The 57427-nt window shown below is 52.6% G+C and carries 52 protein-coding genes, 3 tRNA genes and 2 rRNA genes (1 of these 57 cut by a window edge); 26 read left to right on the top strand and 31 right to left on the bottom strand.

The window, feature by feature from the left end; all coding sequences use genetic code 11:
* The 5 genes from glnE to trmB all read right to left on the bottom strand — a co-directional run.
* A protein-coding gene (glnE, locus tag ELY33_RS00285) for a bifunctional [glutamate--ammonia ligase]-adenylyl-L-tyrosine phosphorylase/[glutamate--ammonia-ligase] adenylyltransferase (protein WP_126942253.1) crosses the window boundary here: on the bottom strand, positions 1-1279 show its start. It extends 1736 nt beyond the left edge of the window; the window shows 1279 of its 3015 coding nt (coding positions 1-1279); the start codon lies at positions 1277-1279; the stop codon falls past the left edge of the window.
* Between the two features lie 76 nt (positions 1280-1355).
* Positions 1356-1727 carry a diacylglycerol kinase gene (locus ELY33_RS00280; RefSeq protein ID WP_126942250.1) on the bottom strand — a complete coding sequence of 124 codons (372 nt, stop codon included), beginning with the start codon at positions 1725-1727 and terminating at the stop codon, positions 1356-1358.
* A 29-nt stretch (positions 1728-1756) separates the two neighbouring features.
* Positions 1757-3193 (bottom strand): D-alanyl-D-alanine carboxypeptidase/D-alanyl-D-alanine endopeptidase, encoded by a 1437-nt coding sequence (dacB, locus tag ELY33_RS00275; RefSeq protein WP_126942401.1) that lies wholly within the window; start codon positions 3191-3193, stop codon positions 1757-1759.
* Between the two features lie 113 nt (positions 3194-3306).
* Complete coding sequence (locus ELY33_RS00270; protein WP_126942247.1) at positions 3307-3636, bottom strand: DMT family transporter; 330 nt, start codon at positions 3634-3636, stop codon at positions 3307-3309.
* A complete protein-coding gene (gene trmB, locus ELY33_RS00265; RefSeq protein ID WP_126942244.1) occupies positions 3633-4298 on the bottom strand; it encodes a tRNA (guanine(46)-N(7))-methyltransferase TrmB in 666 nt (221 codons plus the stop codon). Before trmB ends, ELY33_RS00270 begins: the two co-directional genes overlap by 4 nt.
* Before the next feature lie 209 nt (positions 4299-4507).
* Here trmB and ELY33_RS00260 point away from each other — a divergent pair, with 209 nt between their 5' ends.
* From ELY33_RS00260 to ELY33_RS00225, 8 genes are all read left to right on the top strand, one after another.
* A complete protein-coding gene (locus tag ELY33_RS00260; RefSeq protein ID WP_126942398.1) occupies positions 4508-6394 on the top strand; it encodes a beta-ketoacyl synthase in 1887 nt (628 codons plus the stop codon).
* A complete protein-coding gene (gene coaD / locus ELY33_RS00255; RefSeq protein ID WP_126942242.1) occupies positions 6391-6885 on the top strand; it encodes a pantetheine-phosphate adenylyltransferase in 495 nt (164 codons plus the stop codon). The genes ELY33_RS00260 and coaD overlap by 4 nt, the downstream gene beginning before the upstream one ends.
* A gap of 72 nt (positions 6886-6957) precedes the next feature.
* Positions 6958-7206: a YfhL family 4Fe-4S dicluster ferredoxin gene (locus tag ELY33_RS00250; protein WP_126942239.1), complete on the top strand. Its 249-nt coding sequence runs from the start codon at positions 6958-6960 to the stop codon at positions 7204-7206.
* A 12-nt stretch (positions 7207-7218) separates the two neighbouring features.
* Complete coding sequence (locus ELY33_RS00245; RefSeq protein WP_126942236.1) at positions 7219-8517, top strand: MATE family efflux transporter; 1299 nt, start codon at positions 7219-7221, stop codon at positions 8515-8517.
* 275 nt (positions 8518-8792) lie between these two features.
* Positions 8793-10103, top strand: a complete 1311-nt coding sequence (locus ELY33_RS00240; RefSeq protein ID WP_126942233.1) for a short-chain fatty acid transporter — start codon at positions 8793-8795, stop codon at positions 10101-10103.
* A 92-nt stretch (positions 10104-10195) separates the two neighbouring features.
* Positions 10196-10732 carry an acyl-CoA thioesterase gene (locus ELY33_RS00235; RefSeq protein WP_126942230.1) on the top strand — a complete coding sequence of 179 codons (537 nt, stop codon included), beginning with the start codon at positions 10196-10198 and terminating at the stop codon, positions 10730-10732.
* Positions 10733-10766: 34 nt separating this feature from the next.
* Positions 10767-11771 (top strand): ion transporter, encoded by a 1005-nt coding sequence (locus ELY33_RS00230; RefSeq protein WP_126942227.1) that lies wholly within the window; start codon positions 10767-10769, stop codon positions 11769-11771.
* Positions 11764-12369 carry a LysE family translocator gene (locus ELY33_RS00225; protein ID WP_126942224.1) on the top strand — a complete coding sequence of 202 codons (606 nt, stop codon included), beginning with the start codon at positions 11764-11766 and terminating at the stop codon, positions 12367-12369. The genes ELY33_RS00230 and ELY33_RS00225 overlap by 8 nt, the downstream gene beginning before the upstream one ends.
* On the opposite strand, the gene ELY33_RS00220 is transcribed toward ELY33_RS00225, so the two are convergent.
* Together ELY33_RS00220 and ELY33_RS00215 are read right to left on the bottom strand one after the other, a co-directional pair.
* Entirely contained in the window at positions 12366-12734 is a 369-nt protein-coding gene (locus ELY33_RS00220; RefSeq protein ID WP_126942221.1) for an I78 family peptidase inhibitor, read from the bottom strand. The genes ELY33_RS00225 and ELY33_RS00220 overlap by 4 nt on opposite strands.
* 106 nt (positions 12735-12840) lie before the next feature.
* Positions 12841-12972, bottom strand: coding sequence for an entericidin A/B family lipoprotein (locus ELY33_RS00215; RefSeq protein WP_126942218.1), 132 nt, complete (start codon positions 12970-12972; stop codon positions 12841-12843).
* A gap of 202 nt (positions 12973-13174) precedes the next feature.
* Here ELY33_RS00215 and ELY33_RS00210 point away from each other — a divergent pair, with 202 nt between their 5' ends.
* On the top strand, positions 13175-13594 hold the full coding sequence (locus tag ELY33_RS00210) for an HIT domain-containing protein (protein ID WP_126942215.1): 420 nt from the start codon (positions 13175-13177) through the stop codon (positions 13592-13594).
* 1 nt (position 13595) lies between these two features.
* On the opposite strand, the gene ELY33_RS00205 is transcribed toward ELY33_RS00210, so the two are convergent.
* The 4 genes from ELY33_RS00205 to ELY33_RS00190 are packed head-to-tail and all read right to left on the bottom strand — an operon-like array spanning position 13596 to position 16312.
* Positions 13596-14600, bottom strand: a complete 1005-nt coding sequence (locus ELY33_RS00205) for a nickel/cobalt transporter (protein WP_126942212.1) — start codon at positions 14598-14600, stop codon at positions 13596-13598.
* A gap of 58 nt (positions 14601-14658) precedes the next feature.
* Complete coding sequence (locus ELY33_RS00200; protein ID WP_422822279.1) at positions 14659-15354, bottom strand: DUF1007 family protein; 696 nt, start codon at positions 15352-15354, stop codon at positions 14659-14661.
* A complete protein-coding gene (locus ELY33_RS00195) occupies positions 15351-15725 on the bottom strand; it encodes a hypothetical protein (protein WP_126942209.1) in 375 nt (124 codons plus the stop codon). Before ELY33_RS00195 ends, ELY33_RS00200 begins: the two co-directional genes overlap by 4 nt.
* A complete protein-coding gene (locus ELY33_RS00190) occupies positions 15722-16312 on the bottom strand; it encodes a hypothetical protein (protein ID WP_126942207.1) in 591 nt (196 codons plus the stop codon). Before ELY33_RS00190 ends, ELY33_RS00195 begins: the two co-directional genes overlap by 4 nt.
* Before the next feature lie 145 nt (positions 16313-16457).
* On the opposite strand from ELY33_RS00190, the gene ELY33_RS00185 reads away from it, so the two are divergent.
* Together ELY33_RS00185 and ELY33_RS00180 are read left to right on the top strand one after the other, a co-directional pair.
* Positions 16458-17588, top strand: a complete 1131-nt coding sequence (locus ELY33_RS00185) for a glycerate kinase (protein WP_126942204.1) — start codon at positions 16458-16460, stop codon at positions 17586-17588.
* A gap of 169 nt (positions 17589-17757) precedes the next feature.
* Positions 17758-18234, top strand: a complete 477-nt coding sequence (locus ELY33_RS00180; RefSeq protein WP_126942201.1) for a Dps family protein — start codon at positions 17758-17760, stop codon at positions 18232-18234.
* 89 nt (positions 18235-18323) lie between these two features.
* On the opposite strand, the gene ELY33_RS00175 is transcribed toward ELY33_RS00180, so the two are convergent.
* Complete coding sequence (locus ELY33_RS00175) at positions 18324-19787, bottom strand: aminoacyl-histidine dipeptidase (RefSeq protein WP_126942198.1); 1464 nt, start codon at positions 19785-19787, stop codon at positions 18324-18326.
* 32 nt (positions 19788-19819) lie between these two features.
* A complete protein-coding gene (locus tag ELY33_RS00170; RefSeq protein ID WP_126942195.1) occupies positions 19820-22006 on the bottom strand; it encodes a tRNA(Met) cytidine acetyltransferase TmcA in 2187 nt (728 codons plus the stop codon).
* 332 nt (positions 22007-22338) lie between these two features.
* On the opposite strand from ELY33_RS00170, the gene dctP reads away from it, so the two are divergent.
* The 4 genes from dctP to ELY33_RS00150 all read left to right on the top strand — a co-directional run bounded on the left by dctP (position 22339) and on the right by ELY33_RS00150 (position 27203).
* The gene (gene dctP, locus ELY33_RS00165; RefSeq protein ID WP_126942192.1) at positions 22339-23442 is read left to right on the top strand and encodes a TRAP transporter substrate-binding protein DctP; all 1104 of its coding nucleotides are present in this window, start codon (positions 22339-22341) and stop codon (positions 23440-23442) included.
* 62 nt (positions 23443-23504) lie between these two features.
* Positions 23505-24008, top strand: a complete 504-nt coding sequence (locus tag ELY33_RS00160) for a TRAP transporter small permease subunit (RefSeq protein WP_126942189.1) — start codon at positions 23505-23507, stop codon at positions 24006-24008.
* Positions 24005-25333, top strand: a complete 1329-nt coding sequence (locus ELY33_RS00155; protein ID WP_208644176.1) for a TRAP transporter large permease — start codon at positions 24005-24007, stop codon at positions 25331-25333. The genes ELY33_RS00160 and ELY33_RS00155 overlap by 4 nt, the downstream gene beginning before the upstream one ends.
* 169 nt (positions 25334-25502) lie before the next feature.
* The gene (locus ELY33_RS00150) at positions 25503-27203 is read left to right on the top strand and encodes an ABC transporter permease (protein ID WP_126942183.1); all 1701 of its coding nucleotides are present in this window, start codon (positions 25503-25505) and stop codon (positions 27201-27203) included.
* 60 nt (positions 27204-27263) lie between these two features.
* On the opposite strand, the gene ELY33_RS00145 is transcribed toward ELY33_RS00150, so the two are convergent.
* A complete protein-coding gene (locus tag ELY33_RS00145; RefSeq protein ID WP_126942180.1) occupies positions 27264-28361 on the bottom strand; it encodes an ABC transporter ATP-binding protein in 1098 nt (365 codons plus the stop codon).
* A 224-nt stretch (positions 28362-28585) separates the two neighbouring features.
* On the opposite strand from ELY33_RS00145, the gene ELY33_RS00140 reads away from it, so the two are divergent.
* Positions 28586-29611, top strand: a complete 1026-nt coding sequence (locus tag ELY33_RS00140; RefSeq protein ID WP_126942177.1) for a Fe(3+) ABC transporter substrate-binding protein — start codon at positions 28586-28588, stop codon at positions 29609-29611.
* 114 nt (positions 29612-29725) lie between these two features.
* Here the strand turns inward: ELY33_RS00140 and polA are convergent, their stop codons facing one another.
* Positions 29726-32500: a DNA polymerase I gene (gene polA / locus ELY33_RS00135; protein ID WP_126942175.1), complete on the bottom strand. Its 2775-nt coding sequence runs from the start codon at positions 32498-32500 to the stop codon at positions 29726-29728.
* A gap of 172 nt (positions 32501-32672) precedes the next feature.
* Between polA and ELY33_RS00130 the strand changes: the two genes are divergently transcribed.
* Both ELY33_RS00130 and speA read left to right on the top strand, forming a co-directional pair.
* The gene (locus tag ELY33_RS00130) at positions 32673-33629 is read left to right on the top strand and encodes a homoserine kinase (RefSeq protein ID WP_126942172.1); all 957 of its coding nucleotides are present in this window, start codon (positions 32673-32675) and stop codon (positions 33627-33629) included.
* A complete protein-coding gene (gene speA, locus ELY33_RS00125; protein WP_126942169.1) occupies positions 33629-35548 on the top strand; it encodes a biosynthetic arginine decarboxylase in 1920 nt (639 codons plus the stop codon). The genes ELY33_RS00130 and speA overlap by 1 nt, the downstream gene beginning before the upstream one ends.
* A 194-nt stretch (positions 35549-35742) precedes the next feature.
* Here speA and ELY33_RS00120 read toward each other — a convergent pair whose 3' ends face one another.
* Positions 35743-36408: a fumarylacetoacetate hydrolase family protein gene (locus ELY33_RS00120; RefSeq protein ID WP_126942166.1), complete on the bottom strand. Its 666-nt coding sequence runs from the start codon at positions 36406-36408 to the stop codon at positions 35743-35745.
* 449 nt (positions 36409-36857) lie between these two features.
* Positions 36858-37661, bottom strand: coding sequence for a Crp/Fnr family transcriptional regulator (locus ELY33_RS00115; protein ID WP_126942163.1), 804 nt, complete (start codon positions 37659-37661; stop codon positions 36858-36860).
* Between the two features lie 549 nt (positions 37662-38210).
* On the opposite strand from ELY33_RS00115, the gene ELY33_RS00110 reads away from it, so the two are divergent.
* Complete coding sequence (locus ELY33_RS00110) at positions 38211-38660, top strand: META domain-containing protein (RefSeq protein WP_126942160.1); 450 nt, start codon at positions 38211-38213, stop codon at positions 38658-38660.
* Between the two features lie 145 nt (positions 38661-38805).
* Here the strand turns inward: ELY33_RS00110 and ELY33_RS00105 are convergent.
* The 7 genes from ELY33_RS00105 to ELY33_RS00075 all read right to left on the bottom strand — a co-directional run bounded on the left by ELY33_RS00105 (position 38806) and on the right by ELY33_RS00075 (position 43721).
* Positions 38806-38881, bottom strand: a tRNA-Thr gene (locus ELY33_RS00105).
* A 72-nt stretch (positions 38882-38953) separates the two neighbouring features.
* Positions 38954-39028 (bottom strand) — tRNA-Gln (locus ELY33_RS00100).
* Between the two features lie 5 nt (positions 39029-39033).
* Positions 39034-39109, bottom strand: a tRNA-Phe gene (locus tag ELY33_RS00095).
* Between the two features lie 172 nt (positions 39110-39281).
* A complete protein-coding gene (locus ELY33_RS00090; protein WP_126942157.1) occupies positions 39282-39557 on the bottom strand; it encodes an oxidative damage protection protein in 276 nt (91 codons plus the stop codon).
* Between the two features lie 60 nt (positions 39558-39617).
* Positions 39618-40760 carry an A/G-specific adenine glycosylase gene (mutY, locus tag ELY33_RS00085; RefSeq protein ID WP_126942154.1) on the bottom strand — a complete coding sequence of 381 codons (1143 nt, stop codon included), beginning with the start codon at positions 40758-40760 and terminating at the stop codon, positions 39618-39620.
* 145 nt (positions 40761-40905) lie between these two features.
* Positions 40906-43239: an AsmA family protein gene (locus tag ELY33_RS00080; RefSeq protein ID WP_126942151.1), complete on the bottom strand. Its 2334-nt coding sequence runs from the start codon at positions 43237-43239 to the stop codon at positions 40906-40908.
* Positions 43239-43721: an acetyl-CoA sensor PanZ family protein gene (locus ELY33_RS00075; RefSeq protein WP_126942148.1), complete on the bottom strand. Its 483-nt coding sequence runs from the start codon at positions 43719-43721 to the stop codon at positions 43239-43241. The genes ELY33_RS00080 and ELY33_RS00075 overlap by 1 nt, the downstream gene beginning before the upstream one ends.
* A 206-nt stretch (positions 43722-43927) precedes the next feature.
* On the opposite strand from ELY33_RS00075, the gene hisB reads away from it, so the two are divergent.
* Genes hisB through ELY33_RS00050 form a run of 5 tightly spaced genes read left to right on the top strand, consistent with a single transcriptional unit; the run spans position 43928 to position 47265 of the window.
* Positions 43928-44521: an imidazoleglycerol-phosphate dehydratase HisB gene (gene hisB / locus ELY33_RS00070; protein ID WP_126942145.1), complete on the top strand. Its 594-nt coding sequence runs from the start codon at positions 43928-43930 to the stop codon at positions 44519-44521.
* Between the two features lie 52 nt (positions 44522-44573).
* Positions 44574-45215, top strand: a complete 642-nt coding sequence (gene hisH, locus ELY33_RS00065) for an imidazole glycerol phosphate synthase subunit HisH (RefSeq protein WP_126942142.1) — start codon at positions 44574-44576, stop codon at positions 45213-45215.
* Positions 45216-45226: 11 nt separating this feature from the next.
* A complete protein-coding gene (gene hisA, locus ELY33_RS00060; protein WP_126942139.1) occupies positions 45227-45973 on the top strand; it encodes a 1-(5-phosphoribosyl)-5-[(5-phosphoribosylamino)methylideneamino]imidazole-4-carboxamide isomerase in 747 nt (248 codons plus the stop codon).
* Positions 45970-46743: an imidazole glycerol phosphate synthase subunit HisF gene (gene hisF / locus ELY33_RS00055; protein ID WP_126942136.1), complete on the top strand. Its 774-nt coding sequence runs from the start codon at positions 45970-45972 to the stop codon at positions 46741-46743. Before hisA ends, hisF begins: the two co-directional genes overlap by 4 nt.
* Before the next feature lie 15 nt (positions 46744-46758).
* Positions 46759-47265: a hypothetical protein gene (locus ELY33_RS00050; RefSeq protein ID WP_126942133.1), complete on the top strand. Its 507-nt coding sequence runs from the start codon at positions 46759-46761 to the stop codon at positions 47263-47265.
* 13 nt (positions 47266-47278) lie between these two features.
* On the opposite strand, the gene ELY33_RS00045 is transcribed toward ELY33_RS00050, so the two are convergent.
* On the bottom strand, positions 47279-47881 hold the full coding sequence (locus ELY33_RS00045; RefSeq protein ID WP_126942130.1) for a YjaG family protein: 603 nt from the start codon (positions 47879-47881) through the stop codon (positions 47279-47281).
* Positions 47882-47993: 112 nt separating this feature from the next.
* Between ELY33_RS00045 and ELY33_RS00040 the strand changes: the two genes are divergently transcribed.
* On the top strand, positions 47994-48686 hold the full coding sequence (locus ELY33_RS00040) for a type 1 glutamine amidotransferase (RefSeq protein WP_126942127.1): 693 nt from the start codon (positions 47994-47996) through the stop codon (positions 48684-48686).
* 38 nt (positions 48687-48724) lie between these two features.
* Here ELY33_RS00040 and mnmH read toward each other — a convergent pair whose 3' ends face one another.
* The 4 genes from mnmH to ELY33_RS00020 form a co-directional block, all read right to left on the bottom strand.
* A complete protein-coding gene (mnmH, locus tag ELY33_RS00035; RefSeq protein ID WP_126942124.1) occupies positions 48725-49813 on the bottom strand; it encodes a tRNA 2-selenouridine(34) synthase MnmH in 1089 nt (362 codons plus the stop codon).
* Entirely contained in the window at positions 49810-50847 is a 1038-nt protein-coding gene (selD, locus tag ELY33_RS00030) for a selenide, water dikinase SelD (protein ID WP_126942121.1), read from the bottom strand. Before selD ends, mnmH begins: the two co-directional genes overlap by 4 nt.
* Positions 50848-50918: 71 nt before the next feature.
* Complete coding sequence (gene radA / locus ELY33_RS00025) at positions 50919-52289, bottom strand: DNA repair protein RadA (RefSeq protein WP_126942392.1); 1371 nt, start codon at positions 52287-52289, stop codon at positions 50919-50921.
* Between the two features lie 116 nt (positions 52290-52405).
* Positions 52406-52855 carry a copper resistance protein NlpE N-terminal domain-containing protein gene (locus ELY33_RS00020; RefSeq protein ID WP_126942118.1) on the bottom strand — a complete coding sequence of 150 codons (450 nt, stop codon included), beginning with the start codon at positions 52853-52855 and terminating at the stop codon, positions 52406-52408.
* Between the two features lie 166 nt (positions 52856-53021).
* On the opposite strand from ELY33_RS00020, the gene hisC reads away from it, so the two are divergent.
* Positions 53022-54080 carry a histidinol-phosphate transaminase gene (gene hisC / locus ELY33_RS00015; RefSeq protein WP_126942115.1) on the top strand — a complete coding sequence of 353 codons (1059 nt, stop codon included), beginning with the start codon at positions 53022-53024 and terminating at the stop codon, positions 54078-54080.
* Between the two features lie 118 nt (positions 54081-54198).
* On the opposite strand, the gene rrf is transcribed toward hisC, so the two are convergent.
* Both rrf and ELY33_RS00005 read right to left on the bottom strand, forming a co-directional pair.
* Positions 54199-54314, bottom strand: a 5S ribosomal RNA gene (rrf, locus tag ELY33_RS00010).
* A 128-nt stretch (positions 54315-54442) separates the two neighbouring features.
* Positions 54443-57334, bottom strand: a 23S ribosomal RNA gene (locus tag ELY33_RS00005).
* Between the last annotated feature and the right edge of the window lie 93 nt (positions 57335-57427).

Genomic DNA, 57427 nt, shown 5'->3' with positions numbered 1-57427 from the left:
GAGTTTGGCGATCTTCAAGTGCCTGAATGGCATGCTCCATATCACGCAGATAGGCATAATCCGGCAGCAACTCGTCAACCACGGCTTGGGGCAACAGCCCCAGCTCCGGCAAGCGATTAAGAGCGGTCTTTAGCGAGGTCACTTGAAGTTCGGTATCGCGTCCACCGCGAATTAGCTGAAATGCCTGGACAACGAACTCAACCTCTCGAATTCCACCAGGACCTAGCTTGATATTGCTTTGCATGCCTTTGCGCTTTACTTCGCGGTTGATCATCCCCTTGAGTTCACGCAGCGATTCAATTGCACCAAAATCCAGGTAGCGGCGGTAAACAAACGGCCGGAGGCTCGCGAGCAACTCATGCCCTCCGTCGACGTCTCCTGCAACGGGTCGCGCTTTGAGCATGGCATAGCGTTCCCACTCACGGCCCTGGTCTTGATAGTAACTGGAGAGCATTGAGAAACTGCCCACCAGAGGGCCACCGTCACCCAGTGGGCGCAGACGCATATCCACCCGAAATACAAAACCATCGGCCGTCATAGCATCTAAGGCGGCGATCAGTTTCTGGCCAAGCTTGGTGAAGTACTCTTGGTGCTCAAGGGGCTTGCGCCCACCTTCGGTTTCACCTTTTTCAGGGAAGGCGAAAATCAGGTCGATATCCGATGAGAGGTTTAGCTCACCCGCGCCAAGCTTACCCATACCCAGCACCACCAGCCGCTGGGACGAGCCGTCACTGCGGGCCGCAGGTAGACCCCAGCGTGGGGAATAAAAACGCTCAAGCCAGCTGAGCGCGGCTTCAATACAAACCTCCGCAAGCCACGAGACTGCCTGAGCAGTGTCCCACATGGTGTAGCCATCTGGACGATTAAGGTCGCGCCATACAATTCCGAGCATGCGGGCACGGCGAAAACGGCGAATGGCACGATGCATTGCCTCTTCGTCATCAGCATTTTCCAGCGCATCCTCTAACCAGCCCGCTTGGGTTTCCTTACTTGCCGTCGCATCCAACTCACCAGCCACATCTAAATCAATTAGCCAGTGGGGAAAGCGCGTCAAGGTCTCTAAAGCGAAGCTTGAGATAGCTACGACGCTGGCTAGCGCTTCACGACGCGTGTCAGAAAGCGCTTCCCAACTACTGGAAGGCAACGACTGATTGGTCATTGAGGCAAGATTATCAGCTTGGCTAAGCGCTTCACTTAATCGCTGCCATGCGCGATTCGCGGCGGGCTTAAGCGCTGTTGGCAGCACATATTGGGGTAAAAACGCGTCGTTTAACTGCATAACCACCTCTCTGCCAAGCGTCGTCTATTAGGTTTATTGATGAAGCTAATCACTGCGTAGGCTTTATAAAAGCGCGTTAGCCAATCAATCTTTGCCAGCCTAACAGCCCCCAGGTTAAGCCCGCCATGATCAATGACAGCATCACCGCCGCCGAGCCGATATCTTTAGCACGCCCTGAAAGCTCGTGATGCTCGGTGCCAATGCGATCGACAACATTCTCTATAGCACTATTGAGCAGTTCCACGATCAGCACAAGAAACAGGCTGCCAACCAGTAACAGCCAGCTAATAGGTCCCTCTCCAACCCACCACGCAAGCGGCAGCAGCACCGCTGTAATACCTACTTCTTGGCGAAACGCAGCTTCATTTCTAAAGGCCGCTTTTAACCCTTTCCATGAATAACGCGATGAGTGAAGTAAATGGGTTAACCCAGTATGTCCTGGTTTCATGCCCGTTGCCTCGGCGGTATAAATTAAAATTAATTAGCTAATATCATCGCGTCTAAATCCAACGACAGCGGATCAAGCACTTCGGGCCAGCTAAGGTAAGGCGTACTGCCACTACCGTTAACCAATACGCTAAACACGCCCCAACGCCCCTGGGCAGTCCGGAAATAACCCCCTACGGAACGAACGGCAAACGGCTGATTCAGCGTACCGGTTTTCAGCATGACGTTATTTTGAAACGTTGGCGAACCACGGCGAATAAAGCGCATTACCCCATTGGCAGGCGATTGGAAGGTAGCCACGAAGCTCGGAAATAGCGCGCCCTTGTGAAACATATCCTCCAACATCACATTGACACCGCGTGCCGAGGTGCGGTTGTCCGTGGTGAGTCCACTACCGCTGGTCAGTGTCAGCGGCCCGTGCCCAGGCAAGCTTTCCGCGTAAGCTTCAATCGCTTGCCCTGCTTGGCGCAGCTGGGCTTGGGGCGTCTCCACCAGATTCAGTGCCAACACATCGGCCATGTAATTATTGGAGTAATTCATCGTGCGCAGCAGTAGTTCCTGAAGTGGCTTGCTGTCAACGGCTGCCAAACGCTGTGCACTATTAGTCGGGCGAGAAGTGCTAACCCGCCAGGGATCACGCACACTGACGCCCGCTTGGTTTAGCATGCTCAACAATACTTGAGCCGTTTTCTCTGCTGCATCGCCAGCACCGCGGTAAACATCTCGGGCCGTCGCATTGGTTGAAATTTGCCCGGTAAGACGCAACACATCACCGCGCTCATCGGTAATGCGCTCTGCACTAATGTCAGTGCCGCTATTCGCGGGACGTGTAGTGACTTGGTTGTCAATCGTAATTAACGGCGCTTGGCTATCGCATAATCCTACGCGGGCAGGCGCTCCTGCACTGGCAGCGGGGGCTATATTGGCGCACCAGCTACCAAAATTGACGCCTGCAGAGGTCAGTGGCGCACTGTAAGCATTAGTGACTCGAGTGCGCGCATTACAACGATCTGTGGTAATACACTTAACAGGGCCAAAGCGCCACTGACTGACAACCAGCGCACCATCCACTTCGCGCACACCTGCTAACTGTAGGCGCTGTACTAACCGCCAAAGGTCTTCGGTTGTGAGCCCTGGGTCTCCCCCACCTTCAAACACCAAGTCGCCGCGCAACACACCATTTTCCACATTACCAGTGCTGACCAACTGACTAGTAAAGCGATGCTGAGGCCCGAAACGATTGAGGGCCGCGGCAGACATATAGGCTTTTGTGACCGAGGCTGGCGACAGTTGACGCTCAGGATTTAAGCTACCCAGTAACGCATTACTGCCGGAATCCGCATCGAGTAAGCGCGCTTCAGCACTAATTGAAAAGCCTTTGCTTTCTAACTGACCTAAGCGGCTGAAGTCGGCATAAAGTGCAGGGCTTACACATAAGGCAGCACTGGTCACCGTTGTTATTAACATTCGACGCCAGCGGCGTAGGGATGAGTTAACTGAATGATTAAACGCTGAGAATTTCTCGGCAGAATCGTTAACCTCTGAACACTTCCTATCTGAGCACGTCACGCTTACCTTCCTCAATGCACGTTCATTTTTGAAAAGACTTGAAGTATGACTACCCCAGCCACGATCAAGCTAATGCCAACAACGGCGGGCAAATCAGGCTTCTCGCCAAAAACCACAATGCCAACCAGCGTGACCAGCACGATGCCCAACCCCGCCCAAATGGCGTAGGCAATACCCACAGGCAGTGTCCGCAACACCAGGCTTAGCAGATAAAATGCCACACCGTAGCCTACGACGACCATAATGCTCGGAAACGGCCGGGTGAATCCCACTGAAGACTTGAGAGCGCTAGTCGCGATAACCTCGGCAACAATCGCTAGCACTAGATACACAAACGTCATGCCCGCTCCAATTCAATCTGTAACTGCCAAAGCGTTTGGCCGCTTTGATCATATTTTGCTTCAAACGGGGTTAGATGGCTGCCGTTAGGAGCCAACACCTTAATTACTGCCTGCTTTCCCGTTACCAAAGCAGCTGCTAGTGCAAACTCTTTAACATACAGCTGCCAATTGGAACGCACTTCTAAGTGCCCCCCAAGGGCTAGCAGTGTGGGGAAAACCGGATGTCCATGCCAACGCATTTTTAAATGGGCAGCTTTTGGATATGGGTTGGGGTAAAGCAGAAAATGTCGTTCAGGCGCCCAGTCTGCCTGTTCGGCAAGTCGCCAGAAATCGACAAGGTCAGCTCTCACCAGCAGCGCGTTAGCGGGCAGCTTACCATGGTCTCGACCTAGTCGATCTTCGCTCCGGTCGACACCAATCACCGCATGCGCTGGAAACTGTTCTGCCAAACGGCGTGTAGAAAGACCCACACCGCAGCCAGCATCTAGGATTAACGGCGCTTGCTGCATTTGCAGCCACGTATGCGCGTGTTCAAACGCTTGTTGTGTATGCGCAGCGATTGGCTTTCGCAGCGGGTTTTCCAAGGCACGCGCCACTCGGCGCGCCACATCCTGATGCGGGCTTGGCTGATTGGAAACCACGGATCGTGATATGTGCTGCATGCCACCCCCTGCTTAAAAAGGCATGATTCTACCAGTCTACTGCGCTCGCGGCATGACGCCGTTGTACGCCCGGTGCTATGATCACGCTTGAGAGTATTATTAAGCGCAGATGGGCAGCACTTTTTTGCTATGCCTCTGACAATAACTGTTATTAAAAACCACCGCACCACGAGGAACCCGGCTTGTCACACTTACCGGTGATTGTCGGCATGGGCGGCATCAATTCCGCCGGCAGAACCTCGGGCCACCAGGCCTTCCGCCGCACCGTGCTTGATGCTCTTCCAGCTGACCAACAGCGCCAAACACTAGAAAGCTTGGCGGCGCTTATGTGCCTTGCCGAGCATTCAGATAGAGGCTGGCATGATAGCGCTGGCCAGCCCATTGACGCCCCTGCTCAAACGCTGCGCGATCATGTGCTGAACCACACATTGATTCGGCGCAACGAAGACCCGCGCTTTCTTGCCCCCGGCTTGCCTGCCAACCGACGGGCAGAAATGACGCTGACCGAGCCGATGCGCTTCACATTGCGCCGCCGTCAGCTTCCCGAGCAGCTGCCTGAAGGATGGCAAGTAGAGGACATTGACGCGAAAGTAGTCGCCGTCACCGTGCCCGCGGGTACCTTCAGCGCCCTACTGCCTGACGCCCTAGAGCCAAAAGTGCGTGCGGCAGCTCAACTGCCAAGCGGCTTCGATCCCGCCAGTCTTTACCGTAGCGTGCATCATCCGCGCGGGCTTTCAATGGCAGTATTTGGTGCCAGTGACTGCTTAGGCGCGAGCGGACTCGCTTGGGAATCAATTCGCCAGCGATTAAATCCTGACCATATCGCCGTCTACGCGGGAAACTCCATTGGCCAGTTGGATGACGAAGGTTGGGGCGGATTACTAAAAAGCTTAGTCAGCGGTCAACGCGCCACGTCTAAGCAAATGCCGCTGGGCTACGGTCAAATGCCCGCCGACTTCCTCAATGCCTACGTATTAGGCAGCGTGGGGAGTACCGGTGCCGCCCTGGGGGCCTGTGCCAGTTTTTTGTATAATTTGCGCCTTGGTATCGATGATATTCGCGCAGGGCGTTGTCGGGTTGTGATGGTAGGCACCGCAGATGCGCCGATCACCCCCGAAATCATCGAAGGCTTCCGTGCCATGGGCGCACTGGCCGATGATGCCAGCCTAAAAGCGCTGGATTCTCTAGCGTTACTTACCGACGCTGACTACCAGCGCGCCTGTCGCCCGTTTGCCCGCAACTGCGGCTTTACCATGGCGGAAGCAAGCCAGTTCGTACTGTTAATGGACGATACGTTAGCGCTTGAATTAGGCGCGGATATTCTAGGTGCAGTGCCTGATGTGTTCGTTAACGCGGATGGCTATAAGCGCTCTATTTCCGCACCCGGCATTGGCAATTACATCACCTTGGGTAAGGCAGCCGCCTTAGTAAAAGATATGCTAGGTGAGAAAGCGCTAAAAGAGCGTACGTTCCTGCATGCCCATGGCACCAGCACTCCCAAAAATCGCACTACCGAATCCCATGTTTTCGATGAAATTGCTCGTGCAAATGGCATCGAAAATTGGCCAGTGGTAGCCGTTAAAGCGTTTGTCGGCCACTCCCAAGGGACAGCAGCAGGCGACCAGTTGGTAAGCGCGTTAGGTAGCTTTGCTCATGGGTTACTGCCCGGCATTCCCACCTTAGATGCCGTCGCGGATGATGTGTATGCTGAGCGGCTACGCTTTTCTGCCACTCCATCAGCGTTTAACGCCGATGCCGCCTTTATCAATGCGAAAGGGTTTGGCGGTAATAACGCCACGGGCGTCGTGCTCTCTCCTCAGGTCACCGAGCGCTTGCTCACCCAACGCCACGGCAGCGCGGTCATTAACACTTGGAAAACACGCAGGGAAGCCGTTCGCGAAAATGCCGCCGCTTATTTAGAACGCGCTGATCGTGGTCACTACGCGCCTCGCTATCAGTTCGGTGAAGCTGTTTTGGAAGGCCCAGAGCTTGAGATTCACGCTGACCGCATTCATATTCCCGGCTATGAACACGCCGTTTCGCTAACGGCGGACAACCCGTTTGGTCAGCTTGACGAACAGGAGACGCCAGAATGAGCGATCAACGTGTGAATATTGCTGTCTACCCAGGCACCTTTGACCCCATCACAAACGGCCATTTTGACCTTATCGAACGCGGTGCACGGATGTTCGACAAGGTGGTCATTGCGGTCGCCGCAAGCCCCGGCAAGCGGCCTAGCCTGGAACTGGAAACACGTATCGCGCTTGCCAAAACAGTATGTGCTTCCTTACCGAACGTAAAGGTCATCGGTTTTTCATCGCTGCTGACCACCATGATGTATGAACAGAACGCCACCATTATTCTACGCGGCTTGCGGGCTGTCTCGGATTTCGAATACGAGCTACAGTTGGCCAATATGAATCGTGCACAAAATCCTGAACTTGAAAGCGTATTTCTTACCCCAGCGGTGGAAAACTCCTATATTTCGTCCACCATTGTGCGGGAAATCGCCAAGCTGGGTGGCGATATTTCACCACTTGTTCATCCGCAGGTCGCAGAGGCACTGCGTAAGCACTACACTGTCTAGCTATCGATATTGTTGAGTAAAACGCTCGGGTATAACACTACCGGAGCGAAAAGCCATTCGTGAGGTAAGCCCATGGCCCTGATGATCACCGACGAATGCATTAACTGCGACGTCTGCGAACCTGAATGCCCCAATGACGCCATCTCCCCTGGCGATGAGATTTACGTTATTGACCCCAATTTATGCACTGAATGTGTGGGTCACTTTGACGAGCCCCAGTGCCAGCAAGTGTGCCCGGTAGACTGCATTCCTCTTGACCCGGAGCGCCCTGAAACGCACGAGAAGCTTATGGAGAAGTACCGCATTATTACTGCTGCTTAGGGTCGCTGCGACGTGCGTATTTGGCCCCTTGCTTGGCCCATTATCCTTTCGAACATCACGGTTCCCTTACTGGGGCTAGTCGATACGGCCGTGGTCGGGCATCTGCCCGACTCTCGTTATCTAGCCGCCGTGACCCTCGGCGCGACACTGTTTAGTTTTCTCTATTGGGGATTTGGCTTCCTACGCATGGGCACCACCGGCTTGGTCGCCCAGGCAATCGGGCGCGAAGCACATAGTGATGTGCGCAATTTGCTGGGCCAGTCGCTCATTATGGCCGCCATTATCGGCGCACTTTTGATTATCTTTGGCTCGCCGTTGATTTCTATTGGCCTGTGGCTGTTAGACGGTAGCGAAGCAGCGACGCCACTAGCACGGGAATATGCCGAAATACGACTCTGGTCAGCCCCAGCAGTGCTTGCGAACTACGCCATCCTCGGCTGGTTTTTAGGCCAACAGAATGCCCGCGTCACGCTGATGATTTTAGTGCTGACCAATAGTGTCAATATCGTGCTCGATCTCTGGTTTGTGGTGGGCCTTGAGATGACCAGTGGCGGCGTCGCCCTGGCGAGTGTAATTGCCGATTACAGCGCACTAGCCTTTGGTGGCTATTTAGTACTGCGCCAGCTAGGCCACTTGGAAGGCTGCTTTCAACGGCAGCGGCTTTTAGTACTGTCAGCCTACTCCGCCCTATTGAATGTCAACGCCAATTTGTTTGTGCGCACCCTGGGATTGCTGTTTGCCATGGCTTTTTTTACCGCCCAGGGAGCGCGCCAAGGCGACACGGTGTTAGCTGCTAATGCGGTGCTGTTGCAATTTATTATGCTCACTAGCTACGCACTTGATGGCTTCGCCCATGCCGCAGAATCGCTGGTCGGCCGCGCTTTTGGGCGGCGAGACTGGAAGGAATTTGCAGCGACGGTTCAAGCAACGGCAACGTTCTCATTTTGGACAGCCGCAGCGGCCACCCTTGCCTTCGCATTAGGGGGGAACTATTTGGTTGCCCTGCTAACGGGGCTGACAGAGGTTCGTGCCACCGCCGCTAGCTACCTGCCTTGGATGGTAGTGATGCCATTGATTGCGGTATGGAGCTATTTACTAGACGGTGTCTTTATAGGCACCACCGCCGTGCGTGAAATGCGCAACAGCATTTTTATTGGTTTAGCGGTTTACATACCCAGCTGGTGGCTATCCCAAGGGCTTGGTAACCATGGCCTGTGGCTAGCCTTTACGCTGTTTATGTTCACCCGCTCGGCGGTGCTAATTGCCTACTATTACCACTACCGTCAACGTCGCTGGCGCCCTCAGCCCTGACGTTTTTAATAGCTGAGAACCACAAAACTCAGAATCACAAAGCTGAAAAACCGTGGCACTACACCCTCGTTGAGATTCATTGTCGCTGAAGTTCATCATGTTTAGCAGTCGCCAACTGACCTACCGAACTATTGAGCATCTGAGCATGTACCTGAGTAAAGGCCCGGGCGCGTAACTAAAAAACAGTTGAGCACACATCTGTCAATGGATGAAATATACGGTGTATCACCGTATATTAGCCACGCACTTCCCAATAACGAATAAAGAGAGCACTCATGCTAAAACTCATATCAAAACCGGCAGTTAAGCTGGTCGAGCGCTACTTGCCTGATCCCTATATCTTTGTTCTGCTACTAACATTAATTGCGGCTATCGCGGCGATAGCCGTTGAACGCCAAACACCACTTGCCGTGCTACGCATGTGGGGTGATGGCTTCTGGGGGTTACTCACCTTCTCAATGCAAATGCTGTTGGTACTTGTCACGGGGTTTATGCTGGCAAGCTCGCCACCGGTAAAACGCATTCTGCAGAAAATCGCCAGTACGGCGAAAAGCCCTGGTGGCGCTATCATTCTAGTGACGCTTGTTTCCCTCGCTGCCAGCTGGATTAACTGGGGGTTTGGGCTCGTTGTCGGGGCACTTTTTGCTAAAGAGCTCGCCCGCTTAATTCGGGTAGATTATCGCCTTTTAGTCGCTAGCGCTTACTCGGGCTTCGTGGTGTGGCATGGCGGCCTTGCAGGTTCGATTCCACTGACGATTGCAACGGAAGGTCACTTCTCCGCCGACCAAATCGGTGTGATCGGCACTGGCTCGACTGTTTTTGCCTTTTTTAACCTTGCGATTGTTGCTTGTCTGTTTGTTGCCGTCCCGCTGGTTAACCGCTTGATGCTGCCAGACGAAAAAGACAGCGTTTATGTAGATTCCAAGCTGCTAAACGATGAACCTGAACAGCAAGGCCGTATTACCCGCCCGGCAGAAAAGCTTGAAAATAGCATGCCGCTAGCCCTGCTAGTGGGCGTTCCTGGGCTTCTGTTCCTGCTTGACCATTTCCTGCTTCGCAGCGGTGGCTTGAACCTGAATGTTGTTAACTTCCTATTTCTGTTCTTAGCCATTGTGCTGCATCGCACGCCGCGCAATTTGCTTAACAGCTTGAATGAAGCCATTAAAGGCGGTGCGGGAATCGTCATTCAGTTCCCGTTCTACGCTGGCATTATGGCCATTATGGTGCAGTCGGGATTGGCTCAAAGCATGTCTGAATGGTTAGTCTCTTTCGCCACCGCTACTTCGCTGCCATTCTGGTCATTCCTAAGTGCTGGCATTGTGAACCTGTTCGTACCTTCAGGTGGTGGCCAATGGGCCGTGCAAGCGCCGGTTATGCTACCTGCCGCAGAAGCGCTGGGGGCTGACATTGCTCGCGTGGCCATGGCAGTAGCCTGGGGCGACGCCTGGACTAACTTATTACAACCCTTCTGGGCGCTTCCGGTGCTCGCTATCGCAGGGTTGAAGGCGAAAGACATCATGGGTTTTTGCCTAATCCAGCTGTTTATCACCGGCATTATTATTTCTGTTGGCCTAGTATGGTTTTAACACTAACCTTGCGATAACGTTAGAACTCTAGCTGCCTACATAGCGCCCGCCCCACTGGGGCGGGCATTTTAATCTCTGAAGGTTTTTTACTTATGTCAGACACCCACGCTGAACACAGCGCCCTGCCTGGGCAGCATGAACTTTCCATGACCGTGTTAATGACACCCGACATGGCCAATTTCAGTGGCAAAGTACACGGTGGTGCTATTCTTAAGAAACTCGATGAGGTGGCCTACGCGTGCGCAAGCCGCTATTCAGGCCACTATGTCGTCACGCTTTCTGTCGACCAGGTGTTGTTTAAACAGCCGATTCACGTAGGCGAACTGGTGACCTTTTTAGCCAGCGTCAACCATGTGGGGCGCTCTTCTATGGAGATTGGCGTTAAGGTAGTGGCCGAAGATATTCGTGAAAAACTAATTCGTCACACCAATAGCTGCTATCTCACCATGGTGGCGGTAGATTCGGACGGCAAGCCTGCAATAGTGCCACCGCTCGCGCTGGAAACCTCGCTACAGAAACTAAGGTTCGAAAAAGCCGCGCTGCGTAAAAAGCTGCGCAAGCAAGCAGAGCAAGAAGAACTACTTACCCATCAACACCATCATCAACATCACCACCAGCAACACTCTTAACGCTAACCCACACATCGCAGAGCAAGGAGCCCTCATGCCCGCCAGGGAGCGCTACCCACACCTACCTAAAACCGTTGAGTACGCGCATATCGGTTGGGATTTTTTCATCCTCGCTGCGGTTATCATCAACCTTAGCCTGTTACTGTTTGATTCGCTGTTTCTGATTGAGCCAATTAACAACACCATTGCCAACCTTACCCCCGCCTTTCACGCTTTTTACGACACAGTGATTCACAGCCGTTTTATTACCATCGACTTGTTTTTTGTCGGCATTTTTATAGCGGATGTACTGCTGGGCTGGATGGTAGCAATTGCCGAGCGGCGCTATCACCGCTGGTTTTTCTACCCCTTTGTTAACTGGTACGACGTACTTGGCTGCATTCCCCTCAGCGGGTTTCGCTTATTGCGCGTACTCCGCGTGGTATCTCTCTTAAACCGGCTGCATCGGCTACGCTTGATTGATATGACCCGCTGGTCCAGCTACCGCTTTTTAGCCAAGTATTACGATATCCTGTTGGAAGAGCTTTCCAACCGCATTGCGCTGCGGCTTCTTAGTAATGTTCAGGAACAGGTCACTGCCAGCGACTCTCTCACCGAGCGGGTTATCGACCGCGTCATCCTCCCCCGTAAAACTCAGCTGATTCATGAAATATCCCAGCGCCTTGAGGCGACGGTAGGTCAATCCTATCAGCAGAATCGCATTGCTATCATGGCGTCGATTGATGACCTAGTCAGCCGAACACTACGGGAAAGCCCAGAAATTCAAAAACTACACCGCCTCCCCATGGGAAAAACCGCCTCAAACGCTATGCAGGCATCACTTAGCGGGGTTGCCCAACGGCTGGTAGATGAACTGGCTCAGGGCATTCACTCAACGGAGTTTCGCCAACTGGTTGAGCGCACAGCCGAAACAGGCTTCAACAGCTGGTTAACGGTGGATGAAACGAGCGCACATGTCACCGAGCAAGTGCTTTACGACATTCTGGAAATGCTCAAAGAGCAGATACGCCATCAAGGATGGAAAGACCGTTATGAATAACGAATGGTTACTGCTTGGCCCTGCAGCGCTTTACATGATGTCGATGACGCTTACCCCTGGACCTAACAATATTATGCTGACTGCCTCTGGGGCGAATTTTGGTTTTCGAAGAACCATGCCTCATATGTGGGGCATTTTAGGCGGTTGTTTTTTGCTGTTTTCCGGTATTGCACTGGGGCTTGGCGTCTTGTTTGAGCGCTTTCCTATGGTGCAAACGACACTACGTTGGGTGGGTAGCGCCTATTTATTGTATTTAGCCTGGAAGATAGCTACCGCTCCGCCGCCAAATCTCCAAGGAGCGCAGCACGGGGTGCCGTTTACCTTTTTCCAAGCCGCAATGTTTCAATTCGCTAACCCCAAAGCGTGGGTAATGGGACTAGCGTTGATGGCAGGATTTCTTCCCGAAAGCGGCCAGCCCGTGGTAAATGCGTTAGTGCTCGCTGGTTTTGCAGAACTAGTCGCGCTGCCGTGTATTGCCTTGTGGGCAGCGTTCGGCAGCGCTATTGGGCAGTGGATCAAAAGTGATAACGCCTGGCGACTATTTAATATCACGATGGGGCTATTAACGGCCGCTTGTGTGGTGCTGATCTTACGCTAGCCGCAGCGCAGCGCTTCAATCATGCCATTACTTTCTAAAAGAATATTTAGGCGATCTTCTCGGTACTCCATGGTAACGGCGCTATTAGGCCTGAGTATACGCACCCGTTGAGCACCGCTTTCACTTTGTAGTGTGGGCACGTTGGCTTCATCATAGGGAGCTCCGATAGCATACTGCACCGCTTCAGCATCGCACGTAGTGCTCGTTACGCTAGAAGGCTGGCCTACGGTAGGCGGCACTGGAGCTGAGACATCATCGGGCGAGCCAGCACATGCCACTAATAAGGCCGACACCGGCAATACTGACGCGAGCAATACAGCGAGGCTACCTAGTTTATTCTTCGCGCAGCGTAATGGGTGATTCATTATGATTCTTCCTTGTTTGGTTAGTAACTACCCAAAATGCGAAACGGGCTAGACAACTATGCCTAACCCGCTCATTCACGCCAAGAAGTGCCGATAATAAATAATGTTAACTCGCTGCGTCCTCAACCGCCTGACCACCCTTTTGAACATCTTGTCCTGCACCTGCAATGGTGTTGCAGCCCGCTAGAGCGCCCGCCGTTATCAATAGAATAAAGCTAATACCCAATAGTTTTTTCATCTGTGTTCTCCTTAACAAATCATACAACATTCGGGAAGCTCCGACGGCAGCCTTGCCGCGTGGGAGTGCTTTTAGAGTAACAGATTTTAATAATTTCGCCTGTTTTACTCCCTCCTTAGCGAGTCCTTGGTAAGCAGGGAGTAAGAGGCAAGCCAAACCTGCAGCTGCTATGATGATCTTCGTTATGTAAAGGAGTACCTAATTGAAAACGTTCAAACTTGACCCACGGCTGGAAGCAGATACCTTGCCACTCGCTGACCTTCCCTTGTGTCGCGCATTGCTAATGAACGATGCGCGCTACCCTTGGGTAATTCTGGTTCCCAAACGCGACTCAGTTAGCGAAGTGTTTGAACTGAGCCAAGAGGATCAAACACAGTTATGGCGTGAAACGGTAGCGCTAGGGGCGGCGATGAAAGAGGCATTTCACGGTGACAAGCTCAACGTTGCCACCTTAGGCAATGTCGTTAGCCAGCTGCATATTCATTTGGTGGTGCGCTATGCGGATGATGTTAGTTGGCCAGCGCCAGTATGGGGAAACGGCAGCCCAGAGCCCTATGAGCGAGCCTTACAGGGCAGTCGCCGCGAGCAGTTACTTGCCCAAATTGAAGGGTTAAAGCTTTAGCTTAATTTCTCAGTAAAGAACCCTGTCTTGATGGCGGCTCGTTGAGCAACGGGCCGCTAGCTGGCTGAGCGGCGCCCGCCAAGGAAAGCGATATGCCTAATGCAACGATGAGAGCACCGCCCGCCAATGCCGCCCAACCCACTGCTTTTTCGACTGCCTGCCGGCTGCTCTGTTTCTGCAACCGCTTAGCAGCCCAGCCACGGGCCACAATGCTTGCCAGCGCCAAGACAGAGACGGTAATACCGGTACCCAGCGACATGGCAAGTACCGAGGCAACACCGACGTAAAACTGCCCTAGCAAACTAGCTGCCCCCAACATCAGCACAGCTCCCGTGCATGGACGCATACCAATCGCGCCGACGGTCATCAGCGCTGTGCGCCAATCGAGCGCTTGCTGCGGCTCAATATGATGAGCGCCGCCGCAGCAGTGGGAATGGTCATGACTGTGGCTGTGACTGTGACTGTGACTGTGAACATCAGCATCAGGGGTGTGGGCTGAGTAAGTTTTGCGCAATTGTTTTATCGCCCGCCAGCATAACCAGCCGCCTAACAGCGCCACTAGCATAAAGCTGGCTTGCTCTACCCACACCACACTGCCCATTGCCTGACGAGTCATCCAGCCAAGCCCGTGCACGAGCACTGCCACCATGGCAATCGCCGTTACCCCTTGTAGCAGGGATGCCGCAAAAGAGAGCCCCAGCGCACGCTGGGTGGCACCACCATGGGATGCCAGGTACGTCGCTAATACCGCTTTGCCGTGACCAGGCCCAGCGGCATGAAAGACCCCATAAGCAAAACTTACCCCTAGCAGCGTCAGCCACGTGTTAGTAGAAGGCGTGCGAGAGAGTTCGGTAATAGCCAGCGTCAAGGTACGATGTAAGTCCCGCTGCCATGCTAGCAACTGAAGGCTCACTCCTTGCAAATTAGCTTGCACAATCACGACTAGCAGTAGCGCCCCTAACACGGTAAGCGCTCCCCATAACAGTTGTTGCCGCGTTAAAGGCATTGCCACTCCACCAAAAGTTATAAAGTAACACTTTATACACGACCTTCCGGGTTTTCCGCTAGTCGCATTCGATCCGCCCTGTTTCGGCAAAATGGCGGCCCAACCCTGTTTCGCCCGTTTCATCCACGTCCAGCAGCGCGGCTTGCATAACGAGTTCTGGATCTGGGTCAGCAGGCAACACGCTTAAACGGCAGTCGGGCTCGCCATTGAGAATTAGCGCCTGCTCAGAGGGTGCCCCACCCTCTTCTTCGTGCACCACTTCGATATAGTAAGTTGGGTCAAAGACCTGATACTCCAATAATTGCCCAGCCAATGGCTGAGGCGATGCTAGCGGCAGAATAAACATAAAGGTTAAGCGGCCGTCGCGTTCCAACGCCGTGTATTCAGACACGTCACCTAACGCTTGCGGTTCGCCATTCACGCGTACCGTCGTAAAGTAGTGCTGCTGTGACAGGTTATCGCGAATGTCACCGCCTAGCTGGTCAAGCCCTTCTTGAAGGTTACTGCCCTGAATTTGCTGCAACTCTTCAAACACCACCAAGCTATAAAAAGGGTCCATACGCCATGTTTGATGAAGCGCTGTCGCGACGCCCTCGTCATTTGTTATCACCCGCACACTAAGATCGATCCAGCCATGGGGGTGGGCCATCACCAAGCCGCTACCCAACATGCTGCACACAGCCACTACCAGCACTAGCCAGTAGGCGCGAAATTTATTCCGTAAGCGACCAAACGGGGGTAATACGCCTGTCACGGTAATTCTCCTAATTTATGCTGCAGTTCCATTAGCCAAGGATCTAATACATACGGTGGTAGCGGCTGGTTACCACGTAATGCCGATAGGCTGACACGACTGCCGCCAGGCACCTCACTTACTTGTAATTGCAAGCGGTATTCTGGCCAACGGGCTAGCGTTGCTTCTGCGCGCCCCAGGGCTAAATCAGCATGCCTTACGACATAGCCCTGCTCCATCATTAGCTCAATGGCTTCGCGGAACGTTTGCTCTGGAGAGGCGTTGTAACGTAACTCTCTTGGTTCTAGTGGCTGTGTCGTAGCACAGCCTGCTAGCGCAAAGATGACAAGTACGGCAGTAACCGTTAAACAATGCTTATGTAGTGATCTCATAACGCCCCCAAGGTAGCAGCCGCTTGTTTAAACGCCGTTTGAAAGCGCTGGCAAAAATCATCATTGCTCGCGCTGTAGGATTCACGCAGATCTCCCAAGTGGTCAAACCGGCGAATATCTCGAGAAATTCGAATATGACCATCACGTACCAGCAGCGACACGCGCTCTACTTCAACGGGTTGATGGCTAAAACCCCCACCAAATCCACCACCAAATCCACCACCAATTCCCAGCCCAATACCGGAACCACCTCGTCCCAAACCGAAGCCACCAAATACCTGCATGCTTCGACCATAACCAAAATCGTTATCGTAAGGGTCGTAGTAACCAATCAAATCACGCTGCCGACTAGCGGTCACCAGCCCCAAGTCAGTGTCGGTAGTGTCAAGTTCAAAGTTCCAGGCTTCCAACACTTCGATACCCTGCGTCAGCTCCTCTAGCGGCAGTGTCGTTTGGTCAGGCTGACCGGTGGGAAAATAGCAGGCTGCCGAAGGAGCAGGCTCTGCTTGAGGAAGACGCTCTGGCACTGTTTGGCAGCCTGTCAGTATTAAGACGCACATCATGCTCATCGGTAGTATTGTTTTCATGAGTAATCCTCTCGCCCCAGTTGCGGCTGGTCTGTCGTCGAACGCCGCGCTAAGCTCGCCAGCAGCCATTACGATAAAAATGATCAAGAACTGTTCCAAAAACTGTTCCAGACCAGATATGACAACGCTTTAGGGAGGTTGTGCGATGAATGTTCTGCTTTGCCCCGATAGTTTTAAAGATGCGGTTAGTGCTGAACAAGCGGCAAACGCCATGGCAATCGGCATTCAGCGGGCATCGCCAACCGCCACCATTCATCGTTGCCCGCTTGCCGATGGCGGCGAAGGGAGCTTGGACGCGCTTATTGCAGCCACCAACGCTGAACGCTGTCAACTAACCGTTCAAGATGCCCTAGGGCGACCGCGCCAAGCAACGTGGGGCTGGCTTAACGAGCAGCGTACCGCGTTTATCGAACTGGCAGAAGCCAGTGGGCTGCAGCACCTAACCCCCGATCAACGAAATGCGCTGCATACTACCACTTACGGCGTCGGGGAATTATGCCTGGCTGCGCTGGATGCTGGTGCCACGAAAGCACTGCTTTTTTTAGGTGGCAGCGCCACCAACGACGCAGGGGCTGGCATGCTCCAAGCACTGGGAGCGACACTGTTAGATAAAAACGGCGATCCGCTTTCTCCCGGTGGCGCAGCGCTCCAGCAGCTTGCGACGTTAGACCTTTCCACCCTCGACCCACGCTTAAGCAACCTGGAAATTGAAGCCGCCGTGGATGTAGATAACCCACTACTAGGTTCACGAGGGGCGAGCGCTGTCTTTGGCCCGCAAAAAGGAGCATCGCCTGACGATGTCGCCACCCTTGACCGAGCAATTGCCCATTTTGCGGAGTTGAGCGCCCAGGTACTGGGACGCGATGAAAGTGAATTGCCAGGCGCGGGTGCAGCAGGTGGCATGGGGTTTGCCGCCCACTGCTTTCTTAACGCCACCCTCACGCCGGGCATTGAAATGATTATGCAACAGGCCAAGCTAGCCAGCCTGCTTCCTGACGTTGACGTGGTAATTACCGGCGAAGGTCGCTTAGATGGCCAAAGCCTATCGGGTAAAACGCCTATTGGCGTTGCTCGTGCAGCCAAGCACCATGGCAAACCCGTCATTGTACTGGCAGGTAGCCTTGGTGATGGATGGCAAGCCTGCTTGAAAGAAGGGGTCACCGCCGTTTTTGCCCTTGCCGATGGGCCGATGACACTTGAAGGTGCTCTGCCACGCACCGCTGAGCTACTCGCTGACCGTTGTGAGAGTATTGCAAGGCTTTGGCTCGCTCGATGAGCGATGAGCGATGAGTCAGCCGTCGCCAGCGCGACACCAAGGCAATGTTATGACGCTATTGCCGCGATGCAAAAAACTTGTTTTGCATCGCTCACTAAGCGTCTTAAACTATACAAGCGATTTAATAGCCGTAATGTTTCAAAGCGGCTCCAACCACGGAGAAGCACTAATGAGTGATATGAATAGCATTGGCTTACACGAAGGCAGCGCAAGCCAACTCGCCGAAAAACTTAATCACCTGTTGGCTAATTATCAGATTTTCTACATGAACGTCCGTGGCTATCACTGGAATGTCCGAGGTAGCGACTTCTTTGAGTTACATGCGAAATTTGAAGAATTCTATACAGATTTACTTACCAAAGTTGACGAAGTGGCAGAGCGTATTTTGACGTTAGGTCACAAGCCTGTTCATGCCTATAGCGATTACGTGAAAATCTCGCGCATTCAGGAAGATAAAGACGTTCACGATGGGCAAACCTGCGTGAAAGGTGTGCTGACTGGCTATCAAACACTGATTGAATTACAGCGGGAACTGCTGTCAATTGCGTCGGACGCTGACGATGAAGGCACCGCTGCTCAAGCTGGCGACTATATACGCGAGCAGGAAAAAACCGTGTGGATGCTCAATGCTTACTTGAGCAAATAACGCGATGTTTGCCATGTTAATGTGCGTTTGACATGAGACAGGCACTATCAAAACGGCACCATTTCGGTGCCGTTTTTGTGGCAACTTGCTTAGCGAGATCTAGTCAGCGTTTCAATCAAATCGCGCAGCATCTCCCAAAACTCAACGACCGACTCAATTTCCACGCGTTCGTCTGGCGAATGCGCCCCACGAATCAGCGGGCCAAACGAAATCATGTCTAAATGCGGGTACTTACTTCCCAAGATGCCGCATTCAAGACCTGCATGAATCACTTTGACCTCGGGTTCTCGGCCCATTAATTCGGCATGCCGGGCATTAAAGGTCGCTAGCAGCGGGCTTTGCGGATTAGGCGCCCAGCCTGGGTAGCTGTTTTCCACTTTCACTCTGGCGCCCATGAGGCCAAACAGCGCTTGAAAACGTCCCGCCATCGCATCAGTGGCACTGTCATGCAGTGAACGCACCAGTGCACACAGATGGAAACGCCCGCTTTCCACGTTTAACACCCCTAAATTGTTGGAAGTTTCCACCACTCCCGGCACATCAGCACTCATGCGTTCGACACCGCAGGGAGCCGCGTGCAGCGCAGCCAGCAACATCGCACTGGCATCTCGGGTCAGTGGCTTCGCATCAGCCAGCTCCACACGTTCTGCCGTGAGCGCCAAGTTGCTATCACCGCTGCCCAGTTCAGCTTTCAGCGTACCAGCAAGCGCTTCAACCATCGCCAATGCATCGTCAACCTCATCAGCAGGCAACGCGATTTGAGCAAATGCCTCGCGGGGAATGGCATTACGCAGCGTACCACCATGGTAATTAATCAGCCGCGCACCAAAGGTTTCCAATGCCCACAGCACACGGACTAGCAAGCGATTCGCGTTGCCCAGGGGCTTATCAATATCCATCCCCGAGTGGCCACCTTTCAGCCCCGTCAGGGCCAGCGAAATCACCTGTTCGTTTTCTTGGATAGCCGTGCTGGGGAGTTGCGCATTCACCACTACGTCGGCCCCACCTGCACAGCCAATATACACTTGGCCGCGATCCTCGCTGTCTAAATTGAGCAACAACGACCCTTCCAGCCAGTTTTCAGCAAGATTGAGCGCCCCACCCATAGAGGTCTCTTCTTCTAGCGTAAACAATGCTTCCAGCGGGCCATGGGTCAGTTCAGGATCTTCCAACACTGCCAGAATAGCAGCAACGCCAAGACCATTATCAGCGCCTAGCGTGGTGCCATCCGCGAAGAGCCACCCCTCATTTTCATAGGTCTGGATAGGGTCACGGGTGAAGTCGTGATCATGGCCTGTGTTGGCTTGTGCCACCATATCCAGATGGCCCTGCAGCACGATGCCTGGCGCACTTTCACAGCCAGGCGTTGCTGGCTTACGAATGCGTAGGTTGCCGAATTCATCACGGTCGTGAGGAAGCCCCAGGGAATCGGCCCAAGCCTCTAATGTAGCTACTAGCGCGGCTTCATGGCCGGAGGGCCGTGGCGTGTTACATAGTGTGCGAAAATGCTGCCACACTAAACGTGGCGCGAGGGCTTCTAGATGTGTGTTCATGGAAACTCTTCATTATCGATAACCCGTTTACTTTACCCGCCTGAGCGACTGTGTAAAAGCGTGCACTGTTCAATAATTTGCTGAGCCCCACGACGAATCAAACGCACCGACTCACCATCCGCTTTTGCTAACGGCTGGTTCTGGAAGGCCCAGGCGGCCAACTGCTGGTGTGCAATCTGCGCATCTTGCTCTAACGGCCAGTGGCTAGCCTCTCTGGCCAGCGCTTGAAGTGCCGTCCTGGCCAGCGCTGGGTCACGATGCGCGTAAGCCACATCGTCCACTGTTTGAACCTCTGCTGTGCTAAGCGGCAAACGTGGCAACGACGGCAGTAGTAACGCGACGATCGACGCTGGCAGTGCCGCTAATTCAAAGGCCAGTAGTGGTATTAACGAGGCCGCAAATGAATCGCGCAGCGACATCAACACAGCGTGTCCTTCGCTAGAAAGCGCGCGCGCCACCATAATGGCGTACTCACCGGTAGCTGCTTCTTGAGTGATACCCAAGCGAACAGGGGCAAACCCAAGCGCCAGCCAAAATCGCAGCAGCGATGTCTCGGCACCAAAAGTAGCCCCATAAAGCGCCACGCCCTGCTGCCTAGCATTGGCGATATCATCTTCTAACAACTGACGCCCTAAACCTTCATGCCGCCGTTCTGGGTGAGTGGCAATACGTACCACCCGCCGCCAGCGTGACGTTAACGCCTCACGACTGCCGCTGTGAGCTGCCAACGACTGGGCCATCAGATGCCCTTGGGGGCGCCGCTCACCGCGTGCCACCTGTTCAGCAAGTTCAGAACTAAAACCACCCTCTTCTCGCGTCACCAGAACAGCCTGGGGCTCTTCCGCTGCGCTAATTGTGCGAATCGCGGTGCCAGGGCCATCCAACAACTGGCGTAAATCACTGGGCGTGGTGCGATAGTGAGACTGCACCAGCAAGCCGAACAGCTTCTCCAATAGCCCATTTTGCTTGGCTAACTCAGCTTGCGTAATCGCGATAGATGCTGGCGGACGGTGGGCATGAACACGAGCCTCGGGTAACGGAGCGTTGAGCAGGAGCAACGATTGGATAGTGGCTTCTAAGGGATCTCCCGCTGACCAGCGAATAGGAGCGTCCAAATGTAGCTCGCGCCATTGGGGGGCTTTTCGATTAAGCACATCGCGAAAACGCAGCGCAAAACCGCGCCCTGACCCTTCATAGCCATGCACGGTGGTTGCAAATGCGATACGCGGGAAGGCAGCAAGCCACTGGGCTAACAGTGCTGCAGGAACCGCCGCAGCCTCGTCAACCAGCAAATAGCTGCCGCTTCCGCCAAGGGTTGCTTGATGAACTTGTTCGTTAAGCGCGTCAGGCGGAAGAAAACACAGCGAACTACCACTCGGCAGTTCAAAACGCGCCGGGCTAAGACGTTGACCTTCCGGGCATAGCGCTACCATGCGCGCAAACAAGCTTTCCACTGAACTGAGTCGAGGTGCGGTCACCACCAGTTGCGTAACGCTTTTTTGTAGCAAACGGGCACAGGCGATCCCCAGCGCCGCGCTTTTTCCCCGCCCTCGGTCTGCCGTAATCACCAAAGGCCGACGGCGCTTTAACCTGACAAGCGCACTCACCGCGAGCGCTTGGTCGGCGGTCAAACAGTCGGCATCGTCAAAGGGAACCGCACGCGAGTCACGAACAGGCAGACTGGGCAGCACGAGCTCACCGTTTACCTGCCAGCGAACAATAGTGCTCGCAACGGTAAGCTGAGATGCCAACCGTTTAAGGTAGTGGGTGCTCAGTGATTTCCAACACCAGGGATAATCAGCAAAACGAGCATAATCAGGATCAGGCTGCTCACCCCAGCCCTCTGGCGTGATGATTATTAATAACCCACCAGCACTCACAGTACCTGCCAGTGCACCCAGGGCATCTGGGTCTAATCCCTGGCTACCACTGGCGTCTACGACGACTAGCTGATGCTCTGCACCCAGTCGTGTGCGAGCTTTACCGGCTGGTAAACACGGAGACACCGATGCCTCGTGCTCAGCGCCCACCCACAACGGTGCCTGCCACATTCGCGCTTCCCATAGCCGTTGCGCTTGTTGGCGAGCTTTTTCTGCCGGCCCATATAGCCATACCAACGCTCGCCAGCGGCGACGCTCCAAGCGGGTGACATAGTGAACTAAGGCTGATACCTGATTAATGACAACGTTGGGTTTATCAGCGCAGCAGCCGACTCGCATGGTGACTCCAGAGAAAGTTTCTACTTACAACTTTAGTTGCAGAAAAGCATAGTTTTCAACGTTTTAAGAACCAACCAAATGGTTAAAAAAAACACTAAAAAGCACGTAAGTTACTATTTTAAATAATTTTAATTCTTACAAGAAATAACCACCAAGGCGTTAAATCCTTACATTACTGATATTGCACTGCAGCGGGTGGAATATGCTAGCTTAGCGATGCAGCCTGGCAGGGCATGTACTTTACGTAAACGTAAGCCATAGTCGCTGCACTTTCCTGCTTTCAGGTAATGAACACTAATAACGCCAACCTCCAAAGTACCAGGAAACATACAATGAAAAAGATTACTAAATTCGCATTAACCAGCCTCGCCGCTGGCGTTGCTTTCGCTGCACTCACCACTACCGCTCAAGCGCAAGAACAGTGGACAATGACCACTACTTGGCCCGAAAACCTCGACCTGATTAAGATTGATCAGCACTGGGCAGAGCTTGTCAACCAGATCGCAGGTGATGAAGTACAAATTAACTTCCGCGCAGGCGGCACGCTGATGCCTGGCACCGAAGTATTCGACGCCACCGAAACCGGTGCTATCCAAGCGTCTGGCGATTGGCCAGGCTACTGGGCAGGTTTGAACCCGGCGTTCTCTCCTCTAGCTACCACTACCAGCTTGTTTAACGGCGTAGATTATTTGAACTGGATTCAACAGTGGGGTGGTTTTGAGCTCTACCAAGAAATCTATGGCCAATACAACATGGTGTATTTGCCCTACGGCATTACCAACAACGAATCCGGCTTCATGGGCCGCACGCCGATCGAAAGCCTCGCTGACCTTGAAGGTAAACGCTTGCGTCTATCAGGTCGTGACCAAGGCCGAGTACTTGAAGAGCTAGGTGGCTCTCAGGTCACTCTGGCGGGCGGCGAAGTGTATCAGGCGATTGAACGCGGCGTGATCGACGCGGGTGAGTTCTCTACCCCAGGCGTTGATTTTAACGCAGGTTTTGCTGAAGTTGCTGACTACTGGGCGACGCCTGGCTGGCACCAGTCAGCGAGCGTTTTCGGCGTTATGATCAACAAAGATTCCTGGGATGCACTGTCTGAAGAAACCCAGGCGAAGCTAAAAACTGCTGCCGAAGCCACCATGGCCTGGTCACTTTCCTGGTCGGAGCGTGAATCAACTGACGCTACTCGGAAGTTTATCGATGCAGGCGTCACCATTAACCAGTTCTCTGAAGAAGACCTGGCGCGCATTCAGGAAATCACCAACGAAGTGATCGTTCGCGGCGCTTGTGAGAATTCTGATCATGCAAAAGTATATCACTCCATGATTACCTACCTAGAAGACTACGCGGCATGGCGTGATGTTACCGCGCCATTCAATATGAGCCGCACCATGGATAACCTACCTTCACTGGAAGAAATCGAAGCCTGCCTATAAAGGCATTTCAGTGCCGCCCCAGCGCTGCTGGGGCGGTTGGTGCTTAGCTGCGGAGACCTTCCATGAATGCGATTGCCAAGGCGATCGATGCAATTAATGAGCTGCTGGGCCGTATCATCGCACCGTTAATTGCCATCATTACTCTAATAGTGCTTTACGACATTGTGTCACGCTTTTTCTTTGGCCGTCCTAGCGACTGGGCGTTTGATGTCACAAAAATGCTGTTTGGCGCCCACTTTATGCTGATGGCCGCCTACGGGCTACGCCATCATGCCCACGTGGAAGTCGACGTTATTAAACGTCTGCTATCACGTAGAAAGCAGGCGGTACTAGACCTGCTCGGCTATTTAATTTTCTTTGTGCCCTTCATCTGGCTGCTATTGACCTACGGCTGGAGTTTCTTTGAGCGCTCGTTCAGTCGTGGCGAAACGACCTACGGTATGGTCTCTATTCCTGTGTATCCGGTTAAAGGCGTTATCGTAGTAGCCGCTGCACTAATCTTATTGCAGGCGATTGCTATCGTTCTGCGCGCCATTATGCAGCTGCGTGAGGAGAAATCCGCATGAGTGCAGAGTTACTGACGCTGGTGATGTTTGGCGGGCTTCTCGTTGGCCTGTTCATGGGTCATCCGCTTGCTTTTGTATTAGGTGGTATGGCGGTAATTGGTGCTTTTTTAGGGCCAGGCATTAATACCCTGGGCATTATCATTAATAACGTCTATGGCAACGCTATGGACAACTATGTACTCGTGGCTATACCCCTATTTATTCTGATGGCGCGCTTTCTTAACGACTCAGGCGTCACCGAAAAAATGTTTGATTCCATGCGGCTGCTGCTGGCGAATCTTCGCGGTGGTTTAGCGCTTACCGTGGTCGTTGTATCCGTGTTGCTCGCAGCCACCACCGGTATTGTCGGCGCATCTATTGCCGTTATGGGCATGATTGCTTTAGTACCGATGCTGAAATATGGCTATAACAAAGAGTTGAGTGCCGGCGTCATCATGGCCAGCGGCTGCTTGGGCATTCTGATTCCTCCTAGCATTATGCTGATTTTGATGGCTAGCTATTCGCCTGTCTCGGTGGGTGCACTCTTTGCTGGTGCGTTGGTACCCGGCTTAATGCTGGGTGTGATGTATGCACTGTACGTGCTGGTGATCTGCTGGCTCAAACCCAGCTACGGCCCCAAAGTACCGGCAGCAGAGCGCGCGGAAGTCAGCACAAAACAGCTACTGATCATGCTAGGAAAATATGTTGTTCCCCCCATGTCGTTAATTCTTGGCGTGCTGGGCGCACTATTTACCGGCGTGGCGACAGCGACTGAGGCATCCGCCATTGGCGTGCTTATCGCTTTTCTGCTGTTTCTAATCTTCGGCGACCGCAAGCTATCAACTTGTTACAACACGCTAATTGAAGCTGGCAAAACGACGACGATGGTGATGTTGGTACTCGTCGGAGCCACCGCGTTTACCGGAGTATTCTCGATTGGCGGCGGGATGACCGTGATCAGCGACTTCGTGCTAGCGGTTCCAGGCGGAACGGTCGGTGCCTTGCTGCTAATGCTGTTCCTAGTATTCATCCTCGGCATGTTCCTAGACTGGACAGGTATTGTGCTACTCAGCTTCCCCATTATGCTGCCCATTATTGCGCAAATGGGTGTAGACGTACTGTGGTTCGTCGTTATGGTGGCTGTGGTACTGCAAACCTCCTTCTTAACGCCACCCTTTGGCTATGCGCTGTTCTATTTGAAAGGGGTAGCGCCACCAGGGGTCGAAATCGTTGATTTGTACAAAGCCGTTGTACCATTTGTGGCTATCATCCTTTTCGCTTGCATACTGATGGCGATATTCCCTAGTTTAATTACGGGACTACCAAGTTTGATGGTGGGCTATTAGTGACACCTAGCCACTAACGCTAAACGCATGACTCCCCCCGCTTTGCGGGGGGATTTTTTTTGATAGCCGCAATGGTGGCTGCAGCAACCTAACGCAAGTGATACTATTTACAGCTGCTATTTTTTCGCATTAACGAGCCAAGCTGCCCCTCATCCAAGGAGACAACGACGTGTCTACGCCAGCTCGCCGCTCACCACCGGCTCTGCTTTCAGGTTTTGCCTCACGCATTTCGCTATCGCTTAACCCTTGGTCGATCGCCCTGTTTTTGATCGCCCTGGTTGTCGCACTTCCCATTATTGTGGTTCTTAGCCATATCTTCGTGCCGACAGAAGGCGTTTGGCAGCACCTTGCAAGCACTGTATTACCACGCTATCTCTCTAACACTTTCTGGCTGGTAGTATGGGTTGGCATTGGCACTCTGGTTGTGGGTGCCGGAACCGCATGGCTGGTGGTTATGTGCCGCTTCCCAGGCAAGCGCATATTCGAGTGGGCCCTACTGTTACCCCTGGCCGTGCCGACGTATGTCATTGCTTACGCCTATACAGACTTTTTCCAAGTAGCAGGACCACTGCAAAGCATGCTGCGTGAATGGTTTGATTGGCAAGTGGGCGATTACTATTTCCCCAATGTGCGCTCATTAGGCGGCGCAGCAACGCTGATTACCTTTGTGCTTTATCCGTATGTGTACCTGCTAGCCCGAGCGTCATTCCTTGAGCAGTCGGTCTGCGTGTTGGATGTTGGCCGTACCCTGGGGCGTGGCCCCTGGCGCTTGTTCGCTAGCGTGGCGCTACCGCTCGCCCGCCCAGCGTTAGTGGGTGGTGTCTCACTGGTACTGATGGAGACGCTTAACGAATTTGGCGCGGTGCAGTTTTTTGGTGTAGATACGTTTACCACCGGCATTTATCGCACGTGGTTTGGCTTAGGTGAACCCGTGGCTGCCGCCCAGCTAGCTGCCTGTCTACTCACCTTCGTCATTATACTGGTGCTTCTGGAACGCTATTCCCGGGGTAAGCGGCGCTACTTTCATACAACGAATCGCTATCAGCAGCTTCCGGAATATCAGCTACGTGGCTGGCATGCGCTAGGAGCAACCTTCGCGTGTTTGCTCCCCGTCGTTATTGGCTTTTTGCTGCCCAGCGGTATTTTGCTCAATATGGCCATTAAAACCGGCGATAGCCTTTTCGGCACGCGGTTTATTGGCTTTGCTATGAATAGCCTGAGCCTTGCGACCGTCGCTGCATTAATTGCGGTAAGTTTAGCCGTGCTACTAAGTTACGGAGTTAGGCTCAACAATTCATCAAGCGCACGGTTTTTCACACGTATCGCTGCGATGGGTTATGCCATTCCCGGCTCGGTGGTGGCTGTGGGCATCTTGATACCCTTTGCTTGGTTGGATAACTCGCTGAACATGTGGCTACATGAACACTATGGAAAGATTATTGGTCTGGTGTTTAGCGGCTCAGCGTTTATTTTGATTTACGCGTATGTGGTGCGCTTCTTGGCCGTATCGTTTAATGCAGTAGAAGCAAGCCTTGGCAAGGTCACACCCAGCATGGATGCCGCCTCCCGCACGTTGGGCCAAACCGCTGGCGGCACGCTACGCCGTATTCATACACCGCTAATGCGCAGCAGTCTGTTAGCCGCTGGGATTTTGGTATTTGTCGATGTAATGAAGGAACTACCTGCCACGATAATATTGCGCCCCTTCAATTTTGACACCCTGGCTGTGCGTGCTCATAGCCTCGCTTCAGATGAACGCCTAGCAGAGGCGTCAACCGCCTCTCTAACGATTGTGGTGGTTGGCATCTTACCGGTTATCTTACTTAGCCTAGCGATGCGCCGGGCACGACCTGGCAGCCAGGCTGAGTGATTGAAGTGCACAGACGTTAAAGCAAAACATTACTGAAAAGCGTTTCTGAAAAGCGAAACATTAACGCGGAAAGATGAACACCTGGGAGTGGTCCAAGTCGATATCAATCGGCTGGCCTTCCTGGGGCAAAAACACGCCTGGCACGCGGGCGTGAAGGTGGGCCTCCTGGCCTTCGTCTCCATGCGCACATAAGTGAATAAGACTGGATCGACCTAGCAGCTTAGCCATGACCACATGGCTATGATTATGCGGCTCGACAGGCAGGTCACGCTCTTTGATGCGTAACGCTTCTGGGCGAATCATCACCTGGGCATTACTGCCTTCTGGCAACCAGCTGGCATCTACCGGACCCACTGGCGTGGCGACAAAGCCTTCCTTAACGACGCCGCTTAATTCATTCACTTCACCAAAAAACGTCACCACAAAGGGATCCGCTGGCGCGCAATAAAGCTCGCGGGGCGTGCCTGTCTGAACGATTTTGCCATCCCGCATCAGCGCGATGCGGTCTGCCATAAACATCGCTTCTTCAGGGTCGTGAGTCACGAGCAGAGTCGCTGAGCCGAGCTTTTTCAATACGTGCAGCGTATCGTCTCGGATGCGATCACGCAGCCGCGCATCCAAACTAGAAAATGGCTCATCTAACAGCATTAGTTTAGGTGTGGGGGCCAACGCACGCGCCAGCGCCACGCGCTGTTGTTGCCCACCGGACAACATATGCGGATAGCTTTCGGCATAGTCAGCCATGCCGAGCTGGGCCAATAACTCTAGTGCCCTTTCCCGCCGCTGGTTAGAAGGCAAACTTTTCAATCCGAAGGTCACATTTTCCAGCACACTAAGATGGGGAAACAACGCAGAGTCTTGGAAGGCAAGGCCAACATTGCGCTTTTCCGGCGGTACATGACGCTTACCTGGTGCCGCGATGGATAGGCCATCAAGGCTAACCGAGCCTTCCTGCACAACTTCTAAGCCAGCCGCGATTCTAAGCAGTGTCGTTTTGCCGCAACCAGAAGGGCCTAATAAACACACAACCTCGCCTGGAGCGATATCAAGATCGATGCCTTTTACCACTTTATTAGCCGTAAATGTGTGCTGAACACCACGAAGCGATAGTGCTGATGCAGGCGCCGACACATCGGAAAGTGACACAGTTGCCGTCATTATTTCACCATTGTCTCGTCCACCCGCGACATGATAACCACATGCCGCTGCGAACACGGTTGAAAGTTATTTGCATTCTATTTTCTATTGAGCAGAGATGCACGCTTATTGCCAAAAAGAGGATGCGTTTCATTAGCATTTAACTTGACGTCAACCGATAGAAGCGTTTCAATACACTATGTCGCTAATGCAACTTATTATCATAAACATTCAGGGTATTTGTTATGAAAAAAGCACGTCTCTCGGCTACCGTAGCTGCCATCATGGCGGGTTCTGCTTTTGCAGGTAGCGCGCTCGCAAACGAAGTCAACATATACTCCGCTCGCCATTATGACTCTGACGAGATTCTCTACAAAGCGTTCACTGAAGAGACCGGCATCGAAGTTAATGTTCTGGAAGGCGACTCTGACCAGTTAATGGAGCGCATGCAGCGCGAAGGCATTGCTAGCCCTGCTGACGTGATGCTTACCGTTGACGCAGGCCGCCTATGGCGCGCCGAGCAGGACGGCCTTTTTCAAAGCGTAGACTCTGATGTACTTAACGAGCGCCTGCCAGAATCAATGCGCCACCCTGACGGCCTGTGGTTCGGCTTCAGTCAGCGCGCACGGGTTATCTTCTACAACCGCGAGAACTTTGACCCCAGCCAAATCAGCACCTACGAAGACCTGGCCGACCCGCAGTTTGAAGGCCAAGTATGTATTCGTTCTTCCAACAACATTTACAACCAGTCGCTTCTAGCCTCTATGATTGAGCATCATGGCGAAGAAGGCGCGGAAGAGTGGGCGCAAGGCGTTGTGAATAACATGGCGCGCGACCCAGAAGGCGGTGATACCGATCAGATTCTTGGCGTTGCAAGTGGTGAATGTGACTTGGCCGTTGCGAACCACTACTACTACGTTCGTCTGCTGCACTCTGACGATGATGCCGACCGCGAAGCCGCACGCAAAGTAGGCATGATTTTCCCCAACCAGGAAGATCGTGGCACTCACGTTAACGTTGGCGGCGCTGGCTTAGTAGCTAACGCGCAGAACGCTGAAAACGGCATCCGCTTCCTGGAATTCTTAGCCTCTGACGAAGCGCAGGAAGTAATGGCTGATCGTAACTACGAGTTCCCAGTCGTGGAAGGCATCAAGAAAAATCCGGTGCTTGAATCTTGGGGTGATTTCGACAAAGACAGTATTAACATCAGCATTCTAGGTGAAAATAACCCAGAGGCGATTCGTATTTTTGATCGCGTAGGCTGGCGTTAAGCGCTGTGGTTCTTTAGGGCCATAAGTCGGTACTCCAAAAAGACACCTGCAGCTCAGCTGCAGGTGTTTTGCATTGGGGATAGACCATAACGAGTTCTGAATATTAAGCCCTAGTTAGTGGGCTTCATCCCAATTGGCACCACTTTGTGCTTCAACAATCAGTGGCACGCTAAGGGTGGCAGCCGCTTGCATGCGCGCCTGAACCTGCTCAATAAATGCCTCAACCTGCGCGTCGGCCACCTCAAACACTAGCTCATCGTGCACTTGCATGACCATTAGTGCATCAAAATCGCCCTCGGCAAGCCACGCATCGACATCAATCATTGCCTGCTTGATGATATCCGCTGCCGTACCCTGCATAGGTGCGTTAATGGCGGTGCGCTCAGCGCCCTGACGACGATTACGATTTTGAGAATGAATTTCTGGCAGGTATAACCGCCGCCCAAGAACGGTTTCCACAAAGCCATCTTCGGCGGCTTGAGTGCGGATGCGATCCATATACCGGGCAACGCCAGGATAACGGTCAAAATAGCGGTCGATATACGTTTGCGCTTGGTTGCGATCAATATGCAGCTGGCGTGATAAGCCCCAGGCACTCATGCCATAAATCAGACCAAAGTTGATGGCTTTGGCGCTGCGCCGCTGGTCAGCAGAGACCTTTTCAAGCGCGGTCCCAAACACTTCGGCAGCGGTCGCGGTGTGAATATCTCGCCCTTCTGCAAACGCGTCCAGAAGCCCTTTGTCTTCTGAGAGGTGCGCCATAATGCGTAGCTCTATTTGCGAATAGTCTGCCGCAACAATGCGATAGCCCGGACGTGCCACAAATGCCTGACGTATTTTGCGGCCCTCTTCTGTGCGAATCGGGATGTTCTGAAGGTTAGGGTCGGACGATGAGAGCCGCCCTGTCGCCGTCACCGCTTGGTGATAGCTGGTATGCACCCGCCCAGTGGTCTTATTAAGCAGGCGCGGCAACTTGTCGGTATAGGTGGATTTAAGCTTTGCCAACCCCCGATGCTGCATAATTACCTTGGGCAAGGGATAATCCAGCGCCAGCTCTTCTAGCACCGCCTCTGCGGTCGAAGGCGCGCCTTTAGGCGTTTTCTTGATCACCGGGATTTTCTGCTCTTCGAACAGAATCTGCCCCAATTGCTTGGGTGAACCGAGATTAAACTCACGGCCTGCCAGCTCAAATGCTTCGCTTTCAAGCTCGCGAATACGGCGTTCTAACTGCTGGCTCTGTTCATGTAAGCGTTCGGCATCCAGTGCCACGCCATTGCGTTCAATCCGCGACAGCACGTTAATCAACGGCAATTCAAGATGATCCAGCACGTGCGCCAAACGACCTTCTCGTTCAACTTGTGGGCGCAGAATTTCTTGCAACCGCAGCGTAATATCCACGTCTTCACAGGCGTAAGGAGCTGCTTGCTCCAGAGCAATTTGGTTAAACGTGAGCTGTTTGGCACCCTTCCCTGCGATCTCCTCGAAGGAGATTGTTTTTTCGCCCAAATACTTCAGCGCCAGCGAATCCATGTCGTGGCGCGTGGCGGTGGAATTGAGCACATAAGAAGCTAGCATGGTGTCGGCCAGCGGCCCCACCACGCGAATATCATAGTTGGCCAACACCGAAATATCGTACTTAAGATTCTGGCCAATTTTGGTTTTCTCGGCATCTTCCAGCAGCGGCTTCAGTGCCTGCAGCACCTGATGGCGATCAAGTTGCGCGGGAGCATCCAAGTAGTCGTGCGCCAGTGGAATATACGCAGCCTCGCCGGCTTCCAGGGCCAGCCCAACGCCGACGATATCAGCATCCATGTAATTCAAGCTGGTGGTTTCTAAATCGAAGCAAAAGCGCTCAGCTTGTTTCAAACGCGCAAGCCACGCATCGAACTCAGCTTGCTCAACAATCACACAATCATGCCGCTGCTTGGAAGTCGCAACGCTATCAGTCGCATCAGCAACAGCGTTATTAGGCGCGGGCTCGCCGCCCTTAACATCGTCAACGCCTTCGTCGCTGCCTGCCAGCAGCTCAGCCAACCACTGTTTGAACTCCATCTCTTTATAAAGTGCTACCAGCGCTTCGCGGTCTGGATGCGCAATATCTAAATCATCCAGCCCTACCGGTAGCTCGCAGTCAGTCTTAATGGTCGCTAATTGGTAAGAAAGGAAGGCTTGTTCACGATGCTCTTCAAGCTTTTTCGGTAATGTTTTGGCACCACGAAAGCTGAGCGATTTGACGCGTTCCAGATCACCATAGATTGTCTCTAAACCGCCTTCCATGCCTTGTAGTAAGCCAATGGCGGTCTTTTCGCCCACCCCGGGTACGCCGGGGATGTTATCAACCTTGTCACCCATCAATGCCAGAAAATCAATGATCAACTCGGGGGGCAGTCCAAACTTCTCTTTAACGCCCGCTTCATCGAGGATTTCCTCTTTCATGGTGTTAACCAACGTAATGTGGGGGTTAACCAACTGCGCCATGTCTTTATCACCAGTTGAGATCACCGCATCACGACCGGCCTGGGTGGCATGATAAGCCAGGGTGCCAATCACATCGTCAGCCTCGACACCTTCAATGCACAGTAGCGGTAAGCCCAGCGCTTTTACACAAGCGTGCAGCGGTTTAATTTGGCTGCGCAGATCATCCGGCATGGGCGGCCGATGAGCCTTATAGTCGCTATACATCTCATCGCGAAAGGTTTTTCCTGGCGCATCAAACACCACTGCCATCGGGCTTTCCGGGTAGTCTTTAATCAGCCGCTTGAGCATATTCAACACACCCTTCACGGCCCCCGTGGGCTGGCCGCTGGAGGTCGTTAACGGTGGCAGCGCGTGGAAAGCGCGATATAGATACGAGGAGCCGTCGACAAGCACGATTGGGGCACGGGCCATAACCAATTCCATTGTTAGCAACACAGTAAGAAAGTTGCTGGCTATGATACGCGTTCAAGACAACCGCTGCAGAAACAACCACGGCAATAACGCATTTCAAACTCACACAACGCTGCCAACTAACCCAGCAAGCCGCTACAATAATGGGCTTAGCAACCTGGGCGAGATTCTCATGGCTGTATTTACTCCGCTGAGCGACGGTCAGGTCGCCGCGTTTTTAGAAAAATTTGATGTTGGCAGCTTCGTTTCGCTACAGGGCGTCGCAGGCGGTACGGAAAACTCTACGTTTTTTGTGACCACCGATCGCCGTGAGCTGGTGTTAACCCTATTTGAACAGGGTGAACATGAAGAACTGCCATTTTTTGTCGAGCTATTGGATTATCTAGACGAGCATCGGTTACCGGTGCCCGGAACCATTCACGACCGCGAAGGTATATCGCTGCACAGTTTGGCAGACAAACCTGCATTACTATTTCCGCGCTTACCGGGCAAGCACCCTCGCGCGCCAAACCTTGCTCAGTGCCAAATACTGGGTAATACACTGGGTCATTTGCATGTTGTCTCCCAGCGTTTTCCTGGACAACGGCCAAACCCGCGCGATCTTCATTGGCTTCGGGCGATACACCACAAGGTGTTAGCCTATATCAGCCCTGACGATCAGACGCTGATGAAAAATGAAGTCGATGACTTTGAGGGCGCTTTTAGCCAGCATGGGGAGCTACCGCAAGGGGCGCTTCACGGTGACTTATTCCGTGATAACACGCTGTTTGAGGGCGACCAATTAGGCGGCATTATCGATTTTTACAACGGCTGCACCGGCGATTTGCTCTTTGACCTAGCGATTGTGATTAACGACTGGGCAACCAATGAGGATGGCACACTGAACGCTGAGCGTTATGAGACCATTCTCAGCGCTTACCAAGCACGCCGCCCCCTTACTGCTAATGAACGTGAGCTATGGCCAACCATGTTGCGCATGACCGCGCTGCGGTATTGGTTATCGCGTCTATTGGTCGTCTACGTCGACCCGCCCGCTCATGACCTAACGCCCCATGACCCTGAGCGTTTCCGAACCATTTTAAAAGCGCGCATTGCATTTGGCGCACTACCGCTCCCAGAGGTTTCTTAATGATCGAACCGGTGACCACCAGCGCCCAGGCTTTACGTGCCCGCCGCACATGGAATATTGATCAATGGGGCAGCGGCTACTTTGATGTTGACGACCATGGACAAGCGCTGGTTCGTCCGCTAGGTAGCGATGCGGAAGGCCCTGCACTGCCACTCAGCGGGCTTGTACGCCAACTGCAAACCGCAGGGCTGCGACTGCCGGTGCTGGTAAGGTTTAGCGACATTCTCCACGACCGAGTAGAGCAACTGTGTGGTGCGTTTGATGTTGCGATGCAGGATGTCGACTATCAGGGCGGCTACACAGCGGTTTATCCAATCAAAGTGAATCAGCAGCGCCGCGTGGTGGAAGAAATACTCGCCACTTCCGAGCGCGGCAATGGCCGCGTAGGGTTGGAAGCAGGCAGTAAGCCAGAGCTGCTGGCAGTGCTGGCACTGTCTGATAGTGGTTCGTCGCTTATCGTCTGCAATGGCTATAAAGATCGTGAGTACGTTCGCCTTGCACTGCTGGGCGAAAAGCTGGGGCACCGCGTCTATCTGGTTGTTGAGAAACTGTCTGAGCTGGAGCTTATTTTAGAAGAGGCTCGCGAGCTGGAAGTCACTCCGCGTATTGGTTTGCGGGCACGACTTGCCTCAGTGGGTAAGGGTAAATGGCAAAACACCGGAGGCGAGAAGTCAAAGTTTGGACTGACAGCCAGCCAAATTCTTGACGTAGTAGCGACCCTGCGAACTCAGAATGCGCTAGAAAGCCTACAGCTGGTTCACTTCCACCTCGGCTCGCAAATTGCCAATATTCGTGACATTCAGCGTGGCCTGCGGGAATGCGCGCGATTCTACCAAAACCTGATGAGCCTGGGAGCGCCGATTGATACTGTCGATGTCGGCGGTGGTCTAGGAATCGATTACGAAGGCACCCGCTCACGCAGCTACTGCTCAGCGAATTATTCCATGCAGGAGTATGCGCGTAACGTCGTGAGCGCCTTTGCACAGCTATGTCAGGAAGCTGACCTGCCTCAACCACACCTGATTAGTGAATCAGGCCGCGCACTAACGGCTCACCATGCCGTATTGATCACCAACGTGATTGGCGAAGAGCGCGTCAATGACTCACCCCCAGAACGCTCTTCCCAGGAAGATCTTCAAGTGGAAGCTCTATGGCGGGTTTTTGAACAGCTAGCCGAGAGCCAAGAGCCCCGAGTTCTGGTGGAAGCGTGGCATGACCTTCTGCAGGCGGTTAGTGAGCTGCAAGATCGCTTCGTAATGGGATTAAGTGATATCAATGCTCGCGCCGAAGGCGAACGACTTTATATGGCGGCCTGTGCACGACTTCGCAGCCAGCTCGATACCCGTAATCGCGCTCATCGGGAAATTATGGACGAATTGGCCGAAAAGTTAGCCGACAAGCTGTTCGTCAACTTCTCGTTATTCCAGTCGGTACCTGACGTTTGGGGCATTGAACAAATCTTTCCTGTTCTGCCGTTGAGCGGACTAGACCAAGCTCCCACTCGTCGTGCAGTGATCCAGGATATCACCTGTGATTCTGATGGCCGCATTGATAGTTATGTGGATGGCCAGGGTGTTGAAAGCACGCTGCCCTTACCAGAGTGGGCAAGTGATGACGAGCGCTGGCTAGGTTTCTTTCTGGTAGGCGCCTATCAAGAAATTCTCGGTGACTTGCACAACCTATTCGGCGATACCGATTCAGTCGATGCCGCGCTGGGTGAAGATGGCGCGTGGGTGCTTTCAAACCTACAGGCAGGCGATACGGTGGCCGATGTTTTAGCCTACGTGAATTTTGATGCACGGGTGCTAAAGCAAAAGCTCACCGAGCAGCTAGTAACTAGCGGCTTTTCGACCCAGGAGCAGGCGCAATTTGCTGCGAGCCTAAGCGAAGGGCTAGAGGGCTATACCTATTTAGAATAGTCCTAATTAAAATAGCCCTTATTAAAATAAGCCCTTACTCTATTCACAAAATCGCTAGCTATCATGGCCCCAGCGTTAACCACGCCAACGAGAAGGCCACCGACAATGTCAGTGGCCTTTCGTTTAACTACTTACGTTTAACTACTTGTGCCTAATGACTTGCGCCTCACCGTTTAACGCCACTGACGTAATCTTTACTCGACGACGCTAGTGGTAATTTCTAGCCCACCGGTCAACGTCAAACGCAGCGTAGCACCGCGAGGCAGTTCACCGACACCTGCAGGTGTGCCTGTCAAAATAACGTCGCCTGGCTCTAGTGTAAAGTGGCGACTCATCTCCGCGACCAACATTGGGATCGCAAAGATCATATCAGCCCCTTCCCCGTGTTGACGCTCTTCACCATCAATCTCAAGGGTGAATGCCAACGCATTCCAATTGGGTACGCGGCTTAGCGGTAAAAACAGCGATAGCGGGCAAGCACCATCAAACGCTTTAGCGATTTCCCACGGATGCCCCTTCTCTTTCAGCTGGGTTTGCACATCTCGCAACGTTAGATCCATCGCTAAGCCAATGCCTACAATGGCACGCTCTGCCTCATCTTGAGTAGCGTGGGTCAGAGTCTCTCCCACCAAAAGCGCGAGCTCGACTTCATAATGCACGTCGCCCCGTGAAAACGGTGGATCCAGAGGCTTATTTAAGTCCACCACGCTAGTGGCAGGCTTAATAAATAACAGAGGCTCATTGGGAACAGGATTATCTAGTTCCTTGGCATGGTCGGCATAATTGCGACCGACGCAGACGACTTTGCCCAACGCGTGGGGAAATTCCTGACCATCGGTAAACTGTGGAACAAAACGCATGGCGGGTCTTCTCCTTCTCATTATGCGTGCCGCATTCGCAACGACAAGCGCAACAGTCTACCTTAGCTGCGTGCATGTTCCACAGTCTCTTCCTCAGGTTTTCATACATTTCACTCCTTATTTGCAAGGTTAAGCAGTTGGCGTCCAGCGGTCATCCGACCTATGGGCCAAAAATTCAGGGGGCAATTCGAGGTAGCAAACGGTACATTAGCCCGGTTACCCGGGGGATTAACATCTTTTCCCGCCTGGCTTATAGGTTGCTGACTGTTATTCTATGAATCCAGGATCTAATCTACTCTTCGTATCATTAAATTTTAGATCAATAAACGTATGTACTTATATTCAGCCATGCATAACACAATCGGAAAAGTAGCTAAATAATCCTCTTTTTCAACCCTGCTAATAAAATCTTAAAACTTTTTAAAACCTTTTTAAAACCTTTTTAAAAACTAGCCCAGACAGATATGTCCGTAAATGAAATCGCTATCAAAATCAGAGTCTTCTGCCATTTCCTGCGGCATTAAAATCCTGATACTGCTACGAGTTTTGCGAATATATTTCTTCTGCTCAAGTACCGTCATGCAACGGCTCACGTGCACGCTGGTCATTCCCAGAAGCTCTCCAACAACCTCCTGTGTAACAGGAAAATAAAAAATATCACCTTTTAAAAGACCCTTAAATTTAAAGCGTGCGTAAATTTCAAGTAGGAAGTGTGCAACTCGCTCCACCGATCGATGATGCGTACAACTTCTTAGTCGCTCTATCGTAATATTATCATTCACCATAACGTAGGACGTTATAGCCCTTCTTACTTCCTCATTTTCTTTACATAGTGCATGGAGATGATCGCCAGATACTTTTATAAGCTCACAGTGAGTAATAGAAGAAATAATCACATCACAGTTTTCAAAAAAGCTTTCACGCATGCCAATAATATCGCCAGGCATAAAAATATTACAAATGTCTTGTCCACGAAAATTTGTCGCGTGAGAAAGGCTTGCCCACCCCTCTTTTATTACAAAAATATCGGCTCGGCCGTCACACACAGAGAAAACCTGCTGGTTTTTCTTTATCTCTACTGGCTTCTGACGTATTTTAGACAAGTCGTTTAGAGACTTTTCACCCAACTCATTGTAAAGCCCCAGCACCTGCGCGACAGTGATATATGACCCACCGTCATCCAAGCTTCCCAGCTTACTTTTACGATTAATATCATTTGTTAGGAAAACTCGTTCTGCAGTAAGCCCTTTCATCTCTACACTCCGTTGTAGTTAGACAAAAATCATGCACTCCATCCCAAAAGTACAATTAAAAAAAATTAAAAACTATTTGCGCGACTGAGAATATAGACAACGCTGAATAATTAAACAAGGCGAACTGGAAGCCTAAGCAGCTAAATTCTTAAATATCTAAATATTAATATTTATCAAAAATAACGCTTACGCCATTATTTTTAATGAAAAAACTCGACAATACGAACATTACAAACAAAATCATTACGATATATAAAACACCTATCATTGCTACCTAACCTGTCAGCCAAAAATTTTTCTGCGCTCATAGCGCGTACGTTTAATGCGACTAACTACTTTGTGAAAGACATCCCCCCTTACCTGGAGCTTTTTACTATGCCTACTCAGCCAAATTAAAGATACATATTCATATATAGGCTGATCCCACGCTATATATTCGCCATCTCTATCATCCAATAGATTATTTTCGCCATTCACCTTCTGAGGCTTATTTATCTAGCAGGGTATTCAAGTTATTATTTTATACAGTAAAACTTAGAGAAACACTTTATGAAAAAGCTATCCCTTATCGCATTTACTATGGCTCTGCTGCTGACCAGCGGATGCCAAACACATTCAGCGCATTACCAAGGAAAAAAACCTGACGAAGCGCTCACCAATACGTATTGGAAACTGGTCACGCTTGAGGGTCAGCCCATCACTAATGCTGACAACTTTCGTGAACCTCACCTCGTGCTTCATGAAGAAAACACACGACTAGCCGGATCAACTGGCTGTAATACCTTGATAGGTAGCTACCGCATTGCAGGTAAACGGCTAACGTTTGAACAGGTAGCTACTACGATGATGGCCTGCCCAACCCCCCAAATGCGTAATGAGCAGGTAATGCTCAGCACCTTACAGCAGATACACGCTTGGCAAGTAGACGGCGACACCCTATCGCTCCAAAATGCCAACGGCAAACCCGTAGCGGTGTTTGAGGCTGTGCACCTTTATTGATAGTTTATTGATAATTTATTGATAATTTGCACTGCGAAACCCATTGCTTCTTACGTTAAGTCACTTTGTAGACACACACAAAAAAGCCGCCCTTTTGGGCGGCTTAATCTAATTCTCTAACGCTCTGATTTTAACCACTTTTTAGTGGTGCCGACACCAGGAGTCGAACCCGGGACCTACTGATTACAAGTCAGTTGCTCTACCAACTGAGCTATGTCGGCGCTTCGCGTTTTCTTGAGAACATGATTGCTTCACTATTAAGTTTTGCAATCAACAAGAAATCTTGTTGGCAATGGCTGGGGTACCAGGATTCGAACCTGGGAATGCCGATACCAAAAACCGGTGCCTTACCACTTGGCGATACCCCAACGTTTGGTGGCCAGAGACGGAATCGAACCGCCGACACGGGGATTTTCAATCCCCTGCTCTACCAACTGAGCTATCTGGCCGCTGCCAACGGTGCGTATTAAACTAAAAACTCAGCTTTTCGTCAACACTTTCGTGAAACTTTCTTTCTAGTCACCCGCTTAGCGCACTTCATAGCAGAACCAATAACTGGCAAAAGCCACGCCAACCGTGGCTTACACCGGGTTCTTTTCTATAGCCTTACTTACTAAACACTTACGCCTGGGCCGGCGGCACGTAACCTTCGGCTTGATCCGTGGGTTCGTTGTCTAGAAAACGTTGCATTTGATCCATCAGGTAAGCGCGTGCTTCTGGCTCAAGCATGTTCAGGTGCTTTTCATTGATCAGCCGCGTTTGCAGCGCTTGCCACTCCTCCCAGGCCTGCTTAGACACCGTGGATTGAATTTCTTGGCCCTGCTTACCCGGTAGCGGTGGAAACGGCAGAGCGGGTAATTCTTGCTGGTACTTTCGGCATAACACTGTGTTGCTCATGGAGGTACTCCTTCCTAATAAATAGCGGCACGGTTGGCCAACGTAACACCGCCGGTGACCTTAACGCGATGGTCCTGGCGCTGGGTCTAGGGTAAACGTTGCCAGCTGGCTCAACAGTGATTTAACCGGCGCTGCCAAGCCGAGCGTAGGCGGATCATTAACGTCGTACCATACGCCGTCTTCTCTTACGCCGTTCAGCCTATCGCAGTTGACCGGCTGAGGTGTAATCGATAGGCGAAAATGGCTAAAGGTGTGCGTGAAGCTGACCAGTGGTGCATGGCGCTCTGGGGCAACCACATGATCGGCTAGCCAATCGTTCAAATCACCATGGCGTTCGAATTGGGGGAGGCTCCATAGGCCTCCCCATAGCCCGCTGGGCGGCCGCCGCTCTAACCAAACCCGTCCTTGCCTATCCCGCAACATCAGCATAATGGTTTCACGCGTGGGCAAGGTTTTTTTAGGCTTGGACTCGGGAAAGCGCTGCGGCTCGCCTTGGGCGTAGGCTCGGCATACGTCGTTAAATGGGCAAATCAGACAATGAGGTTTGCTGCGTTTACATAGCGTGGCGCCGAAATCCATGATGGCTTGGGTATAATCGGCAAGACGGGTATCGGGCGTGTAGTACTCAGCCAACGCCCACAGTGAACGCTCTACCGCTGGCTTACCTGGCCAGCCAGAAACAGCATGTAAGCGAGTCATTGATCGTTTTACATTGCCGTCTAAAATCGCGGCCTGTTGACCAGGGATTTGCTTATCAGAGCGTTGTTTATCAGAACTTTGCTTATCAGAGCTTTGCGCGATGATTGCGCCCGCAGTGGAACGGCCTATGCCGGGCAGCGCCATCAACGCCTCGACACTTGTGGTGGGCAGTTCGCCGTCGTGGTCTTCTAACGCTACTTGGGCCGCCTTGTGTAGATTACGGGCACGAGCGTAGTAGCCAAGTCCTGTCCACAGATGCAGTACGTCGTCTTGAGGCGCGTTAGCCAGCGCTTCTAACGTGGGAAATCGCGCCATAAAGCGTTCGAAATAGGGAATGACCGTGGCGACCTGAGTTTGCTGGAGCATAATTTCAGATACCCATACCCGATAGGCGCTGCGAGGCGTCTGCCAAGGCAGGTCATGCCGACCATACTGGTCAAACCAATTAAGCAAACGGCGCTGAAACTCTTCCGCCGCAAGGCACGGCGTTGGCATGTCGGCCATAAAATTTCCTTAAACAGTAAAGCGGCATCCTGCGGTTAGCCGTCCGTTGGCCTTGCGATAGGGCCGGATGACCGGCAAAGAAGCGCCGGCGCTAAGGCCGGCGCTACACGTTTTGAGTGAGTGACATCAAAACGTTTATGAATGCTCAGTTAAATAGACGACGAATTCCCTCACGAAGCTCCTGACCAGCACCTTCTCCTAGGCGTTCATCGATCTGATCAAGCGAATCGCCCAACCGATTTTCCAGCTCTTCTTCAACGCGGCTGCCTGCTTCAGTTCGCAGCAGGTCTATCACCGCTGCTTGGAAGGCTGACCGATCAAATCGACACCACTGGGTTTTATCGTCGCCTACGTGGCCTTCGCAGCGAACCGGGAGCGGCAGCTGTTCAAAACGCGGATTCACACTACACGCCGCATCAGCGGTATCGACCAGCCTCGCGTTTGCTTGCGTAGAGAAATTCAACGTATTGAGATTGAACTCACCTTTACCCTGCACATCAATGCCTGGAAGAGTGATAAGCAAATCGTCACTGTTCACTACGCCATTGCGCACTTGAAAAGTCGCGTCAAACCGCTCAAAGCGTGTGTCAGGTTCCCATTCGCGAAGAGTGCCTTCGCCCTCTAACTGCGCCACTACCTCACACAACTGCTGAGAGATATTCGTTTGCAAAATAGCGCCGTCGTTCAGTCGTGCATTTAGCTCACCATTAAGATTACTGGTGAGCACGTCACGGCGATTACCTTGAGTCGTTAGCGCTCCATCTACGTTAAACCGGCCTCGCAATGGGGAGGCTTCCTCACTAAACGTTTCGATCAGCGGTGCCAATTGAACATCACGGATACGTGGGGAAAGCTGCCATTCGAGTACATCTTTGGTGGCATCAAGTCGGCCCGTCGAATTAAGCTCGCCGCCATAAAAGCGAGACTCAAAGGCCGTCAGTTGGTGCACTCCACTTTCTCCGCGCAAACTCAGCGAGGTATCGTCGAACGTCAAGCTGGCCAGCTGAAGTTGATCGACGCTTAGATCCCCTTCTAACGATAGCGTGCTAAGCCATGCCTGAGGCAATAGCGCTCCGTCGGTTTGGGAGAAGGCTTTGCGAAGTAAGCCTAGGCTAGCTTGCTGAGCTGTTTCTGGTCCAGGCAGATAATGATCGATATTCAACTGGTCTCCTTCTAGATTGAAGGTGAGCTGAGTACCGTCCAACGCGGCGGAAATGTTTCCCGTGAAGGTACTGTCATCAACCACCAATGAGAGACGCGGAAGTGTGAGTTGCGCCATATCACCTTCAATAGGACTGGTCATTGCCACATCACTTAGCGCTGCTTCGTTGGTTGTGTTCAGCGTTACGCCCATCCGCGAGAGCCAAGGACGCAATGTAAAAGGAGCCGCGGTAAGCTGCCCGCTGTACTGAGGAGCGTCTAGTAGCTGGGCAATATTAAGATGGCCACTTACCTTCAGGCCATCTGGCCCGGTTAATTGAGCATCTTTAAACTGAGCAGTCTGTGCTGCATAGTCACTCTCTAAACCAAATGCTAATGAAAGCGCTAGGCTACCTTGCCAGTTTTCAGGATGTTGTAAACCTGCGTCTATAACGCCCTCACGAATTGTAAGCTGTTGTTCAGCCATTCGGGCTATTATCTCCGCTGCTTTGAGACTGAGCTGTTGCGGGTCACTTTCTCCAGAACGTCGCGTACGAGTTGTCAACTGTGTGTTTTCAAAAATCAGCTGTTCATCTTCTAAGCCTAGACGAAGCCGAGTTTCGAGATTCACCTCGCTAGTCAGATCTGGTGTACGTTCCAACACTTCTGCATCTAAGCGATTATGCTTAGTCAGCGTAAACATGGTTTTTAAGGGGAAAGAGCGCAAAGGATTAACGTTGGTCCCTGAAATATTGAGCGGTTGCACACGCCAAAGCGCTTGACTTTGCTTATCACGAAAGCGGACGTCGGCATCTTTCACTTCGACGCTGGCAATATTCAGCACCACCGACAAATTACCAGCATCTGCATTGGGGCCTGCGCTTGCGGGTGCCAGTACCGTTTCCGCTGTTTCATTACCCTGTTCGGCGAGACGCTCCAGCAACGGCTGCCAATTACCTTCACCTTGTTCATTTTTTTCAAGGTTTAAACGCATACCGTCTAGGGTTAAGCCATCGACGGCAATTTCGCCGCGTAAAAAGGGGGCGAAGGCTACGCTCACTTCAGCACGATTAATGGCGGCAAACGCAATTTCGTCTTTAGCTTGCTCCGGCAGCCATGCTTTTGCCTGCTCGACACTGACCCCTATACGCGGATAAAACGACCATGTGATAGGGCCTTCCAACGCTAGGTTCAGGCCGGTTTTTTCTTCCACCACCGCGGTTAGCCGAGGTTTGAAGTCTTCTGGGTCAAGAAACGTGGTGACATACACCACTGCGGCAACGGCAACGATCGCTAAAATACCTACCGCGGCCAGCAAAATACGTAATAGCTGATTCATTACCCTTTTCCTTGTGGGTCTAGCTCGACAAAATCACTGGTGACAGGTGCACCCGGCTGTGCAGATGATTTGTTGGCGATAGGACGATAGCCAAGCTTTGAGAGCAGCACTTGATCTGCCAACGGCAGCGATGATGTTTCGATGCGCAGCACACGCCCTTCTTTTTTTGCCTGCTCGACTATTAATGCCATTAATCGCGTGCCGACGCCGCGCCGCCGGGTGGGTTTACGCACGCACAGCTCTGAGAGCCACCACGCGCGATCAGGTGCTTCTTTTAACGCCACTGCACCGAGCAGCCGATCGTTAAAATGTGCGCAGGCAAAAAAGTGCTGTCCTTTTAAGTGCTGTTCAATAAAAGGGGGGACCGTTGGTGTAGGCATTCGTTCTTGAGGCGCATCTTCGTAAATGCGTATTAGGTCGATACGCACCTGCTCCTCTGCTTCCCAACGAGCCTGGTCGACGTATTGCAGTGTCACCGGCATGGTAAAATCCTCTTTGCCAAAGCAGCAAGGCTGCTATTCTACCGCCAGCAAAGGCGGCTACCTTTCGCGCATTGTAGCGGATGGGGGCACCGATTCACTATAATGGTTGCTTTGGTCGTAGCTTATGCATTGATTCAGCGGTGATGACATTACCCGACGATCCACCGATACCCCCTCATAGTGCGCACCAGCGCAGGAGATGCAACATGTCAGCGCGTATTGCCACGGTAAGCCGTGACACCAACGAAACGCAGATTACGGTCAGCGTCAACCTAGACGGCGAAGGACGTCTTCGCTGTGACACTGGCGTTCCGTTTCTTGATCATATGCTTGATCAAGTGGCTCGTCATGGGATGGTGGATCTCGATATTGACGCGAAAGGCGACTTGCACATCGATGATCACCACACGGTCGAAGATCTAGGCATTACCCTGGGCCAAGCGTTTCACCAAGCTATTGGCGATAAACGCGGCATTTACCGCTACGGACATGCTTATGTTCCCCTCGACGAAGCACTGTCTCGGGTAGTTATCGATTTTTCCGGCCGCCCTGGCCTTTATATGAATGTCGACTTCACCCGCGATACCATTGGCCGTATGGACACCCAACTGTTTTGGGAGTTTTTCCAGGGTTTCGTTAACCATGCGCGAGTTACACTGCATATCGACAATGTAAAAGGCTTTAATGCTCACCATCAGGCTGAGACTATTTTTAAAGCGTTTGGTCGCGCACTACGGATGGCGGTGGCAGAAGATCCACGCATGGTGGGGCAGATGCCGTCCACTAAAGGAAGCCTATAATGCCGAGTATGACAGCTAACGGTAGCTCGCCAGTGATAATAAGGAGTGCTTTATGACCATCGCGGTAATCGATTATGGAATGGGCAACTTGCACTCTGTGGCAAAAGCGCTTGAGCACGTCACCCACGAAAACGTGATTATTACCCGCGACCCTCGACGTATTTTAGGTGCAACGCGCCTGGTACTTCCGGGCCAAGGGGCTATTAGAGACTGCGTAGGCGAACTGGAGCGTACCGAGCTACGCGGCTTGGTCGATGATATTCTTACCCGTCAGGCCAAACCACTGCTGGGCATTTGCGTGGGTCAACAAATGCTGATGGAGCGCAGTGAAGAAAATGGCGGCGTAGAGTGCCTGGGCTTCTTCCAAGGCAGCGTCGATCGCTTTCCAGCCAATATGCGAGATGATTACGAACAGCGCTTAAAAGTACCGCACATGGGTTGGAATCTTGTGGCACAGCATCACGATCACCCTCTGTGGGCAGGCATTGACGACAACGAACACTTTTATTTTGTGCATAGCTACTACGTCAATGCGACTGACGATGCCCACGTGTTTGGTACCACTCAGTACGGTAAGATTTGCGCCCACGTGGCAATTGGCCGCGAGGCCACCTTCGCCGTGCAGTTCCACCCTGAAAAAAGCTCCCGTGCGGGCCTTCGCCTGCTAGAAAATTTTGTCACCTGGACGCCCTGAGAGGTTTCACTATGTTGGTAATTCCCGCGATTGATCTCAAAGACGGCCAGTGTGTGCGCTTGAAACAAGGCCGTATGGAAGATGCGACGTCCTATGGCGATGACCCTGTTGCCATGGCCGCCCGCTGGGTAGAAGCGGGGGCTCGTCGCCTACACCTGGTTGACCTAAACGGCGCATTTGAGGGCAAGCCGGTAAACGGCGATGCCGTCACAGCAATTGCACGTGCCTACCCTAACCTGCCCATTCAAATTGGCGGCGGCATCCGCTCGGCTGACACCATTGAGCATTACCTAAATGCGGGGGTTTCTTACGTCATCATTGGGACAAAAGCGGTCAAAGAACCCGATTTCGTGGGCGAAATGTGCCGTGCATTTCCCGGCCATATTATTGTCGGTTTGGATGCTAAAGATGGCTATGTGGCCACTGATGGCTGGGCAGAAGTATCCACTTTAAAGGCGACCGAGCTTGCCAAGCGTTTTGCTAATGACGGCGTTTCCAGCATCGTATATACCGACATTGCTCGAGACGGCATGATGCAAGGCGTCAATGTGGAAGCCACCGCTGCATTAGCCCGTGAAGGCGGCTTACCCGTCATTGCCTCTGGCGGCGTTACCAATTTAGATGATATTCGTGCACTGTGTGATGTCGCGGATAGCGGCATTTTGGGCGCAATTACCGGCCGCGCTATTTACGAAGGCAGCCTGGATGTGGCCGAGGCTCAGCGCTTGAGTGATCAACTTAGCGGAGGCAGTCAATGAGCTTAGCGAAACGTATTATTCCTTGCTTAGATGTTGATGCCGGGCGCGTGGTGAAAGGCGTTAATTTTGTCGGCATCCGTGATGCAGGCGACCCTGTTGAAATTGCCCAGCGTTACAACCAGCAGGGCGCCGACGAAATCACCTTCCTTGACATTACCGCCAGCCACGAAAACCGTGATACCACGGTCGACATGGTAGAACGCATCGCGGGTGAAGTATTTATTCCTCTTACCGTCGGGGGTGGTATCCGCAGCTGTGACGATATTCGTACCATGCTGAATGCAGGGGCTGACAAAGTCTCAATTAACACCGCCGCAGTGAATAACCCAGCGTTTGTTCGCGAGGCCGCTGAGCGCTTTGGCAGCCAATGTATTGTGGTGGCGATTGACGCTAAGAAGGTGTCTAAAGAAGGTGAGGCGCCTCGTTGGGAAATATTCACCCATGGCGGACGCCGGCCAACGGGGCTGGATGCCGTCGAGTGGGCCAAAAAGATGGTGGAATTTGGTGCAGGCGAGCTACTGTTAACCAGCATGGATCGAGACGGCACTAAAGTTGGTTTTGACCTGGGCGTTACCCATGCCATTTCTGAAGCCGTCAGCGTGCCTGTAATAGCTTCAGGCGGTGTAGGAAACTTGGATCACTTAGTGGACGGTGTACTCAAAGGCGGTGCTGATGCGGTATTGGCGGCGAGTATTTTCCACTTTGGCGAGTACACCATTCCGGAAGCTAAACGTTACATGGCTGAACGCGGCATCGAAATGCGGCTATAGCTATAGGAGCCTGATATGCCTCGTTACTATCAGTGGGTAGGAGGAGTAGCGGGGGTTTGGCTGAGCACAACCGTCTCAGCCTTTTCTTTGCCGGATTGGTCGCCCACTTTAGCGCTCGATCACACATTGGTGCAGACCAGTTTATTGACGCGCCACTTCGACCCTGACCCTGACCATATTAATCAGCAACAACTGGCGAGCATTGAACTGCATAATCCAGATCGCTGGTTAACTGGGGCAGCATGGTTTAAAAATTCATTTGATCAGCCTACCTGGTACTTCTACGTAGGCCGCGAGTTTCCGCTTTGGCAATTTTCTGAAGGGGTTAAGATTCGAGCCAAGCTGACAGGCGGGCTGTTGCGCGGTTATAAAGGTGAATACCGTGACAAAATCCCCCTTAATCATTTTGAAATCGCGCCTGCGCTATTACCCAGCATTGGCGTGCAATGGGGACGTGTAGAATCAGATCTGATTATCTTCGGCACCGCCGGCATGATGGTGACGGCGGGCCTGCGGTTTTAACCGGCTTCGCCAGTTACTCCTCGCCCTCGTCTAAGGTTAACCCGAGATTACTGATGCCGTTATTACGTCCTAGCTGGCGAATTTCTTTTAACGAGGCTTTGTTGATCGGTTCGCTCACGGCTTCCAGAACAGCATCCTGGAAGTCGTTTTCATCGGCCATCAATGGGTGGTCGCGAATAATCAGTGCAAGCGCCTCAGCCTCCTCTTCGCCTTCTGTCAGCTCGATAAAAGCACGAACGCCCGCTCGCGAGGTGCGGCTCACGTCCAGCACCGCTTCAGGTGACTCGCCCTGCAGCGTATCTAGCAGCGCAGATACCGATACGACGGCATCTAACGCTCGGCGCGCTCCAAAACTCTCGTCGTCTTCTGGGGGCTCACACTCAGCCAACTTTTCCGCTTGCCGAGCAAAGTCGATGCTGGCATTCGGTACGCTTAAGCGCTCCCACACCAAGCTCAGCACAGTACGCAGCGTATGTTCGTCACCTAGCCCCGTGGTTTGTTGATAAAGAACGTAGTTAGGTAACAGGCGCTCACAAAGAGCTGCCATGAACGCTTGCTGAGCGGGCAACGGCAATTGCTGAAGCCGCTGGTAAAATCCTAGGGGTTTAGCCACCATGCTGATTTCCTGGGTCACAATATTGGTGAAATGAACGCGATACGTTATCGTCGCACAATCGCGACAGGAGATCCCTGTCGTGGAGTTAACATCGGCCGGCGAGGAGATTACCATGCATATCCATCTGCTACAGCACGGCCCTGACCATGGTCCCGCTCGTTTAACTGACTGGCTTGAAAGTATGGGCCACAGTTACACCGTTTTTCACCTCTATGCGGGCGAACTAACCCCACGTCCGGGTGAGTGCGATGCGTTAATTATACTGGATGGTCCTGAGTCGCTCGTAAATGAACCACCCGATTGGCTTAAAGCTGAACGCAAACTGATCAATCGCTATCTGGATGGGCAGAAACCATTACTGGGCATTGGCTTGGGCGCACTGTGGATAGCGCACGCCCTAGATGCTGTTATCGCGCCAGGCACCTACCCTGAGACAGGCTGGCATCAAATAACGTTAGCACCAGAAAGCACCTTTGACCTTCCAGAACAATTTGAGGCGTTTATGTGGCACCGCCTTGTGTTTAGCTTACCGGAAAGCGCACTGCCGTTAGGCGGCAGTGCAGCGGCACCGTTACAAGGATTTTCTTGGGACGCGGGGCGTGTTATCGGCTTACTGTGCCACCTTGAAACGACTATGAGCAGCGTGATGCCACTACTCAATGTCAGCGATCGACCGCGAGCAAAAGCGCCTGCTGCTGGGCGCTTTCTTCAAACCAATGAACAAATTCTAGACGACGTTTCTCGCTTTCATCGATTAGCGCCGCTGCTTGATCGCGTTATGACGCGATGGCTGAACGTTGCTTAACTGGAGGTCGCTTAAACGTATAGCTGGGCGGAAAACCGCTAAATGCTCCACTGCTTAGCAGCTTCAAGACAGCTATCCCAATCGCCAACATGCAGTTCTACAGGGCGGCTATCTTTATGCTTTTCAAGGTGATGACGATAAAGCGGGTCGTAATATTCAGTTAGCAGCGGTGCGAGCCATGCCTCGTGAGCCTGAATATTACCTCGCGCATGAGCATCAAAGGCCATGTCTTGTAATCGCTGCAGACGCTGCAAGCGGGCATTACCTAGACGTTTCGCCAAACGTTCCAAGGCATTGGCTAACTGAACCCGCATACGCTGCCAGCCCTCTTGTTGGCCGTATCGGACGGTGTAGCTCTGTTCAAGTGCTTCGATATAGTCACGGCGTAACTGCTCTAAACGCCAATCCAGAGGCATCTCAATGCGTATTCTCGGCGCACGCTGCAAGGCATGCCAGAAAGCAAGTGGAATATTAGCATTACCGATTTGTCGCGACTCATCTTCTATCACCAATTTTCCTGGCAGCCCTATTAGGCGCTTGGCCAGGGCGTGCTCAAAATCAATTTGTGTCGCTGGTTCTTCTGGCTGCCGGCCAAAGGCCGAACCTTTATGATTGGCAAAGGCTTCTAGATCAATGCCATTACTCAATTGGTTAATAAGCGTTGTTTTGGCACAGCCTGTAAGCCCCGCCACGACCAGCATCGGCTGGCTGGCCGCTTCATCAATACGCTGACATAGCCGTAGACGCAGCGCTTTCCAGCCACCGTCGATACGCGGCCTGCTAACACCTGCTTCGGCTAGCCACTGCTGGGCAAGTTGCGAACGCAGCCCTCCGCGAAAGCAATAAATAATAGCGTTTGGATGGCTCGCTACATACGCCTGCCACGCATCAACGCGTGATCGCTTAGTGTCACCACTGACTAAACGTTCACCCAACCTGATTGCCGCCTGCTGCCCATGCTGCTTATAAGCGATGCCAACCTGATGACGCTCCTCGTCAACCATTAGCGGTAAATTAACCGCGCCTGGCAAACGCCCCTGAACAAACTCAACCGGAGCACGCACATCGATCAGCGGCGTTTCTGCCGCGATTAAGTTTAATGATGCCGGAACAGTGGCTAGGGTCATCCAACAACCTCAATCAAAACGTCACCTTTTACTGTCTTCATGGTGCCAAACGGTACCAAGGTAATACCGTGATCACGACCAATACGTTCTACATCATCTTCCCAGGCAGGATCGACGCTGATTAACAAACCGCCTGACGTCTGAGGATCACACAGCCATTGCCAATGAGCATCGTCCATTGCAGGCAAGGATTTACCCAAAGCCTCGCGGTTGCGCAACGTGCCACCAGGGACAGCTCCCTGCCGACGATAAGCTTCGGCTTCTGCTAAACGGGGTAAGCGGCGAAAATCGATCTGCGCCATCACGCCGCTCGCGCTGCACATTTCAGCCAGGTGCCCAGCGAGACCAAACCCCGTCACATCTGTCATGGCATTAACACCTTTCACCTTAGCTAACTCAACGCCAATATGATTGGACTTAAGCATTGTTTCACGGGCAAGACCATGGTGCCCGGCCTTCAACAAACCACGTTTTTCAGCCGTGGTTAAGAGCCCTACGCCCAGTGGTTTGGTTAGGAATAACAGGTCATCAGGCTTTGCTTGACTGTTGAGTTTTAAATGCGCCAGATCAACTAAACCGTTGACTGCCAAACCAAACATCGGCTCTGGGGCGTCAATTGAGTGGCCGCCCGCTAGCGCCACACCCAGCTCACGACAAACCGCTTGAGCTCCGGCAATAACATCCCCCGCAATTTCAGCACTGAGTTTATCCAGCGGCCAGCCTAAAATGCCTAATGCCATGACTGGCGTGCCACCCATGGCGTACACGTCGCTGATCGCATTGGTGGCGGCAATACGGCCAAAATCGAAGGGATCATCGACAATCGGCATAAAAAAATCGGTGGTCGCGATCATTCCGCGGCCATCACCCAAATCATACACCGCTGCGTCTTCGCGACCCTGGTTGCCTACAATGAGCCGTTTATGGCCCGCGGCGGGCCCGGCTTTAGCCAGAATTCCATCCAGCACATCCGGGGCAATTTTGCAGCCGCAACCCGCACCGTGACTATATTGGGTTAACCGAATCGAACTCATGACGTCTCTCCTTAGTCTCGATGTTGTTCCTTACTGTTGCTACTTGCTGTTGTTACTTAGCATAGCTTACGTCAAAGCGCTTCCAGAGCGTCGCTCAGTTTATCGACAGGGATAACCTCCATGCCTTTCGGTGCCTGCTTGGGTGCATTGCCTCGTGGCACAATCGCTCGCAGAAATCCGTGCTTAGCTGCTTCTGCAATACGCTCTTGCCCGCTGGGAACTGGCCGAATTTCCCCTGAAAGCCCCACTTCGCCAAACACCACCAGCTCTTTTGGCAGTGCGCGATTTTGCAAGCTAGATACCACGGCTAAAAGCACCGCTAAGTCAGCACTGGTTTCGAGTACTTTAACGCCGCCAACCACGTTCAGAAATACGTCTTGATCGCCGGTAAATAAACCTCCGTGGCGATTTAGCACGGCTAACAGCATAGCCAGCCGGTTTTGATCAACGCCAACCGCCACCCGACGAGGATTACCCAGCGCAGACTCATCTACTAACGCTTGCACTTCCACCAGAATTGGCCGAGTGCCTTCCCACACCACCATGACTAAACTACCGGGTGCCTGTTCTTCTTGGCGTGACAGGAAAATCGCACTGGGGTTTTTAACCTCTTTCAAACCTTGCTCGAGCATCGCAAAGACCCCCAACTCATTCACCGCGCCAAAGCGATTTTTCTGGCCGCGAAGAGTTCTGAAGCGAGAGTCAGCTCCCCCCTCTAATAGCAGTGAGGCATCAATCATATGCTCCAGAACTTTTGGACCAGCCAGCGTGCCATCTTTCGTCACATGCCCCACTAGTAACAGCACCGTATTCGTTTGCTTGGCAAAGCGTGTTAGCGCTGCCGCAGACTCACGCACCTGGGCAACCCCGCCCGGTGCTGAGCTAATATCTTCTAGGTGCATCGTTTGAATTGAGTCGATAACCAGAATCTCCGGCTTTTCTCGCTCAGCTACCGCTAAAATCGTTTCCACACTGGTTTCCGCCAGCATTTTCAGCCCATTGGTAGGCAGCTGTAAGCGGTGGGCACGCATCGCCACTTGGGAAAGCGACTCTTCGCCGGTGACATACAGAATGCGCCGCTGCTGCGCGAGCTTGCAGGCAGTTTGCAGAAGCAACGTTGACTTACCAGCGCCTGGGTTACCTCCCAGCAACACAGCAGAACCCGGCACGAGGCCACCGCCCAACACGCGATCAAACTCGGCAAAGGTCGACGTTAGACGAGGAACCTCACTGAGATCCACATTGCCAAGATCCACTACATCTCGCGAAAGGTCTCCTGCATAGCCCGCTCGTCCAGTCGCTGCCCCGCTTCCAGGGCGCGCACTGGTCAAACGAATCTCACTTAGCGTGTTCCATTCCTGGCAGCTGGAGCACTGGCCTTGCCACTTTCGATACTCCGCACCGCACTCGGTGCATACAAAGGCACTTTTCGCTTTCGCCACCGCCATGTTGCTCCTGTTTTTATCACCACTGGTTATATTGTCACCAAGATTTATGCATTAGATCATTAGAAATGCAAAAGGCGGCCAATGGCCGCCTTTGAGCGTCGCTTCACATGTTATCGACGCTGTAACTGCAGCATCTCGCCGTTTTCGAAACGACGACGCTCTGGGTCGATCAGCTCCAACGTGCGCTCATTGATACGCAAGAAGTAGTAGATCTGACCATCGCCATTCGGCGTTAACTCATAGACAGTTGAAGAGGGATCAGACGGCGTGCCTGTCAGTACTTCCCAATTGCCTGCATAGTTTTCGTCTGGCGGCGTTTGTGGGTGATTACGATAAGTAGCGTTTAATGTGAACGTCCGTTCTTCAGGAACACTCATTTCTTCGCCCATCATTGTCACATCCAAGTCGATGCCATCGCAGTTGCGGCAAGGCAGCGTACCTTGGTAATTGGCTTGAGCAGCCGTCATACCTGCTTCTTCACGCTGGTCCGTTGGTCCAGCTGCACAGCCCGCCAGCAGTGCCAACATAGCCGAGCTGGCTAGCAAACTCCTAAATTGCATTGAGTGTCTCCTTATCGTGTTGGACATACATTTTTATAGCGCGCTTGTGACAGCATAACCGCTACAAGGTGCGACGCCCACCCCCCTGCCTATTTGAATGCTTGCGCTTAGGCAGTCATCAGGCGACCATGGGGGTATTAACGTTAAGATAATCAGGTTACCCCGAATGAGCCAATATTGGAGTCCAGCTGTTAGGGAGCTTACCCCCTATGTGCCTGGTGAGCAGCCCCGTGAACAGGTTATTAAACTCAACACCAATGAAAACCCTTATCCACCTGCGCCCGGGGTGAGTGAAGCGCTACGCAATTATGCCACCGATCATTTGCGTCTATACCCTGATCCTACCTCTTATGCGCTACGTGCAACGCTGGCGGAAAGCTATGGAGTTAGCGTCGCAGAGACCTTTGTCGGCAATGGGTCAGATGAAGTGCTCGCGTTTGCATTCCAGGCTTTCTTTCGTCATGACGCACCGCTGGATGTGCCATCCATTACCTACAGCTTCTACCCGGTGTATGCCAACCTATATGGCATTACACTTCGCAAACATCCACTGAATGACCAGTGGGAAGTTGATATTGATTCCCTGGCGAATGCGTCAGAGCGCAGTGGTGTCATTTTTGCCAACCCAAACGCGCCGACTGGCCATGCGCACTCCCTTGAGACCATTGAGGCGCTATTAAAGCGCGTTACTGATCGGGTAGTGCTAGTCGACGAAGCCTACGTAGATTTTGGAGCGGAGAGCGCTGTCGCTTTAATCGGCCGCTACCCAAATTTGCTGGTGACAGGAACGTTCTCTAAATCACGTAGCTTGGCTGGTTTACGTTTGGGTTATGCCATTGGCTCCCCAGAGCTGATTGATGGCCTTCAGCGGGTAAAGGATTCGTTTAATTCCTACCCAGTGGATAGCCTAGCGAGCCTCGTCGGCATTGAAGCCCTTAAAGATAAGGAACACTTCAAGGCCTGCCGCAATAACGTTATCACGACCCGGGAACGCACACGTCTGCGGCTTGAGCAGTTAGGCTTTGAAGTGTTGCCTTCAAAAGCCAATTTCGTACTTGCTCAGCATCCTAGTTTTGAAGGTGCTCAATTGTTTGCAGGCCTTCGCGAGCGTGGAATTTTAGTACGTCATTTTAATACCGACGTACTCAACAACTTCTTGCGTATTACCATCGGCACAGATGATGAGATGGATAGTTTGATTGAAGCATTGGAATCGCTTATCTAGTAAAGGGTGAGGAGTAAAAGGTGAGAAGGGGCATTGCAGGCAGCCCCTTCACTCATTTTACGGCACTCACGAAAAACAACCCCCAAGGCGTAAGCCCTGGGGGTTTTTTCGAATAGGTGCCTGACGATGACCTACTCTCGCATGGGGAGACCCCACACTACCATCGGCGCGAAGCGGTTTCACTGCTGAGTTCGGCATGGGATCAGGTGGTTCACGCTTGCTATGGTCGTCAGGCGTAACAGGTACTGTATATCATGCTGGGTAGACTGTCTGTTTTGTGTACGTCTCTCGCCCCTGTCTTTAGGGCAGGGCGCGCGTATCCGGTTTTCGTTATCACTACGACCAGACCCCTTGGGTGTTATAGGGTCAAGCCTCACGGGCCATTAGTACACGTTAGCTCAACACCTTGCAGCGCTTCCACACCGTGCCTATCAACCAGCTGGTCTCGCTGGGCCCTTCAGGAGGCTCTAGGCCTCAGGGATGTCTCATCTTGAAGGGGGCTTCCCGCTTAGATGCTTTCAGCGGTTATCCCGTCCGCACATAGCTACCCGGCAATGCCACTGGCGTGACAACCGGAACACCAGAGGTGCGTCCACTCCGGTCCTCTCGTACTAGGAGCAGCCCTTCTCAAACATCCAACGCCCACGGCAGATAGGGACCGAACTGTCTCACGACGTTCTAAACCCAGCTCGCGTACCACTTTAAATGGCGAACAGCCATACCCTTGGGACCGACTTCAGCCCCAGGATGTGATGAGCCGACATCGAGGTGCCAAACACCGCCGTCGATGTGAACTCTTGGGCGGTATCAGCCTGTTATCCCCGGAGTACCTTTTATCCGTTGAGCGATGGCCCTTCCATACAGAACCACCGGATCACTAGAACCTGCTTTCGCACCTGCTCGACGTGTCTGTCTCGCAGTCAAGCACCCTTATGCTCTTGCACTCACTGCACGATGTCCGACCGTGCTGAGGGTACCTTCGTGCTCCTCCGTTACTCTTTGGGAGGAGACCGCCCCAGTCAAACTACCCACCACACACTGTCCTCGATCCGGATAACGGACCTGAGTGAGAACGCCAATGATGCCAGGCTGGTATTTCAAGGTTGGCTCCCCTCGAACTGGCGTCCGAGATTCAAAGCCTCCCAGCTATCCTACACAGGCAACATCAGCATCCAGTGTGAAGCTATAGTAAAGGTTCACGGGGTCTTTCCGTCTAGCCGCGGGTACACCGCATCTTCACGGCGATTTCAATTTCACTGAGTCTCGGGTGGAGACAGCGTGGCCATCATTACGCCATTCGTGCAGGTCGGAACTTACCCGACAAGGAATTTCGCTACCTTAGGACCGTTATAGTTACGGCCGCCGTTTACCGGGGCTTCAATCAAGAGCTTCGCCTTGCGGCTAACACCATCATTTAACCTTCCGGCACCGGGCAGGCGTCACACCCTATACGTCCGCTTGCGCGTTAGCAGAGTGCTGTGTTTTTACTAAACAGTTGCAGCCACCTGGTATCTTCGACCGGTTCAGGCTCTGAGAGCAAGTCTCGTCACCCTACGCCGGCGTGCCTTCTCCCGAAGTTACGGCACCATTTTGCCTAGTTCCTTCACCCGAGTTCTCTCAAGCGCCTTGGGATTCTCACCCTGACCACCTGTGTCGGTTTGGGGTACGGTCGCACATGATCTGAAGCTTAGAGGCTTTTCCTGGAAGCGTGGCATCAATGACTTCCTGACCGTGGTCAGTTCGTCTCACATCTTGGCGTTAAGCGTCCGGATTTGCCTAGACGCTCGGCCTACATGCTTTCACCAGGACAACCAACGCCTGGCTCACCTAGCCTTCTCCGTCCCCCCATCGCAATCATGTCCGGTACGGGAATATTGACCCGTTTCCCATCGACTACGCCTTTCGGCCTCGCCTTAGGGGCCGACTCACTCTGCTCCGATTAGCGTCGAACAGAAACCCTTGGTCTTCCGGCGAGGGAGTTTTTCACTCCCTTTATCGTTACTCATGTCAGCATTCGCACTCGTGATACCTCCAGCGAACTTCTCAATTCACCTTCATTGGCTTACACGACGCTCCTCTACCGCTCATTCCTAAGAATGAACCCGTAGCTTCGGTACCTGGTTTAGCCCCGTTACATCTTCCGCGCAGGCCGACTCGACTAGTGAGCTATTACGCTTTCTTTAAAGGATGGCTGCTTCTAAGCCAACCTCCTAGCTGTCTGAGCCTTCCCACATCGTTTCCCACTTAACCAGGATTTCGGGACCTTAGCTGACGGTCTGGGTTGTTTCCCTTTTCACGACGGACGTTAGCACCCGCCGTGTGTCTCCCACGCTCGCACTCACCGGTATTCGGAGTTTGCCTCGGGTTGGTAAGTCGGGATGACCCCCTAGCCGAAACAGTGCTCTACCCCCGGCGGTGATACGTGAGGCGCTACCTAAATAGCTTTCGAGGAGAACCAGCTATCTCCGAGCTTGATTAGCCTTTCACTCCGATCCACAAGTCATCCAAATCTTTTTCAACAGATCCTGGTTCGGGCCTCCAATTGATGTTACTCAATCTTCACCCTGCTCATGGATAGATCGCTCGGTTTCGGGTCTATATCCAGCGACTGTGTCGCCCAGTTAAGACTCGGTTTCCCTACGGCTCCCCTATACGGTTAACCTCGCCACTGAATATAAGTCGCTGACCCATTATACAAAAGGTACGCAGTCACAGAACAAGTCTGCTCCTACTGCTTGTACGCACACGGTTTCAGGATCTATTTCACTCCCCTCTCCGGGGTTCTTTTCGCCTTTCCCTCACGGTACTGGTTCACTATCGGTCAGCCAGGAGTATTTAGCCTTGGAGGATGGTCCCCCCGTCTTCAGTCAAGGTTTCTCGTGCCCCGACCTACTCGATTTCACATGATCAGACTTTCGACTACGGGGCTATCACCCGCTACGGCCACGCTTCCCAGCGTGTTCGCCTAATCAGTCACATGCTTAAGGGCTGGTCCCCGTTCGCTCGCCGCTACTAGGGGAATCTCGGTTGATTTCTTTTCCTCAGGGTACTTAGATGTTTCAGTTCCCCTGGTTCGCCTCGTACGCCTATATATTCAGCGTAAGATACTCATCTTATGATGAGTGGGTTTCCCCATTCAGAAATGCCCGGGTCACAGGTTGTTTGCCACCTCGCCGAGCCTTATCGCAGGCTTCCACGTCTTTCATCGCCTCTGGCTGCCTAGGCATCCACCGTGTGCGCTTCATTGCTTGACCCTATAACCCGAAGGAGTCTGGTATCTCGCAATGATAACGATTGCCGGATACGCTTGAGACGTATCACAAAACAATTTACGTTTGAACGTTTTA

This window comes from Vreelandella andesensis (assembly GCF_003989795.1).
GTDB lineage: Bacteria > Pseudomonadota > Gammaproteobacteria > Pseudomonadales > Halomonadaceae > Vreelandella > Vreelandella andesensis.
The sequence above is the reverse complement of the archived record's forward strand: the minus strand, read 5'-3'. Positions and strand labels throughout refer to the sequence as shown.

What these genes read in the sequence shown, in the direction of transcription:
- ELY33_RS00195 (WP_126942209.1), bottom strand. Translation starts at nt 15,725, where the DNA reads ATGAGATCACTACATAAGCATTGTTTAACGGTTACTGCCGTACTTGTC.
- ELY33_RS00050 (WP_126942133.1), top strand. Translation starts at nt 46,759, where the DNA reads ATGCCTCGTTACTATCAGTGGGTAGGAGGAGTAGCGGGGGTTTGGCTG.
- dacB (WP_126942401.1), bottom strand. Translation starts at nt 3,193, where the DNA reads ATGTTAATAACAACGGTGACCAGTGCTGCCTTATGTGTAAGCCCTGCA.
- ELY33_RS00045 (WP_126942130.1), bottom strand. Translation starts at nt 47,881, where the DNA reads ATGGTGGCTAAACCCCTAGGATTTTACCAGCGGCTTCAGCAATTGCCG.
- ELY33_RS00140 (WP_126942177.1), top strand. Translation starts at nt 28,586, where the DNA reads ATGAAAAAAGCACGTCTCTCGGCTACCGTAGCTGCCATCATGGCGGGT.
- ELY33_RS00170 (WP_126942195.1), bottom strand. Translation starts at nt 22,006, where the DNA reads ATGCGAGTCGGCTGCTGCGCTGATAAACCCAACGTTGTCATTAATCAG.
- ELY33_RS00220 (WP_126942221.1), bottom strand. Translation starts at nt 12,734, where the DNA reads ATGAATCACCCATTACGCTGCGCGAAGAATAAACTAGGTAGCCTCGCT.
- ELY33_RS00175 (WP_126942198.1), bottom strand. Translation starts at nt 19,787, where the DNA reads ATGAACACACATCTAGAAGCCCTCGCGCCACGTTTAGTGTGGCAGCAT.
- polA (WP_126942175.1), bottom strand. Translation starts at nt 32,500, where the DNA reads ATGGCCCGTGCCCCAATCGTGCTTGTCGACGGCTCCTCGTATCTATAT.
- ELY33_RS00280 (WP_126942250.1), bottom strand. Translation starts at nt 1,727, where the DNA reads ATGAAACCAGGACATACTGGGTTAACCCATTTACTTCACTCATCGCGT.
- ELY33_RS00110 (WP_126942160.1), top strand. Translation starts at nt 38,211, where the DNA reads ATGAAAAAGCTATCCCTTATCGCATTTACTATGGCTCTGCTGCTGACC.
- ELY33_RS00205 (WP_126942212.1), bottom strand. Translation starts at nt 14,600, where the DNA reads ATGCCTTTAACGCGGCAACAACTGTTATGGGGAGCGCTTACCGTGTTA.
- ELY33_RS00180 (WP_126942201.1), top strand. Translation starts at nt 17,758, where the DNA reads ATGAGTGATATGAATAGCATTGGCTTACACGAAGGCAGCGCAAGCCAA.
- selD (WP_126942121.1), bottom strand. Translation starts at nt 50,847, where the DNA reads ATGAGTTCGATTCGGTTAACCCAATATAGTCACGGTGCGGGTTGCGGC.
- hisB (WP_126942145.1), top strand. Translation starts at nt 43,928, where the DNA reads ATGTCAGCGCGTATTGCCACGGTAAGCCGTGACACCAACGAAACGCAG.
- ELY33_RS00160 (WP_126942189.1), top strand. Translation starts at nt 23,505, where the DNA reads ATGAATGCGATTGCCAAGGCGATCGATGCAATTAATGAGCTGCTGGGC.
- ELY33_RS00120 (WP_126942166.1), bottom strand. Translation starts at nt 36,408, where the DNA reads ATGCGTTTTGTTCCACAGTTTACCGATGGTCAGGAATTTCCCCACGCG.
- ELY33_RS00040 (WP_126942127.1), top strand. Translation starts at nt 47,994, where the DNA reads ATGCATATCCATCTGCTACAGCACGGCCCTGACCATGGTCCCGCTCGT.
- hisC (WP_126942115.1), top strand. Translation starts at nt 53,022, where the DNA reads ATGAGCCAATATTGGAGTCCAGCTGTTAGGGAGCTTACCCCCTATGTG.
- ELY33_RS00130 (WP_126942172.1), top strand. Translation starts at nt 32,673, where the DNA reads ATGGCTGTATTTACTCCGCTGAGCGACGGTCAGGTCGCCGCGTTTTTA.
- ELY33_RS00145 (WP_126942180.1), bottom strand. Translation starts at nt 28,361, where the DNA reads ATGACGGCAACTGTGTCACTTTCCGATGTGTCGGCGCCTGCATCAGCA.
- hisH (WP_126942142.1), top strand. Translation starts at nt 44,574, where the DNA reads ATGACCATCGCGGTAATCGATTATGGAATGGGCAACTTGCACTCTGTG.
- trmB (WP_126942244.1), bottom strand. Translation starts at nt 4,298, where the DNA reads ATGCAGCACATATCACGATCCGTGGTTTCCAATCAGCCAAGCCCGCAT.
- ELY33_RS00185 (WP_126942204.1), top strand. Translation starts at nt 16,458, where the DNA reads ATGAATGTTCTGCTTTGCCCCGATAGTTTTAAAGATGCGGTTAGTGCT.
- ELY33_RS00235 (WP_126942230.1), top strand. Translation starts at nt 10,196, where the DNA reads ATGTCAGACACCCACGCTGAACACAGCGCCCTGCCTGGGCAGCATGAA.
- ELY33_RS00240 (WP_126942233.1), top strand. Translation starts at nt 8,793, where the DNA reads ATGCTAAAACTCATATCAAAACCGGCAGTTAAGCTGGTCGAGCGCTAC.
- dctP (WP_126942192.1), top strand. Translation starts at nt 22,339, where the DNA reads ATGAAAAAGATTACTAAATTCGCATTAACCAGCCTCGCCGCTGGCGTT.
- mnmH (WP_126942124.1), bottom strand. Translation starts at nt 49,813, where the DNA reads ATGACCCTAGCCACTGTTCCGGCATCATTAAACTTAATCGCGGCAGAA.
- ELY33_RS00270 (WP_126942247.1), bottom strand. Translation starts at nt 3,636, where the DNA reads ATGACGTTTGTGTATCTAGTGCTAGCGATTGTTGCCGAGGTTATCGCG.
- ELY33_RS00115 (WP_126942163.1), bottom strand. Translation starts at nt 37,661, where the DNA reads ATGAAAGGGCTTACTGCAGAACGAGTTTTCCTAACAAATGATATTAAT.
- ELY33_RS00215 (WP_126942218.1), bottom strand. Translation starts at nt 12,972, where the DNA reads ATGAAAAAACTATTGGGTATTAGCTTTATTCTATTGATAACGGCGGGC.
- ELY33_RS00090 (WP_126942157.1), bottom strand. Translation starts at nt 39,557, where the DNA reads ATGAGCAACACAGTGTTATGCCGAAAGTACCAGCAAGAATTACCCGCT.
- ELY33_RS00190 (WP_126942207.1), bottom strand. Translation starts at nt 16,312, where the DNA reads ATGAAAACAATACTACCGATGAGCATGATGTGCGTCTTAATACTGACA.
- coaD (WP_126942242.1), top strand. Translation starts at nt 6,391, where the DNA reads ATGAGCGATCAACGTGTGAATATTGCTGTCTACCCAGGCACCTTTGAC.
- ELY33_RS00230 (WP_126942227.1), top strand. Translation starts at nt 10,767, where the DNA reads ATGCCCGCCAGGGAGCGCTACCCACACCTACCTAAAACCGTTGAGTAC.
- ELY33_RS00080 (WP_126942151.1), bottom strand. Translation starts at nt 43,239, where the DNA reads ATGAATCAGCTATTACGTATTTTGCTGGCCGCGGTAGGTATTTTAGCG.
- ELY33_RS00155 (WP_208644176.1), top strand. Translation starts at nt 24,005, where the DNA reads ATGAGTGCAGAGTTACTGACGCTGGTGATGTTTGGCGGGCTTCTCGTT.
- hisF (WP_126942136.1), top strand. Translation starts at nt 45,970, where the DNA reads ATGAGCTTAGCGAAACGTATTATTCCTTGCTTAGATGTTGATGCCGGG.
- ELY33_RS00260 (WP_126942398.1), top strand. Translation starts at nt 4,508, where the DNA reads ATGGGCGGCATCAATTCCGCCGGCAGAACCTCGGGCCACCAGGCCTTC.
- ELY33_RS00020 (WP_126942118.1), bottom strand. Translation starts at nt 52,855, where the DNA reads ATGCAATTTAGGAGTTTGCTAGCCAGCTCGGCTATGTTGGCACTGCTG.
- hisA (WP_126942139.1), top strand. Translation starts at nt 45,227, where the DNA reads ATGTTGGTAATTCCCGCGATTGATCTCAAAGACGGCCAGTGTGTGCGC.
- ELY33_RS00075 (WP_126942148.1), bottom strand. Translation starts at nt 43,721, where the DNA reads ATGCCGGTGACACTGCAATACGTCGACCAGGCTCGTTGGGAAGCAGAG.
- ELY33_RS00225 (WP_126942224.1), top strand. Translation starts at nt 11,764, where the DNA reads ATGAATAACGAATGGTTACTGCTTGGCCCTGCAGCGCTTTACATGATG.
- ELY33_RS00250 (WP_126942239.1), top strand. Translation starts at nt 6,958, where the DNA reads ATGGCCCTGATGATCACCGACGAATGCATTAACTGCGACGTCTGCGAA.
- speA (WP_126942169.1), top strand. Translation starts at nt 33,629, where the DNA reads ATGATCGAACCGGTGACCACCAGCGCCCAGGCTTTACGTGCCCGCCGC.
- mutY (WP_126942154.1), bottom strand. Translation starts at nt 40,760, where the DNA reads ATGGCCGACATGCCAACGCCGTGCCTTGCGGCGGAAGAGTTTCAGCGC.